Annotated in this window: 49 protein-coding genes (2 of these 49 only partly in view); 10 read left to right on the top strand and 39 right to left on the bottom strand. The window is 43.5% G+C overall.

Annotation, left to right across the window (positions count from 1 at the left end):
• From ACE1TF_RS11135 to ACE1TF_RS11105, 7 genes are all read right to left on the bottom strand, one after another.
• Positions 1-1,800, bottom strand: partial view of an ABC transporter ATP-binding protein gene (locus ACE1TF_RS11135; protein ID WP_042400225.1) — the 5' portion only. The gene continues 30 nt to the left of window position 1, outside the view; the window shows 1,800 of its 1,830 coding nt (coding positions 1-1,800); the start codon lies at positions 1,798-1,800; the stop codon falls past the left edge of the window.
• Positions 1,797-3,518: an ABC transporter ATP-binding protein gene (locus tag ACE1TF_RS11130; protein ID WP_375016752.1), complete on the bottom strand. Its 1,722-nt coding sequence runs from the start codon at positions 3,516-3,518 to the stop codon at positions 1,797-1,799. Before ACE1TF_RS11130 ends, ACE1TF_RS11135 begins: the two co-directional genes overlap by 4 nt.
• 585 nt (positions 3,519-4,103) lie before the next feature.
• Positions 4,104-5,930, bottom strand: coding sequence for an exo-beta-N-acetylmuramidase NamZ family protein (locus ACE1TF_RS11125; protein ID WP_375016750.1), 1,827 nt, complete (start codon positions 5,928-5,930; stop codon positions 4,104-4,106).
• Positions 5,931-6,011: 81 nt separating this feature from the next.
• Entirely contained in the window at positions 6,012-6,848 is an 837-nt protein-coding gene (locus ACE1TF_RS11120; protein WP_042400223.1) for a carbohydrate ABC transporter permease, read from the bottom strand.
• Positions 6,848-7,753, bottom strand: a complete 906-nt coding sequence (locus ACE1TF_RS11115) for a carbohydrate ABC transporter permease (RefSeq protein WP_375016748.1) — start codon at positions 7,751-7,753, stop codon at positions 6,848-6,850. Before ACE1TF_RS11115 ends, ACE1TF_RS11120 begins: the two co-directional genes overlap by 1 nt.
• Positions 7,754-7,867: 114 nt before the next feature.
• A complete protein-coding gene (locus ACE1TF_RS11110) occupies positions 7,868-9,166 on the bottom strand; it encodes an ABC transporter substrate-binding protein (protein WP_375016746.1) in 1,299 nt (432 codons plus the stop codon).
• 9 nt (positions 9,167-9,175) lie between these two features.
• Positions 9,176-10,081, bottom strand: coding sequence for an N-acetylglucosamine kinase (locus ACE1TF_RS11105; RefSeq protein ID WP_375016744.1), 906 nt, complete (start codon positions 10,079-10,081; stop codon positions 9,176-9,178).
• Positions 10,082-10,179: 98 nt separating this feature from the next.
• Between ACE1TF_RS11105 and ACE1TF_RS11100 the strand changes: the two genes are divergently transcribed.
• The gene (locus ACE1TF_RS11100; RefSeq protein ID WP_375016742.1) at positions 10,180-10,821 is read left to right on the top strand and encodes a DUF624 domain-containing protein; all 642 of its coding nucleotides are present in this window, start codon (positions 10,180-10,182) and stop codon (positions 10,819-10,821) included.
• A 92-nt stretch (positions 10,822-10,913) separates the two neighbouring features.
• Here the strand turns inward: ACE1TF_RS11100 and ACE1TF_RS11095 are convergent, their stop codons facing one another.
• The 3 genes from ACE1TF_RS11095 to ACE1TF_RS11085 are packed head-to-tail and all read right to left on the bottom strand — an operon-like array spanning position 10,914 to position 13,597.
• Positions 10,914-11,468: an NUDIX hydrolase gene (locus tag ACE1TF_RS11095; protein ID WP_375016740.1), complete on the bottom strand. Its 555-nt coding sequence runs from the start codon at positions 11,466-11,468 to the stop codon at positions 10,914-10,916.
• A gap of 50 nt (positions 11,469-11,518) precedes the next feature.
• Positions 11,519-12,826, bottom strand: a complete 1,308-nt coding sequence (locus tag ACE1TF_RS11090) for a GntP family permease (RefSeq protein ID WP_375016738.1) — start codon at positions 12,824-12,826, stop codon at positions 11,519-11,521.
• Positions 12,827-12,853: 27 nt separating this feature from the next.
• Positions 12,854-13,597, bottom strand: a complete 744-nt coding sequence (locus ACE1TF_RS11085) for an SDR family NAD(P)-dependent oxidoreductase (protein WP_375016736.1) — start codon at positions 13,595-13,597, stop codon at positions 12,854-12,856.
• Between the two features lie 293 nt (positions 13,598-13,890).
• On the opposite strand from ACE1TF_RS11085, the gene ACE1TF_RS11080 reads away from it, so the two are divergent.
• The 6 genes from ACE1TF_RS11080 to ACE1TF_RS11055 all read left to right on the top strand — a co-directional run bounded on the left by ACE1TF_RS11080 (position 13,891) and on the right by ACE1TF_RS11055 (position 19,290).
• Positions 13,891-14,634 carry a metallophosphoesterase family protein gene (locus tag ACE1TF_RS11080; protein ID WP_375016734.1) on the top strand — a complete coding sequence of 248 codons (744 nt, stop codon included), beginning with the start codon at positions 13,891-13,893 and terminating at the stop codon, positions 14,632-14,634.
• A 640-nt stretch (positions 14,635-15,274) separates the two neighbouring features.
• Positions 15,275-16,024, top strand: coding sequence for a MerR family transcriptional regulator (locus ACE1TF_RS11075; RefSeq protein WP_375016732.1), 750 nt, complete (start codon positions 15,275-15,277; stop codon positions 16,022-16,024).
• Between the two features lie 213 nt (positions 16,025-16,237).
• Positions 16,238-16,600, top strand: coding sequence for a PepSY domain-containing protein (locus ACE1TF_RS11070; protein ID WP_375016730.1), 363 nt, complete (start codon positions 16,238-16,240; stop codon positions 16,598-16,600).
• 121 nt (positions 16,601-16,721) lie between these two features.
• On the top strand, positions 16,722-17,408 hold the full coding sequence (locus ACE1TF_RS11065) for a response regulator transcription factor (RefSeq protein WP_375016728.1): 687 nt from the start codon (positions 16,722-16,724) through the stop codon (positions 17,406-17,408).
• Positions 17,405-18,763 (top strand): sensor histidine kinase, encoded by a 1,359-nt coding sequence (locus ACE1TF_RS11060; protein WP_375016726.1) that lies wholly within the window; start codon positions 17,405-17,407, stop codon positions 18,761-18,763. Before ACE1TF_RS11065 ends, ACE1TF_RS11060 begins: the two co-directional genes overlap by 4 nt.
• A gap of 5 nt (positions 18,764-18,768) precedes the next feature.
• The gene (locus ACE1TF_RS11055) at positions 18,769-19,290 is read left to right on the top strand and encodes a PepSY domain-containing protein (protein WP_375016724.1); all 522 of its coding nucleotides are present in this window, start codon (positions 18,769-18,771) and stop codon (positions 19,288-19,290) included.
• On the opposite strand, the gene ACE1TF_RS11050 is transcribed toward ACE1TF_RS11055, so the two are convergent.
• Entirely contained in the window at positions 19,287-20,111 is an 825-nt protein-coding gene (locus tag ACE1TF_RS11050) for an alpha/beta fold hydrolase (RefSeq protein ID WP_375016721.1), read from the bottom strand. The genes ACE1TF_RS11055 and ACE1TF_RS11050 overlap by 4 nt on opposite strands.
• Before the next feature lie 127 nt (positions 20,112-20,238).
• Between ACE1TF_RS11050 and ACE1TF_RS11045 the strand changes: the two genes are divergently transcribed.
• A complete protein-coding gene (locus ACE1TF_RS11045; protein ID WP_375016719.1) occupies positions 20,239-21,231 on the top strand; it encodes a hypothetical protein in 993 nt (330 codons plus the stop codon).
• 14 nt (positions 21,232-21,245) lie between these two features.
• Here the strand turns inward: ACE1TF_RS11045 and ACE1TF_RS11040 are convergent, their stop codons facing one another.
• The 27 genes from ACE1TF_RS11040 to ACE1TF_RS10910 form a co-directional block, all read right to left on the bottom strand.
• A complete protein-coding gene (locus tag ACE1TF_RS11040; protein ID WP_375016717.1) occupies positions 21,246-23,351 on the bottom strand; it encodes a Z1 domain-containing protein in 2,106 nt (701 codons plus the stop codon).
• Between the two features lie 140 nt (positions 23,352-23,491).
• Positions 23,492-24,961 (bottom strand): protein adenylyltransferase SelO, encoded by a 1,470-nt coding sequence (locus ACE1TF_RS11035; protein WP_375016714.1) that lies wholly within the window; start codon positions 24,959-24,961, stop codon positions 23,492-23,494.
• 556 nt (positions 24,962-25,517) lie between these two features.
• Positions 25,518-26,105 carry a hypothetical protein gene (locus ACE1TF_RS11030; protein ID WP_375016712.1) on the bottom strand — a complete coding sequence of 196 codons (588 nt, stop codon included), beginning with the start codon at positions 26,103-26,105 and terminating at the stop codon, positions 25,518-25,520.
• Between the two features lie 111 nt (positions 26,106-26,216).
• Positions 26,217-27,041: a MetQ/NlpA family ABC transporter substrate-binding protein gene (locus ACE1TF_RS11025; protein ID WP_375016710.1), complete on the bottom strand. Its 825-nt coding sequence runs from the start codon at positions 27,039-27,041 to the stop codon at positions 26,217-26,219.
• Between the two features lie 14 nt (positions 27,042-27,055).
• Positions 27,056-27,718: a methionine ABC transporter permease gene (locus ACE1TF_RS11020; RefSeq protein WP_042427205.1), complete on the bottom strand. Its 663-nt coding sequence runs from the start codon at positions 27,716-27,718 to the stop codon at positions 27,056-27,058.
• On the bottom strand, positions 27,711-28,445 hold the full coding sequence (locus ACE1TF_RS11015; protein ID WP_375016708.1) for a methionine ABC transporter ATP-binding protein: 735 nt from the start codon (positions 28,443-28,445) through the stop codon (positions 27,711-27,713). The genes ACE1TF_RS11020 and ACE1TF_RS11015 overlap by 8 nt, the downstream gene beginning before the upstream one ends.
• A gap of 1,601 nt (positions 28,446-30,046) precedes the next feature.
• On the bottom strand, positions 30,047-31,291 hold the full coding sequence (locus ACE1TF_RS11010; RefSeq protein ID WP_375016706.1) for a M20 family metallo-hydrolase: 1,245 nt from the start codon (positions 31,289-31,291) through the stop codon (positions 30,047-30,049).
• A 32-nt stretch (positions 31,292-31,323) separates the two neighbouring features.
• Complete coding sequence (locus tag ACE1TF_RS11005) at positions 31,324-32,367, bottom strand: acyltransferase family protein (RefSeq protein ID WP_375016704.1); 1,044 nt, start codon at positions 32,365-32,367, stop codon at positions 31,324-31,326.
• Positions 32,368-32,399: 32 nt separating this feature from the next.
• Positions 32,400-33,878, bottom strand: a complete 1,479-nt coding sequence (locus ACE1TF_RS11000; RefSeq protein ID WP_375016702.1) for a glucosamine inositolphosphorylceramide transferase family protein — start codon at positions 33,876-33,878, stop codon at positions 32,400-32,402.
• Positions 33,862-34,959 carry a glycosyltransferase family 4 protein gene (locus ACE1TF_RS10995; protein ID WP_375016700.1) on the bottom strand — a complete coding sequence of 366 codons (1,098 nt, stop codon included), beginning with the start codon at positions 34,957-34,959 and terminating at the stop codon, positions 33,862-33,864. The genes ACE1TF_RS11000 and ACE1TF_RS10995 overlap by 17 nt, the downstream gene beginning before the upstream one ends.
• Positions 34,931-36,187: an O-antigen ligase family protein gene (locus tag ACE1TF_RS10990; protein ID WP_052363729.1), complete on the bottom strand. Its 1,257-nt coding sequence runs from the start codon at positions 36,185-36,187 to the stop codon at positions 34,931-34,933. The genes ACE1TF_RS10995 and ACE1TF_RS10990 overlap by 29 nt, the downstream gene beginning before the upstream one ends.
• Positions 36,165-37,631, bottom strand: a complete 1,467-nt coding sequence (locus ACE1TF_RS10985; protein WP_375016698.1) for an oligosaccharide flippase family protein — start codon at positions 37,629-37,631, stop codon at positions 36,165-36,167. Before ACE1TF_RS10985 ends, ACE1TF_RS10990 begins: the two co-directional genes overlap by 23 nt.
• Positions 37,628-38,191: a P-loop NTPase family protein gene (locus ACE1TF_RS10980; protein ID WP_375016696.1), complete on the bottom strand. Its 564-nt coding sequence runs from the start codon at positions 38,189-38,191 to the stop codon at positions 37,628-37,630. Before ACE1TF_RS10980 ends, ACE1TF_RS10985 begins: the two co-directional genes overlap by 4 nt.
• Positions 38,160-38,897, bottom strand: coding sequence for a YveK family protein (locus ACE1TF_RS10975; protein WP_375016901.1), 738 nt, complete (start codon positions 38,895-38,897; stop codon positions 38,160-38,162). The genes ACE1TF_RS10980 and ACE1TF_RS10975 overlap by 32 nt, the downstream gene beginning before the upstream one ends.
• Before the next feature lie 18 nt (positions 38,898-38,915).
• Entirely contained in the window at positions 38,916-39,842 is a 927-nt protein-coding gene (locus tag ACE1TF_RS10970) for an NAD-dependent epimerase/dehydratase family protein (protein WP_042400121.1), read from the bottom strand.
• Positions 39,843-39,903: 61 nt separating this feature from the next.
• The gene (locus ACE1TF_RS10965; protein WP_052398723.1) at positions 39,904-40,110 is read right to left on the bottom strand and encodes a helix-turn-helix domain-containing protein; all 207 of its coding nucleotides are present in this window, start codon (positions 40,108-40,110) and stop codon (positions 39,904-39,906) included.
• A 42-nt stretch (positions 40,111-40,152) separates the two neighbouring features.
• Positions 40,153-40,794, bottom strand: coding sequence for a sugar transferase (locus ACE1TF_RS10960; protein ID WP_375016694.1), 642 nt, complete (start codon positions 40,792-40,794; stop codon positions 40,153-40,155).
• 14 nt (positions 40,795-40,808) lie between these two features.
• Positions 40,809-41,576, bottom strand: coding sequence for a glycosyltransferase family 2 protein (locus tag ACE1TF_RS10955; protein ID WP_375016692.1), 768 nt, complete (start codon positions 41,574-41,576; stop codon positions 40,809-40,811).
• Between the two features lie 236 nt (positions 41,577-41,812).
• Complete coding sequence (locus tag ACE1TF_RS10950) at positions 41,813-43,762, bottom strand: sensor histidine kinase (RefSeq protein ID WP_375016690.1); 1,950 nt, start codon at positions 43,760-43,762, stop codon at positions 41,813-41,815.
• 30 nt (positions 43,763-43,792) lie between these two features.
• Positions 43,793-44,392 (bottom strand): response regulator transcription factor, encoded by a 600-nt coding sequence (locus tag ACE1TF_RS10945; protein ID WP_375016688.1) that lies wholly within the window; start codon positions 44,390-44,392, stop codon positions 43,793-43,795.
• 225 nt (positions 44,393-44,617) lie between these two features.
• On the bottom strand, positions 44,618-45,256 hold the full coding sequence (locus ACE1TF_RS10940; protein ID WP_375016686.1) for a hypothetical protein: 639 nt from the start codon (positions 45,254-45,256) through the stop codon (positions 44,618-44,620).
• A 113-nt stretch (positions 45,257-45,369) separates the two neighbouring features.
• Positions 45,370-47,856, bottom strand: a complete 2,487-nt coding sequence (locus ACE1TF_RS10935; protein ID WP_375016684.1) for a PIG-L family deacetylase — start codon at positions 47,854-47,856, stop codon at positions 45,370-45,372.
• Positions 47,857-47,875: 19 nt separating this feature from the next.
• A complete protein-coding gene (locus ACE1TF_RS10930; RefSeq protein ID WP_375016682.1) occupies positions 47,876-48,697 on the bottom strand; it encodes a carbohydrate ABC transporter permease in 822 nt (273 codons plus the stop codon).
• Between the two features lie 17 nt (positions 48,698-48,714).
• Positions 48,715-49,644 (bottom strand): carbohydrate ABC transporter permease, encoded by a 930-nt coding sequence (locus ACE1TF_RS10925; RefSeq protein ID WP_375016680.1) that lies wholly within the window; start codon positions 49,642-49,644, stop codon positions 48,715-48,717.
• A 529-nt stretch (positions 49,645-50,173) separates the two neighbouring features.
• On the bottom strand, positions 50,174-51,484 hold the full coding sequence (locus ACE1TF_RS10920; RefSeq protein WP_375016678.1) for an extracellular solute-binding protein: 1,311 nt from the start codon (positions 51,482-51,484) through the stop codon (positions 50,174-50,176).
• Complete coding sequence (gene argH / locus ACE1TF_RS10915; protein WP_375016676.1) at positions 51,481-52,950, bottom strand: argininosuccinate lyase; 1,470 nt, start codon at positions 52,948-52,950, stop codon at positions 51,481-51,483. The genes ACE1TF_RS10920 and argH overlap by 4 nt, the downstream gene beginning before the upstream one ends.
• A gap of 5 nt (positions 52,951-52,955) precedes the next feature.
• Positions 52,956-54,143 (bottom strand): ROK family protein, encoded by a 1,188-nt coding sequence (locus tag ACE1TF_RS10910; RefSeq protein ID WP_375016674.1) that lies wholly within the window; start codon positions 54,141-54,143, stop codon positions 52,956-52,958.
• A 582-nt stretch (positions 54,144-54,725) separates the two neighbouring features.
• Here ACE1TF_RS10910 and ACE1TF_RS10905 point away from each other — a divergent pair.
• Positions 54,726-56,651 (top strand): endonuclease MutS2, encoded by a 1,926-nt coding sequence (locus ACE1TF_RS10905; RefSeq protein WP_375016672.1) that lies wholly within the window; start codon positions 54,726-54,728, stop codon positions 56,649-56,651.
• Positions 56,652-56,725: 74 nt separating this feature from the next.
• On the opposite strand, the gene ACE1TF_RS10900 is transcribed toward ACE1TF_RS10905, so the two are convergent.
• Positions 56,726-57,187 carry a YhfM domain-containing protein gene (locus ACE1TF_RS10900; protein ID WP_375016670.1) on the bottom strand — a complete coding sequence of 154 codons (462 nt, stop codon included), beginning with the start codon at positions 57,185-57,187 and terminating at the stop codon, positions 56,726-56,728.
• A 431-nt stretch (positions 57,188-57,618) separates the two neighbouring features.
• Here ACE1TF_RS10900 and ACE1TF_RS10895 point away from each other — a divergent pair, with 431 nt between their 5' ends.
• Positions 57,619-57,671: the 5' end (the start) of a hypothetical protein gene (locus ACE1TF_RS10895; protein WP_375016668.1), read on the top strand. Its footprint extends 184 nt past the window's final position; the window shows 53 of its 237 coding nt (coding positions 1-53); the start codon lies at positions 57,619-57,621; the stop codon falls past the right edge of the window.

Genomic DNA, 57,671 nt, shown 5'->3' with positions numbered 1-57,671 from the left:
CAATTTTGCATACGCCCCACCTAACTGCAACAACTGTTCATGCGTACCTTTCTCGATGATCCGCCCTTCATCAAAGATCACGATCATGTCCGCTTCGCGTATCGTGTTTAGACGATGAGCGATGACAAAGCTTGTTCGGCCTTCCATTAAGACAGCGAGTGCTTGTTGAATTTTCAATTCAGTAACGGTATCAATGCTACTCGTCGCTTCATCAAGGATTAACAGCTTCGGGTTGCGGAGCAAAGCTCTTGCAATTGCGAGTAGTTGTTTTTGACCTTGACTAATGCCACCGCCGCCTTTGAGGACGGTCTCGTAGCCATTGGATAGTTTTTCGATAAATCGATGAGCATTCGCTTCTTTTGCCGCTCGGCACACTGCATCATCGCTCGCTTCAAGGTTCCCATAACGAATATTTTCCATTATTGTCCCCTCGAATAAATGAGTGTCTTGCAATACAACTGCTAAATGCTCACGTAAATCCTCGCGCTTGATCGACCGGATTGGTTGATTGTCTAACAAAATATCGCCATCATCTGGATCATAAAAGCGGGTAAGTAAATTCATCATTGTCGTTTTTCCAGCACCGGTTTTCCCGACAAAAGCAACCGTCTTTCCCGGAGTTACGTGAAAACTTACATCTTGAATCGTTGGCGTATCTGTGTATGAGAAGCTCACATTCTGAAACTCAACCTCTCCTTGAACGTTCCAATCGATATCTCGATGGTTCGTTTCATCTTCTCGTTCGCGCTTTGTCCCCATCACTTCAAACACACGCTCCGCTCCTGCAATTGCAGAAAGCAAGAGGTTGAATTGATTGGCAAGGTCATTTAGAGGACGTGTGAATTGTCTAGAGTACTCAATGAATATAACGATTACACCAACGGTTATGAGATTGTTTACCGCCATCATTCCACCTGCCGCCGCAATGATGGCGAAGCTAAAGCTGTTGAGTGCATTCATATATTTCGGGATTAAACCAGAGTACACTTGTGCCCAAAAGCCCGATTGTTTTAGCTGGTCGTTTTGTTCACGAAATGAGTCGATCATACGCTCTTCTTGAGAGAACGTTTTCGTTATGGAATGGCCTGATATCGCCTCTTCACTAAACGCATTGAGCGCACCCAAGCGGTTTTGTTGTGCTTTAAAAAGCTTTCTCGTTCGTTTCGTAATCCAACGAATTCCAAACCACATTAACGGAATGACACTCATCGACACGAGCGTGAGTAGCGGGCTCAACCAGAGCATGACAACAAGTATACCGACGAGTGTGATAACACTCGTAAACACTTGAATAATAGAAGAGTTGAGCGTGTTGCTCACGTTTTCCATGTCATTGTTTACTCGGCTCATCAAATCGCCTTGCTCACTACTGTCAAAATAAGAAATCGGCAGTTCATTCATATGACCCATGAGTTGCGTACGCATTTGATAAACGGTGCTTTGCGACACACGAACCATCCAAAAATGTTGCAACCATACTGTTAGAGAATGCAAAAGGTAGATCGTGAGCAAACCGAGTAGCATATACATAAAGCCGTTCATTTCTCCGGTGCTAATAAACAGATCAATCGTCATTCCGACAAGGAAAGGCCCCGCAAGTGCCAACAAGGAACTTAGCGTCACCATGACGAGCACGATTGTGAGAGGGGCACGGTGTACTTGCAAGTATTTCCACAACTTCATTAACGTTTGCGACAAGTTTGTAGGTTTTTTTTGCTTACCTTGACGCTTGCTTGGATCGAGCATCGCTTTTAACTTTTTCAAGTCGTAAGAGAATGGGGCTTTCATTTGATTTTTCATTGGGTATGCCCCCGTTCATGCTGAGATTCATAGATTTCTCTGTAAATAGCGGAACGGTTTAAAAGGTCTTCGTGAGTACCTGACGATTCAATTTCACCGTTGTTCAGCAAAATCACCTGGTCCATTGCCTTTGTCGTCGATACCTTTTGCGTGACGATAACTGTCGTACACCCATATGCCTCAATCGCTTTCAAAAGGTTCATCTCCGTCGTAGCGTCGAGCGCACTCGTGCTGTCATCGAGCAACAAAATCGACGGCTTTCTTAATAGCGCCCTTGCAATCGTCAACCTTTGCTTTTGACCACCGGATAGATTAACCCCTCGCTGCCCAATCAATGTATCTAATCCTTCTGGTAAACCGATGACGGTTTCATAAATTTGTGCCGCCTGAAGTGCCTTTGCGATTTGCTCATCATCGGCATGTTTATGCCCAAATGAAACGACGTCGCGAATCGTTCCCGAAAGCAACGTGACCGCTTGGGGAACATAACCGATCTGTTCTCGGTAGTTTTTGAGCGGGTATGTATCAATAGAAGATTGATCGATATAAATCTGCCCATCATCAGGTTCATACAAACGAGCGATGAGTTGCATGAGCGTCGTTTTCCCAGAACCGGTAGCACCTAAAATGGCAACACTACTTTTTGGTTCGAACGAAAGATCGATATTCCGCAAAACCTGATTTGGAGAGCTGTTATAGGAAAAGGATACATTCGCCATACGAATGTCACCCACGATCGCTTTGTCATCGACACGCTTATCGTTTTCAAACTCATCCACTTTTGATTCTAATACTTCAAAAATCCGGTCTGAAGATGCTTTTGCACGGGATAAATTCATAATTATCATTGAAAATACACCTAGTGCCATCGCCGTACGTGTACTGTAGTTAATGATGGCAACGACTTCCCCAGTCGTCGCATTTCCAGTATTAATGTTCACATTACCGAGCCACAACACACCGATAATACCGATATTCATCAACAATAAAATGACCGGCATTGTCACTTCAACATATCGAAATGCAAATGTCGTTCGGTCTCTTAACTGCTCAGCCGCTCGCTGAAATCGCTCGCCCTCAAACTTACGTCTTACGAAAGCTTTCACGAGACGTACAGCAGTCAAATTCTCATGAACAATACCGTTAAGTACATCCAGTTGTTTTTGTACACCACGGAACAAGCGACCTGCCCGCACAAACAACCAGACAAGAAAAACGAAAAGAATTGGAACAGTGACGAGTAATACGATCGCAATGCGCCAATTAATGACAAAGGCCATGACGACTCCACCAATAACTAGCGCAGGGGCTCTTGCCATAATCCGCATTGACATGAGTAGTGTGTTTTGGATTTGGGTAACGTCATTTGTTAACCTTGTCGTCAATGAAGCATTGGAAAATACAGAAAGGTTCGCAAAAGAAAACTGTTGAATCTTCGCAAACAGATCATCTCTAATTTGCCAACCGACACTTTGACTCACATGTGCCGCAAAAAACGAGTTAAATACCCCAGCAACTAATGAGATGAAGGAGAGGCCAATCATTAATAGGCCCCACCTCCACACAGGGTCCGAATCCCCTGCGATAATACCTTCATCAATAATAATGGAAATAATCAGCGGTTGTGCCAATTCAATCGCAAGTTCAATAAACATCATCACGAGTGCCGCGACGATAACGATTGTGTAAGGTCTAAGATAGGTTAAAAGCTTTCTCATAAGTGCCCCCGTGTTGATCTATATAGAATGAACTTAAGATTTTCCTAATTGCACAGTTTGTTGTTGTTTTCCACTGCAGGCGGAGGCTTGCACTCCAGAGCATAAGTGCAACATCGGTGGCGAAACATCTGCCACCGTGTTTTCTTTACACTCCAGAGCATAAGTGCGAAATCGGTTCTGCCTCCTGGCTACGGTGTGAAGAAAGAAGTCCAAATGCCCATATATTCATATTTGTGACACTTGAGAAAGAAAAATCATTATTTTAAACGTGAATGTGCACATAAATGGTGTCAACTGTCACAAATATTGCGATTTGTGACAGTTGCGTGCCGAAAGTGCCCGGTTTGAGGGCTGGATTGTCACATACGTGACCGGCCATTACATGCTTGCACCAGGTGGTGAGCCTCGGTCACGACTTTTTAATCTTCGGCAAACGTTTTTCGTGTTGCCCCCAACCCTTGCAGTGACGAACAACGATTGGCAACGAGATGAATTTTTCACCACGCAATATGCAAGCACTCACCCGCAAATACCCATCTCGGTCATCTGATTCAATGAGATTCTTTAGTTCAACTTATCTAGCTGTTAATGAAATAAATCAATAACAATACGATTAGAATAGCCTGGTGTTTCGTACTTTACATCTTCTTGATTTGTTTGCAATTTTGCGACGAACGTACCGTCTTCGATTCCATATTCTACTTGGTCTAGAATTGGATTGTCCGGTGGGGTTATAATCCCTTCGCCGTCAACGAGTCGCTCCCCAAGTGCTGCATATGGAATTTCGATCGTTATCTCTCCACCGCCGGTGTCTATGTTTGGCCGGATCGTTTTATTTAAGTCAAACACGACACGTGTATATCCTGATTGTACTCCAAAACGAATGTTTTCGATGATATTTTGAGCGACAACAACATCTCGACTCGTCTCTTGCCTCAGAAACGAAGCACTCGCACTCGTCACACCTTCACCTACACCTGTGATCTTATTTCGATTAATCGTGGCAACCTCTTCGTCAATCGCCCAGTCAACCAAACGCCAGTGCGGGGTAAATGACCGGCCTCTGCGGTCGACCGCGTGCACAGAAATTGGAGACTCCTCTCCGACTGCAAGATTCAGGTCTAATGGCAAAATTCCTAGTACCATTTGGCGCTCATACTTGTTTACACCTTCAGGGTAAGGTCCGTACAACAAGTATTGATTACGAACATTTTCAACCCAATCATTCAAATCGTCTTCCCACGTTGCCTTCATTTCTTCCACGTTAGCACCTGAGCGTAAAAGGTCTCTTACTTCAGTAGAACCGATGAGTTCATTATAGTTGTCATTCACTTCATACTTTTCAGGATCTTGATCACGCATGGCAGTGGCTAATTCTAATCCTAATTCTACTACATCAATCTGCTGTTCGTCTTCAATATGGACTTGAACACCACCAATTAGTTCTCCTTCATATACACCAAACATTGGCGTGTAATACGTTGGTCTAAATTGAACGCCAGGAATGTCTCTTGAACGCATCTCTTCGGTTAAATCCTCCGCATTAATCCACGGGGCCCCGACAAGTTCAAAGGGCCGAGTCGTACCTAACCCTTCAGAAAGGTTCGAATTTGCAACGAGAATTGTTCCAGTATAAAGCGTGGCGGAATCCGGTGTTGGAATATTTGGAGACGTCATCACCCAAGGTAATCCTGTATCCTCAAAGTGCATATCACGTTCCCAGCCTTTCATCTCAGCCACACGCAAATCAACACCTAAAGCGTGCTCATGATTCCACATAACCGCTAACTCACCAGCGGTCATCCCGTGCCGAACCGGCAACAAATATCTTCCCATAAAGCTCACCGTATCAGCTGTTCGAAGCGGTCCCTCAACTCTCTCTCCGCCAATTGCATTCGGTCGGTCAAGGACAATGACAGGCATGCGTTCTTCTGCAGCCGCTTCCATCACAAAGCCGAGCGTATAAATATACGTATACACGTTAGAGCCGATATCTTGAATATCAAAAACGAGTACATCGACATCTTCTAGCATGTCTTCGGTCGGTTTCCACGTAGGTCCATACAAGCTGTACACAGGCAATCCGGTGCGTTCATCAATATAAGACTCAATATATTCACCCGCTTCTACATTGCCGCGAATACCATGTTCAGGGCCGTACATCGCCGTCATATTAATATCCTCATGCTCATAGAAAAGGTCGGCAGTACTGTCAAGATTCCGGTCAACCCCTGTCATATTCGTCACAAGACCAACCCTTTGGTCTTTTACCCAGTCTAAATGTTCATCTAGGAACACTTCCACACCTGGAATGACTGTCTCGTCTTTCTTACCTTCTGTATGTTCCAACGCGGGCGTTACAAAGAACAAAAGAAATGCAGCTACGAATACGAACCAAGACCATTTTTTCATCTTCATCACCTTTCTTTACTTCATAGGATTTTTGTATGTTCTCACGATGTCCACACAAGTCACCTCCTTTCAAATGTTTGGCTATCCTTTAATCGCCCCTGCTGTGAGACCACGGATAAAATGTTTGGATGCAAAAAGATAGAACAACAGCGGCGGAACAACAGCAACTGTTAGAGCAGCAAACGCTGTTGGCCAATCGGATTGATATTGACCGAAGAACTGCGAGATTCCAAGCGGCAACGTCGCCCACTGATCACTATTAATAAACACGAGTGGGAAAAAGAACTCATTCCATATCGGTATAAAATTGTAGATCGCGACCGTGGCAATCGCAGGTCGGAGCAACGGCACCCAGATGGAAAAGAGAATTCTAGAATCTCCAGCACCGTCCATCCGCGCTGACTCCTCTAGCTCGCTTGGAAACTCAGCCATAAACCCAGTCAGAATAAAGACAGCAATCGGAATGGTCATCGCTGTATAGATCGCAATGAGTGCAAACAACGTGTCAAACATCCCGAGTGTGCTAATCACTTCAAAAATATTCACCGTCGCCAAACGGGTCGGCAACATCGCACCGATAATAAAGTAAAAATAGATCCAACGGTTGCCGAAGAACTTGTATCTTGAAAGCGGATAACTCGCCATAATAGCGACAAGCAGCATGAGAAAGAGCGAGATGCCCGTCACGACGATACTGTTTCTAAAATACGTAAAGAAACCACCAAGTTCAAAAACCGTTCGATACCCTTCCAAGTTCAATCCAGCTGGAAGCCCGAATGGATTGACGAGCACTTCCATGTTCGTTTTAAACGACGTCACGATCATGAGAAATAACGGGTAGATGACGATGAACGACGCTACGCATAACAAGGCGTACACGAATACGTTCATTAACTTCGCATTTTTTCCTTGTACCATCACATTTCCCCCCGCTTTCTTCGATGATTAATATAGAGCATGCCGATGACAAACGTAGAGATCATAAAAAACGTCATCGTAGCAATAGCAGCCCCTAGCCCCATTTGCGGCACTTGACCACCTACACCACCAAAAGCGGTTCGATAGAAGAGGGTTCCGAGTAAGTCGACGGCATAATTCGGGCCGCCTGTTGAACCGACCATCGCATAAATAAGATCAAACTGATTAAAAACCCCCATCAACGTCATAATCGTCACGATACCAACAATCGGTATGATCGCGGGAAAAATAATATGTCGAAAGATGTTCCAACCTTTCGCCCCATCAAGACGCGCGGCCTCGAAACGGTCTTCTGGAATGCTTTGAATGCCGGCAATAAACAACATGACCATCAAGCCTGTGTATTGCCAAGCGTTAACGACTGCCACCGTCGGAAGAGCAGTCGCTTCATTACCAAGCCAAGCAGTTGCCCACGCCTCTAAGCCAATCACTTCTAGAAACTGATTAAGTACCCCGATGTTTGGATTCAATATTAATGTCCAAATAAACCCAATCATAAGTATGGAAATTGTTACAGGAATAAAGATAATCGTCCGAAACAGTCCAGTCAGCTTCAATCCTCTCGTTAATGCCAACGCTAAAAGCAGTGCAGTCACATTTTGAAACACCATCGTATAAAGGAAAAATTCTAACGTATTCGTAATCGCATTAATAAACCGGTCAGCGTATGGGGATTCAAATAACAGCCTTTGGAAGTTATCAAGTCCGATGAAAGTCATGTCTCCAATACCGGTATACTCATACAAGGCAACTCGCATCGACATAAGTAACGGAATTAACATGAACGCTGAGTAGATGACAAATGCCGGTACAAGAAATAGCAGCACACGTTTTCTAAATCTCATGGCGACTCCATCCTCTTTATGATTAATTGGTCGATCTTGGTTCGTTCATAAGAAAACGATGCCACAGCAAACACTATTCACATGCTTGTCGACTGGGCATCGTCTCACTTATCGCTATTGCATCGGTTCGTACCAGGAACTTAACCCTTCTTGCATTCGTTCTGCAGCTTCTTCAGGTGTAATGTCTCCTTGCAATAAAGGACCGATATTCTCAATATGCAATGTAGACATTGCGGGTTCTCCACTATTAAACACATCAAACCCTACGCCTACCGCATAGTTCTCATCGGCACTTCCCCCTGCTTCAAGCCACTTTTGATTTACGGGATCTTCAAGTTCATCAACAGGAACATCCCCGACTGGAAATTGCCCGGGCAATAAATCTGCAAGCAGCCCTTGCGCATCTTCGGAGACGAGCCAATCTAAGAACAGTTTCGCTTCTTCAACATGTTCAGAATCTTGGTTAATGCCGATCGCAGCGCCACCGTTCATTGACACCCATCTCGTGTCTTCGCCTTCAGCCATCGGTGCTTGGAACATGTTCATCGTAAAATCAATCGGTTCACCAGCAAGATCTGTTAATGCCCACGATCCCGTCACCCAAATTGCCGCATTTTCAGCCATGAACATTTGCATCGCATCAATGTACCCAATGCCAGACATATTATCAGGCATATAAGGGGCCCAGTTCGTAAGATTCTCTAAAAAATCTACATATTCTGGATCAGTAAGCTCATGCTCACCTGCAATTAACCCTTCTCGCCACTCTTCTCCACCGACGAAACTAGAATAAAAGCCGTTCGCAATAATTTCATCGACGACCCAATCATCAGCTGTACCAATCGCGAGTGGCGTCACCCCTTCATTTTCAATTGCTTCGAGCACTTCAAAGAATTCATCCCACGTCTCGGGCTCTTCCAACCCGAACTCTTCAAACATATCTTCATTGTACAAAAATCCGTACGAGACATAATTAAACGGAATGCCGTACAAATCCTCATTTTCAGCTTGATAAATACCTAGTTGAGATTCCGTAATATTCGCTATATTCGGAATGTCATTTTCGTCTAACACTTCCAAATGCCCTGCATTATAAATGTTCTCACCGAGTGCAAACGGCCTGACAAAAAAGAGGTCAGCAGCTGTTTCAGTGCTTAACTGCGTGTTAAGCGCTGTATCATATTCAGGCGCTGTTGTCGGTTGAAAGTCAATTGTAATGTTCGGATGCTCCTGTTGAAACTCTTCATTAATACGATTAAATTCTTCGGTTTCTCCATTTCTCCAACTGAACAATTCAAGAACAACTTCTCCATCTTCACTTTCTGTAGCCGCCTCTTCTTCACTCTCACCGCCACACCCCGTTAAGATGACAGCAATGCCAACCCAACCTGCTAACGACCATTTGTAATTCATTGAATTCCCTCATTTCATTGGTTTATAGTTCATCGCCATCTGAACCGCTCCACTAACTGGCTCATCGACGAGTGGTAAAACACGAAAGTCAATTCCTTCTTTCATAAGCTTCTCTCTTATCAGGCGTCGAAGCGCTTTCGTACTGGATTTTGTTAGCAACGACCCGGCCAATATGATTTGTTGATCTGGCGGTCGATACTCACCCGCATCGATCAGCACCCTGACCGTTTTTACAAACTCATCCGCTTGCCAATGAAGAATTTGACTGGCGGCTTCGTCTCCTTGTTCTTCTGCGATAAAAAGTAAAGGTGCCAAGTCTTTGGGGACCGTTTTAGGGTAACGTATACATGCTTCATACATCGCTTCAACGGAGTCGTAACCGAGCTGCTCTAAAACGAGCGCTGTTAGTAATGTCGGCTTCTCCCGCTTGTCCCATGCTCGAATGACTGTCCGAAACACTTCTGTAGATAACTCCAATCCACCCCCATAATCACCAAAGGCATACCCATGCCCGCCTAAATAATGAAGCTCATGGAATGAATCGACGGCAAAAGCATTCACAGCTGTGCCGCACACGATGACGATTCCTTTTCCTGTTGCACTGCCTGCTTGTAAAGCGATTTCTGTATCACAGACGACATGAAACGTTGATGAGTGCTTTTCTTGCAAATTCGTCGTAATTTGAGTGATGTCTTCAGAACGATCTGCTCCAGCCAACCCGAAACACGTGTGTGTTAGTTGATGGCTGTCAATCTTGGCCGCCTCACAAGCTTGAGAGACAGCCCTCTGAATTTCTGCAAACGCTTCGGGATTCGTTTGGTAGTTTGAGCCCCCAGCTCGCCCCTCACCTACTCTTTTCCCGGACTGATCAACAACCCAGGCAGTTGTTTTCGTGCCTCCACCGTCCACACCCATAAAGTAACGAATATAAACCCCTCCTGAGATTGAGTCTTTAAAATAATCAGAATCCTGCTATGATAAAACGAGAGCCTATAAGAAGGAGATTATGAACCATGTCATTTTTAGATTCTAAGTTTTATCGAGTTGCTGATTTCTTATCTTTTATTGTCTTTATTAATCTTATATGGGTCGCGAGCCTTTTCACAATCGTCCTATTTCTGCCTTGTACGTTTGCGTTATTTCGAGCTTCTCGTGCGATGATCGTTGACAGTGACAATCGAGCCATCTACCCGTTCGTTAAAACGATCAAGCAGTACTTTTGGAAAGCAAACGTGTACGGTTTGCCGTTTTTAATGACGGCGTTTAGTTTGTTTTACTATGTAGTCGCTTTCACTTCAGTTAATACGACATGGTCGGTATACTTGTTAGCACTAACCGTCACTGCAATCGTTCTTTTCACGTTGTTTCTCGCCCATTTCCTACCGATTGCATCGCACGTTAGACCAACTGCGCTAACGTCAAACGTGCAACGAGCCTTTTGGTTAATCTTTTACAAACCGCTCCAATCGTTGTTGCTCATTGTTACAATTGCCATCGTTTCTTTCATTAGCTTACAGTTCTTGCTTCTCTTTATCTTGGCGACTGGAGGTACCTTGGCGTACTACTCTACAAGAAGCGTTTTGAAGAAATTAGAGACCCTTAATGATGAGCATCCTGAAACCGCAAATACGTTGCATATTCAAGAAAGTAGCTAAATACAAAAGCTTAGCTCAAGTATAGCATTGCGATATAAGCTGTCAATTAGCGAAAGTATTTTAAAATAAAAATTCATAAAAAGCCTCGGTGATTATGACAATTTCACCAAGGCTTCGACAATTTTCTCATAATATTCATTCGGATGAGGCACAAATCGTTCGGATGTTGCATTTCCATCAATGAATAGGTCCACACATTGCTGTAATGAAATCCACTCGACCCCTTCCACTTCTTCTGCGTCAAACTGAATGTTGTCTCTCTCGACTGGATCGAGCTGTTTTACATAAACGTGACAGTGCTCCCGGTCGAAACGCCCGCCAGCGAGTGGGGCTTCGACGTGTAACACGCCAATTGATGTGAGCTCGCTGAAGTCCAACTTGAGGCCAAGCTCTTCTTTAATTTCTCGCACGCCATCTTTCGGAGACTCTCCTGCTTCTAAATGGCCTGCTGCACTAATATCTAGAAACCCAGGATAATCTTCTTTGCCCGGCGAACGTTTTTGAAACAACACGTACACCTCACCGTTTAACATCGTTGTGAACCAACAATGAAACGTCTGATGCCATAAGCCTTGCTCATGAATGTCACGTCGGGAGGCAACCCCTTGGTGTTGCAGCTGTTTATCAAACACATCAATGTACTCCACACTTATCCACTCCACTACATTTTCATCTATCGTACCATGTATTAATGAATCTAGTAGAGGAGGATGGCTAAAGCGAGCGCAGGTATTGTAGCAAGTACAGGCCCAACAATTCCTGTAGCAAAAATATGCTTGTATGCATCTTTGTGAGTTAAACCTGCAACAACTAAAAACGTAATGACCCCTCCGTTGTGAGGTAATGCATCAAACCCTCCTGCAGCTATTGTGGCAACACGGTGAACAATGTCAGGATCAAGGCCAAGCTGCATGAACGTTTCAGATAATGCTTCCATTGCGATCGCCAGACCACCTGATGCTGAGCCAGTAATTCCTGCAAGAATTGTAGTGGCTAAGTATAAAGAAATTAACGGACTTCCCGGCATCGTCGTTAGCCATTCTGTAATAATAGCAAAGCCTGCGGACGCAGCAATGACTGCTCCAAACCCAACATCTGCACTCGTATTCACAATTGGCAACACGGTGTTTGTCGCACCTGTATTAATCGTCTTAATTTTCTGATCTAAAAACTTCCAAAACATCACGATGCCGCTCACAACAGAGATGACTAAAGCAAATATAATCTCGACTTGAAAGATGTTTAATAGAACGAGCAATACGATCGGAGGGAGAATGGCGACGATAAAATGGGGCTCTTTACTTTTAATTGTCGCTTTTTGATCATCCTCTACCCTCTCTAGATTCTTCATGTTGCGGTATGTCTCTCCACGTTTTTCGGACTTTCTCAACGCATACCTCAAATAAACACTATTTAAAAATATTGTAGCAATGGCAACCACAATGCCAATTAAAGGTGCCGCCATCACGGTTGTACCTAAATATTCCGTCGGAATAATGTTTGGTACAGATGGCGCTCCAGGAAGCATTGTCATCGTGAACGTTGCAGCTCCAAAAAAGAAAGCAGCAATGAACAGATGCCACGGAATATCAAGTTCTTTAAATAGTGGTTTTGCAATCGGTAGCATGGCAAAGATCACTACATGAACAGCGATGCCGCCATACGTTAATGCCGCGGAAATGGCTACGATCGCTAAAAGCACTCGCATTTTGCTGTTCTTACCAATGATTCGTAGAATTCCCCTTGCCATCACCGCCGCAGCACCGCTATCTTCCATTACTTTACCGAACATAGCGGCAAACAAGAATATGAAGAAGAAGTTTTTCGTGAAATTAATAAATCCGCTCATGTACGTCTCTTGAAGTGATTCCAACAACGGCATTCCCGTTAACACAATGACAACAACACTCGCAACTGGAGCGATAACAATGATACTAAACCCTCTAAGTGCTAAAAAGATTAGTAAGCCTAGCGCTAGAAAAATCGCAAAAACTTCAAGATTCATCACGTGTCCCCGCTCCCCATTAGCCTTTTACAAATGTGGTGTAACTCCACCTGAAACAGACAAAATTTCCCCAGTAATATAATCAGCCTGGTCACTAGCGAGAAAATAAGCTGCATTGGCAATGTCTTCTGCTTTCCCAAACCGTTTTAATAACGTTCTCTCCCTATATTCATTGAGCATTTTCTCATCCATACGATCGAGCACACTCGTTTCTATTAATGCAGGAGCAATGCAGTTCACATTAATATACGGGCTAAATTCGATTGCTGCCGTCTTCGTAAAAGAAGCGACCGCTGCTTTAGCAGCCCCATAGTCTGCAAACATCGCTTCTCCAGCAAAGTTGATAGAGGAAATATTAACGATCTTCCCGTGCTTTCTCTCTAACATTTGTGGAACAACTTGTTGAATCGCTAACACACTCCCCTTCACATTTAAGTCAAATGTTTCTGTCCATCTTTTGTAATTCATATCGAGAATTGACTCGTCCATTTTCTTCGCACGAATACCACCAACGACATTAATCAAAATATCAATGTGCCCGAAGTGTTCATAGGCCGCTCCTGTCACACGCTTCACATCATCAGAATCTAACATATTTCCCCGTATTGCCAGTATTTGATTTGCATCTTCTCCTAACGCTTCCACTGTTTGATCGAGCCGTTTCTCAGAAATATCGGTGAGTACGACGTTCACCTTTTCATCAAAGAATCGTTTCGAGATCGCCCTTCCCATTGGTCCCCCTGCTCCCGTAATTAAAGCTACCCGTTCCATTCGTAACCTCCACCTTTCTTAGTAAGCGCTTTCATTTAATTAATAAGCAATATTTGTGCCAAAAAATATTGCACAATAATACCTGTGTATCCCTCACAATTTCTTATTTTTGAGAAAAATTCTCGTTTACGCTTCTTAAATTTAGTAATTTAACAGTCTTAGCTTTATTTAGTTGCTATGTAATGCAAGACAAGATGAATATGACAATGACCAATCCCTTCCTTTCAAAAAATAATCCGAAATTATACAATGTTAATAGATCGTATAGAAAAATTCGCTTTAGGTGGAATATTATGAGACTAGCCGTTTTTGGAGATTCACATGGAAATGCCGTAGCCTTAGAGAAAGTCGCTCAAGATATTTTGCATCAAAGTCCTGATGCTGTAATCTGTTTAGGAGACATTGTATTTCGCGGACCACAACCTAGTGAGTGCATCGAAATTGTAGAGTCTCTCAATCCGTTAATCACGATTGGGGGAAATGTTGAAGATTTGTTTAGTTGGTTTCCTTATCCAGGCTGGGTCCCTAAAAATATGAAACAACAAATCAGCATGCGGGCAATTGAATATGATCGTACGTTTCTGTCGATAGATGAAATTAACTGGCTAACCCAACTACCTACACATGAGACGTTTGATTTTAATGACACTCAGACTGAAGTTTTTCATGCGACGCCAACATCCATTCATGACATCGTATACCCGTGGGCATCTTTAGATGAATTAGACCGTTTAAGTACTTCAAACAAAACAAATCTTTCTCTGTTTGGACACGTTCATCATTCTTTTGTGCGTAATTCTTCAAATGGGATGATTGTAAATCCTGGAAGCGCTGGCTTCTCGTTTGACCGAGATAACCGTGCTTCATACGCCCTCATCGATATCGAGAAAAATCAATGCAATGTTCAAATAAGAAGAATTGAGTACGATATCGATAAGGTCATTCACATCGCGAAAGAACGAAACATGCCTGATGTTCAAGCTTTAGAACACGCTTTAAGATTAGCTGTTTACCCTTACCACGGGATTAATTCCTGATGAGCATAAACTTCTATTGACCGAAAAAGCAGCAAGAGCAAGCCGCGCTTGGTGCACGATACATCACTTAGTCTTGGATTCACGTAATCTTTCCTTCAGGAAAGATGGAGATGCGATTCCATTAACCGTCACGATCAACTCTGCTCGTCGAAGTACGATATGTGATTTCATACGTTACTCAAATTCTAATTAATACGCTAGAACTATATATGGTGCAATTTAGAATTCCACTCGATTTTTAGGCTAAGGATTGTTTTGAGATTTTGTACCACGCGACCTTGTTCTCCGTAAAGCGTGTGACCCAAACTTGAAAAAATGATTGAGGGAATGAAGAAGGCTTTGGAAGTAGACTGTCGTTCATATTCTGTAAAGCGCTCGATCTGCTTCCATAAAGCGTCTGTTTGGAAGCAGATCGAGCGCTTTGGAATCAAAAACGTTTTTAGCTACCTTGAGCGCCTATGAAGAACTTCGACCGGTTCTCAGGTCATAGAAAGACGTTGGAAATCAAGTACGAACAGCGCAAATAAGGAAAATCTAAAGTTGAACATATAAACTTTTTACTTTTTAAGAAAGAAATACATTTTCTCTTGCGCTTTCCGTTACGGAAGCGGTTACGCTTTAGTTAAGGAGGCGATACGTCATGTATTCCATTCGAGAATTCAGCAAAAGAACAGGAGTGTCGGCGAGGACGCTGCGCTTTTATGAGGAATTGGAAGTGTTACTTCCTGAGAAGCGAAATGCTAGCGGCCATCGGGTTTATGGCTTACAACAACTAGCCGAGCTTCAACAGATTCAATCGTTAAAATTTGTTGGGTACTCTCTTCAAGAAATTAAACGGTATTTGCATGCTGGGAATCAATCAATAGAAGCTTGGCTTACGTCGTTGCCAACGCAAAAGCAAATGTTACTCGAAAAACGAAGCGAGATTGACCGAGCCGTTTCTGCTGTTGAACACGTGCATTCACTTTTAGGCGAAGGAACCGAAGTCACGTGGACGATGGTCAGTGCGTTACTTCAAGAGATGGAGCACGAAGAAGAGCGGCTGGAATGGATGAGGGAGCACTTGTCTGAGGAGGTTGTGACCACATACACTGCCATGACTGAACAAGAGCGTGCACATGTAAACCGTGAATTGCTACTCATCCTGTCTGATGTGAAACAATTAATGAAAGACAAGGTGGCGCCTGAATCTAAGCGAGCACAACAAATCCCGATTCGATTGACTGAGCTGATGATGCAGCCTGTGCCGAAAGAGGAATGGGAAGCGTATGCGGACGAGCTAGAGCGCGTGCTAGCGTCGGATGAGGCGGATGATTTTCGTTTCCCGAGCTTTTGGTCCCCTGAAGAAGAGCGGTATGTTGAGAAGATCACAAAAGCCTTGGAGCAATAAAACGCTCCAAAACAGTAGACAGCTATTGTTTCCATCGAGCCAGGCGCGAAATGAAAAAACATACGTGCCTGGCTTTTTCACATGCTACTCCCGCCTCTTTACTATATAATTTTCACTGCGAAATTTTCTCATCAAATTCTAATGTTTCTCTCATCCTTCTATTATTTTTGTTGGCTAAGATGAACCTATACAAAATCTTAGGAGGAATAAAAAATGAAAAAACTACTCATTGCAACAAGCTGTGTCGGTGCTCTAACAATTTCGGCAGTCGGAATGTCTCTGTATTCAGCAAATGCAGACACACCGACCCCTACGACGACGACGAGTGAACCGACGAACGTTGAAGTTGAAGAACAACCACAAAATTCTTTAAGTGATGATTTGTTCTTGCATTCTGATTATATTGAAGTGCGCGAGGCGATTGACATTGCGATGAACGAAGTGGATGGCGTTGTTGAGGAAGTAACGCTTGAGCGTGACCGCGGTGGTTTAGAATATGAAATCGAACTTTCTCACGATACAGACGTAACGATTAATGCCCAAACCGGTGAGATCATCGATATTGAATATGATTGATGTTCGTCTAGAGCCTAATCGGATATAATGACTTCAAAGGAGAGCTCATTCACTCACATTTATCTTAGAAGATAAGTGTGAGTGATTTTGAACTTTCGCTCAGTGGTAGGAGGATACCGAGATGAACATTCTAGTCATTGAAGATGAAAAACGATTAGCAAGGCTCTTAACACTAGAACTGATGCACGAAGGTTACGAGGCAGAAGCTATATATGACGGGGAATCTGGGCTGGACATGGCGATAAATGGGAACTGGGATCTTATCTTACTTGATGTGATGTTGCCGGGTTTAAGTGGCTTAGAAGTATTACGTCGATACCGTCGTCTTAACTCGACGACGCCAATCATCATGCTCACAGCTAGAAATGAAGTACCCGATCGAGTGAGCGGCTTAGATCTTGGTGCCAACGATTATCTTTCGAAACCATTTGAAACGGAAGAACTGCTCGCCCGCATTCGCGTTCAATTACGAAGCCAACCAACTTCTGAGGAACAAAAGGAGAACGCTGTGCTTGAGTTTGAGGGCCTTCGGCTCGATCCAAGAACCCGTGAGGTGTACCGCGAAGACACTCATATTGAACTTACCCGCAGAGAGTTTGATCTGCTCCAATACTTACTCGCAAATCAAGGGCAAGTATTAGAGAGGGAACAACTCATTCAAACCGTATGGGGGTATGATTATTATGGAGATACGAATGTTGTGGACGTCTACATTCGGTATTTACGCAAAAAAATAGATGCCGATCACTCACCATTAATTCATACGGTTCGAGGCATCGGCTATGTCTTGAAAAAGGCTTCCGTATGAAATTAAGAACGAAGTTACAAGTTGCAGCAGCGATTACACTTGTACTTTTTGTCGCCTTGACGAATACGATCGTTTATCACGTATATGAGACAATTAGTGCTGAATCTGAATTGGAGCGCGTTCAAGGTCAATCCGAATCCATTGCTGAGCTTGTAAGCTCGGCGATTGAGAATGATCTTCCCGTCCAACAAATACTCAGTGAAACGTACGTGCCAAATGATGGGATGGTACGAATTATTAATCAGAACGATGAAACCGTAACGACCATCACGCGTGAGCAACGCTTTCTCCAGTTTCCAACCCGTTACACAAACCAACACGAAGCAAATACACAAATGACGGATGAAGACGAGCGCTTCGCATTTGTATACACACCGATTGTTTGGGAAGATGGCACGATCGTGACGCTTGAAGTTTCAGAGCGTCTCGTCGGCATGGAAGAAAATATGGCGTTACTTGGGCTGATTTTAGTTGTCGCCTCACTGCTTGCCCTAATTCCAGCCATCCTTGGCGGTTGGTTGCTTGGCGCGATTATTCTCCGCCCGATTCATTCATTAATTCATCGGATGAACTCGATTCAGGAAAAAGGAAGTTTGCAAACAATTGATGAAAAACGCAGAAGACGCGATGAACTCCAACAATTGATTGACGGGTTTAATGCAATGATCGAACGTTTGCGTGTGCAATTTGAGAAGCAAGATCAATTCGTCTCAGATGCTTCTCATGAACTCCGAACTCCGCTAACGATTATTGATGGTTATGCCTCTATGCTAAAACGTTGGGGGAAAACAAAACCAGATATGCTCGATGAGGCGATTGAAGCGATTACTTCAGAAAGTACAAGAATGAAACAATTGGCTGAACAGTTATTGTTACTCGTAAAAGATGAAGAGCACCTCACGGTGAATAAAGCGGACATTAACGTAGTAACGGTTGTGCAACACTCGGTTCTGGCGATGGAAGTAGCGACAGAACGTGATGTTCGCTTTTCGTCTAGCGACGAGTTACTGATTGCGAATGCCGACGAACAAATGCTGCAACAACTCACTTATATTCTTTTAGATAATGCTTTTAAATATAGTGAAGATCACGTTGATGTTCAAGTGGTCAAGGCGGGGACAAACGTCGAACTCACTGTAACGGATTACGGTAACGGCATTACCCCATCTGAACAAACGAAAATCTTTGATCGTTTTTATCGAATTGAAAAGTCACGCTCACGAGCAGGCGGCGGAAGCGGGCTCGGTTTGGCGATTGCTTCAAAACTCGTCTCATTGCATAATGGTACGATTGGAGTGGATAGCGTCCCCCGTGAACAGACGACATTTACAGTTACTCTCCCAATGAAAGGATGAGCGGCGTGAAGAAACTATTGATCATTACAAGTTGTTTGGCAGTCATTGCTGGAAGTGCAACCTTGATTTCACTTTTCACCGCAAACGCAAACAACACAATAATTGAAGAGCAAGAAGTTACAAGAACAATCGAATCAATGTATCCTGGCACTGTACAAACAATTGAACTCACTCACGAAAACAATGACCCGCGTTATGAAGTTGAGATTGAGAACCGTCATGGCACTTACGATGCGGTTATTGATGCCACGAGCGGTGATATGCTTCACTTAGAGCAATCCGAAGCGATCGAGCTGGAATCCCCTAATGATCAGGAAACCGAAAAGAATGAAGATGTATTAATTAGCCCTGAACGAGCTGAAGAAATTGCTCTAGCTGAAGTGGAAAACGGGTATGTTGATGACCTTGAGCTCGAACGAGAAGATGGACGTGTGTATTATGAAATCGAATTAGAAACGAGCCAAGGGGAAGTAGACATGGAAATTGATGCCTACACCGGTGAGATTGTGATTATGAGCTTTGATTAGATCGTTTGCTCGAGAAATTGCTGGAAAGCCCGTTCTTCTTCAATGAATGGAAAGTGACCACTATTTTCAAAGGTAGTCAACTGAGCGTTCGCAAGCAGATGTGAAGCTTCTTTCGTATGACGGTGTGGGCATTGCGTATCATAGCGACCTGAAAATAAATACGCTAGCACTTTAACCGTTGGAAGCGCTGGACGAACATCAAACTTCTTTACGGTTTCAATAAAATATTGAAGCCTCTCATGGTGAATTCCACCATCTTTCGGACGTGCCATCATCGTATGGTACGTTTCTTTATTATAAAGAGAAAACTCTGTCCACGTTTTGTGAAGGGCTTGCCTCTCTTCTATATCCGTTGCGGTTTTTAAATTTTCCATGATTTCCTTAATCGTACTCGCATGAGGGTTACGTGTGCTATAAATGCTATCTTCATCATCTAAATAAGCAAACGACGGCGTTAGACCCCCGGCGATAATCTTTGTGAGGCTGGATGGTTTTTCCGCTGCATATTGGAGCGCAAGCATGCCACCAGCAGACGTGCCCGCAAAAGCCCAAGCTGAATATTCAAATGCAGTTCGAATCGCTTCAAGATCTTGAATGGCCGTCTCCATGCTATACTCTTCCCGATCGTTAATCGACGGTGATTCGTGACACCCACGCAGGTTGATGAGAATAACTCGATAATATTCACATAATTTTCGGACAAAGAAATCCCCATTCCCTCGAAACGATTGATAGAGGTGAGTAACCGCGATCGGCTGCCCCTTTCCCTCTGTATACACTTCAAACGTCCCCCGTGCTGTTTGTATTCGACTTCTTTTCATTTTGATCTCCTCACCTACCCTTTAAGTAAATAAAACATATCACCAAGAACAAGAGGTGTCCACGTTTCACCCCCTACATGTTGGGGAATATCTACCAAAAGAAGCTTCTGAAGGAGGCGTTCATTGGATGAGAAAGAGGCTGACGTTTGTCGTTCCAATCGTACCATTTCTCATGATGGCTGCTTGTTCTGACGAAACGAACGAACCAATCCAGAATGAAGAAGCCGTTGATATTGAGCCTGAACCAGAACAACAAGAAGATCTGGAAAATGAAGATACTGAAGTGGAAGAAATTGAAATAGAAGATGCTGATCATTCAGAATCCGAACAAGAAGCCGGACCGATTCACGATGAAATGTTCGTTGATGCTCCTTTTCTTCTTCACACAGATGTAAATTTTCTAGATAATGTTTCTAATGAAGTTATGATGGTAGACATTGAGCGTACAGAGGAAGAAATTGCTCGAGCGGATCAATTTTTACTGTCATTACAACAAAGTGACACGACCCAAAATGACATTTTTTCGGCAATTGATGAAACGAGTATGGATGAAGGAAATGCTTTGTTATACTTCTCGTTTGATGGTCCCATGAGTATGGCTTCTACCGAAAGTGCCATCTTTTTAGATAAGTTGCACTATACAGCGGATATGTATGGCATCGAGACGTTGTTCTTTTTTGAGGACGGAGAACCTGGGGCGATGTTTGGGGAACTTGCAGAAATGGAAGCAGAAGACGTTGAAGTCACTCCGAATCTAGGGTATTACGTCTACGAACAAGACGGTGATTCAACATTTGCACGCATTGCCGATATAGAAGACATTGATGAGAATCAAGACTTCAATGAGACACTCGAAGCGATGCAGACCGTCACGGCTCACGAAGAACATTTCCAGCCAGGCATTTCAAACCTCGTTACAATCCATGACGCTTGGACGGACGATGAAGGCACCGCTCAAGTCCATTACGCGGTGACGGATCCAGAAAGCTGGAACGACGAAGATGAGAATGCATTTTTCAAAGCATTACAGCTCACCGCTCTGGATTTCGGGGCTGAGCGATTACGGTTGGTCGATGAAGAAAACGAAGAAATTATCGACTACCGACTGTTGGAAGAGTAGAAGCGAGAGATCCTTTAAGGTCTCTCGCTTTCTTTCGTTTTTTTGGCAAATACGGCTGTTTGACTGTTTAGCGGAGCGACGATGATTGGCCACCAAAATGGTGTGCCCATCCAACCATGTTGCTTCTCTCCGTTTTGTCGCAATAGTATAATGGCAGGTTCTGTTTGCGCCAAACGCTTTGCTGTACCAAGTTCACTGTTGTGACCACTCGGAGTGTCTGGCGCATCTTCAACATTTCCTTCTGAATCAAAACGCCGTATGTTCCTGTTTTTCCGTACAATTACCCATACGTGACCAGTGCTCATGTGCCGAAGTAATGCCTTTTGTTCATCTGGGTCCCAGGAAAATCCTGGCTGCATATGAATCGTGTGTCCAATTTCGTCGATAAGCTTCTCGACAATGTTGATGGGAAGACGCTCGGGTTGCTGTACGTGCACGAGCTGTTGATCGAGCCAGTCGATTGATTTTTTCAAATGGGTTTTATAGCCTGTCTGAAACCCAACAGGTAAAAAGCGCTTATGAGGCTTGATGACATTTAGATCGGACAGCAGCAATTTATTCGGGCTGCATGGAATAATTTTGTTTTCGTCATCTTTTTGGATGAATATAACTTGCTGATCGTCTCCTCCTGATTCGATCGACACGCGCAGTGCTTGATCAAATTCATGCACTCGTTTCATCATTTCGTAAATGTTTCTCGACGTATAAAACCTCGTCACGGATACGTCTTCAGGATCTCTCGCTCCGTAAAGCCTTGAATGTTGAAGAACGGTATCTTGTTGGTAACGGTTCGGATTTCTTCCATAATAAAAGCCAATCAGTTGATTAATCGTGACGCCTCGGTCAAGAATTTGACCGCCGATAAAGATGTTCATTGGGGATGAAAGACGAAGCTGTCCGGTGTGGTCAAGTAATAAAGATACGTCTTGTTCCGAATTCACAACCGAGGTGAGTACATACTCGTCTTGCAAAGCTTTTTGTACATCTGTGATCACCGTTTGTAAACTAGGAATGTCGCCAATGAGCGTTTCTTTCACATTTTCAAATGATGCTTGGACAAGTTCTTGCCACTTGCGTGGCTCCTCATCGATGAGTTTGTGCAGCTGATTCTCAATATGTTGGACAATGGTTGCTTGCCAAACATGCGCCGCCTTGCCTCGTTCTGTGTGCATCATAAACGCATATTTCTGTGGCTTTTCGCCTTTGTTTTTCTGTTGAATTCTACGTATCGTTGCCCCGACTAAAAAATGGAGAAAGGCTTGCCGAAGTCCGGCCACATTTCGACTCGTAAGCAATGTTTCTTTTTTAACCCTTCGCAGGTCTTGTTTTTTCAGTGCCGTAAGTTCTGCTTCTTGAATCTCTTGGAAGTAACGATCAGCATGTTCACTTTCAAAAAATGTTTCTCCGCCTACGTATTGTTTGAACGTAGGGACGAGTTCGGTGAACGCGGGTCGTACCGGGGCAAAAACTTTATGGTCATGGATTTTTCGTTCATCCGGTTGTAAATATAATGAATACGGTGTCGCGGTCACTTGGAGATACGCAGACACCGGGCACTTCTTTCGCAATTGATCAATCTTTAGAGAGATGACTCGCACATCGGTCACATTTTTGCGCTCATCCCGCTCATACGAGACACTGGCAAGATCTGCCTCGTCGTCTACAAACAACACATTCCGCTCTGAAAGACTCGGATAAGTAGTGAACATCGCCTCTTGAATGCGATCCATATTCTTCGTTTCTTTCTTTACGATAAAAATGAGTTTTTTAGAGAGGTCGTAGTTTCGAAGGTTCGGTGGCATGCGCATAATATCAAACACCCGTACCTGATCTCTTTCAATTAGATGTGCGTACTCTTTAGACAACCGTTCATACGTTTGCTTGGCAAGCGCATTGGACGCTTTTGTAAAGATTATAGCCACGTCCATCCCTTGATCAAAGCTCCGACCGATTACACCGATAAATGCCCTCGTTTTACCTGATTGGATTTTCCCGAGCAACATTCCTGGTCGTTGATGAGACGTGCTCTCCATCATAAGTTTGTCACTCGTTCTTTCAATTACTTTCTGAAGAACTTCACTATATTCGTTCGTACGTTTTAAGTATTCATAAATTGTCATCGGGCACGGCTCCTGGTCGTTAGATTCCTCCGGTAGCATAACATAAGAACACGTGTTTGGCTATATGTATATACGGTATGTGAAATTAACAGAATGTGAAACACGTGCCCCCTCTTTACTGGAGGAGGCCGTTTCACTACTTACGTTCCGCAATACGTTTGATACGGTGCTTTTGTATCCGCAGGAGGTGCACTATATTCATGTTGTTCTGTCGTGTAGGCAAACGGTGTTCGTAGCTGGGAGACGAGTTTTTCTGCAACGGAGAAATCATTGTGTGTAACCGCAGCTGCAATCGCTTCCTCAACTCGATGATTTCTTGGAATGATCGCCGGGTTGTGTGTTTTCATTCTCTCCTGTACTTGGTCTTTTGAGTCTCCTTGACGAGCGAGCCTCTCCTGCCACGACCGGTACCAATCATCAAACTCACTTAGCCCATACAACCCTGTCTCTTCAAGTCTTCCAAGCGTTAGATTACGAAATGTGTTCGTGAAATCTGTTGATCGTTTTTGCATGATTTCTAGCAGGTGACCGATGATTTGTCCGTCTTCTGGTTCCTCATCACGAAGACCGATCTTCCCTCTCATCCCTTTTAGCATGTGGGCATGATACGCATGTTGGAACTCATGGATGGCATCTGTCGCTAGCTCAACAGCTTCGTTTTCATCATCATGGAGGAGTGGCACGAGCGTCTCCGCAAATCGCGCTAAATTCCAATTGGCAATGTACGGTTGATTGCTATACCGGTATCTTCCCCCCGTATCAATGGAACTAAATGACGTTTCAGGATCATACACATCCATAAAAGCACAAGGACCATAATCAATCGTTTCCCCGCTGATCGTCATGTTGTCTGTATTCATGACCCCATGAATAAAACCAACCTGTTGCCACTTCGCAATCAGTGCCGCTTGGTTTTGAACGACGTGATCTAAAAGATACAAGTATTCGTTATTCTGGTCTTTCGCTTCAGGAACATGTCGTTCGATTGCATAATCAGCCAACTGTTGAAGAAGCTCGTTATCTTTTAACCCGCGCGCATATTCAAACGTGCCGACACGCAAATGGCTCGCTGCAATCCGCGTAAGTACGGCTCCTTGCAGCTCGGTTTCCCGGTACACAGGTTCACCCGTTGTGACGACAGCCAGACTTCTCGTTGTCGGTATACCGAGTCCGTGCATTGCCTCACTCATCATGTACTCACGAAGCATCGGACCCGTTGCTGCAAGGCCGTCTCCCCCTCGTGAATATGAAGTTCGTCCAGATCCTTTTAACTGCACATCCAAGCGTCTACCGTCTGGAGTCATCTGCTCCCCAATCAGCATCGCCCGGCCATCACCAAGCATTGTGAAATTCCCAAATTGATGCCCAGCATACGCTTGTGCAATGAGTGCAGCTCCGCTTGGCTGTTCACTCCCTGATAAAACACGGGCGCCTTCGTCACTATTAAGTTCATCAGCATCTAGCCCGAGCTCTTTTGCTAACGTTCGATTAAACAGCTGAATTTCCGGTTGGCTCACTTGACGTGTTCGTAAGTGTTCGAAGAACACACTTGGTAACGATGTGTACGTATTGTCGAAGTTCCAACCCCCAGCTACTCGAGTCTCCACCATGAGATTCTCCTTTCCATTCTTAACGTCATCCTAACATATCGGACCGTCGCCTTTGAAGAAGAGCCCGTCGATGGATACAGACGACTGTAAATATAAAGTGTTGATGTTTCGTTTCCACCGTCTTGCATAGACACGGAACCAGGTGACGTTCTATGCCTTCCTACAACATGACCTCTGAAACGTAAGTTAAGAAAGATCGGGGCTATACACAGTTGTTTGTATTCTTTATCGATATGGGTTGAATATACCGTCAACATTATTAATGTGAGTCTTCTTATTGATGATGAAATCCACGGAATATCTACTTCCAAAAACCATCTATTGGAAACAGATTCACTCATACGTGGCCACTTTCGCATCGCTTTGGTTCCAATCGATGGACATCTCGTTCCAAACAACCATTTATGAAAGTGGATCTAGCGCTTTAAGAAAAAAACCGTCTATTTCCAAAGCTTTGTTCACATTCTTGCTCACAAAAGCAACATCCATAGCCCGATATGATTTCTTGGTCCACTAACGAGCGAATGGCGCCCGCTCAGGCGCCATTCTGTTCTTTCTATGACTCAATAAAAGACGCTGTAAAGTCTACTGCATCATCTTCTGTTAATGAGTCTGTCAACACGTAGTGCAATACATAATCGTAGTCACCGACTTCAAATGAATGAACGACATACGGATCTCCACCTTCTTGTTCATTTTCTTCAATGAACACGGTTGTTCCGGCAATCTCCTCTTCAGAAACATCGTTACCTTCATCAGCAATTTCAGGACCGACTTCTACGCGTATATCTGGTGTCGTATCATACACACCGTATAAATACTGAACACCACCCGTCTCTTCTAACTCTTCAATTTCTTCATCACTATACGACTCTCCATCCACCGTCTCTGAATAGCCTGCTTCGACAACCCCTCTTCCTTCGGCAGAAGAAATGTAGGCAACGTCTAGCTGATCAGATTCTGGGAATGACACATTCATTTCCAGTATGTTCTGAATATGGCTGTTTGCATCAGCAACCGAATCATACATTTCTGGATTTTCGAGATCTACATCTGGTTCTAATTCTTCATCATCAGCGACTGGCGCGCAAGCCACGAGCAGTAAGCTACATCCAATTCCAGCAACCCTTACGTGTAACCGCATCTCCATCTCCACCATTCCAACAAGGTTTGTTCTTCTATACCCGCTTCTGGTGGTGGTTAACCGTTGAGCTCATCCACGATGGGCTCAACGGTTCATCGGATTTTTAATGATTTAAAATGCAGGAATCGCCGTTTCTGAGTAATTGTCTTCTAGAAACTGTCGTACTTCATCGCTCGTCATTGCTTCTTTTAGTTTTTGGATCGGTTCGGAATCCGCATTGTCTTCTCTAGCTACAAGCGTGATGGCAAATTCATTTTCTGTACCTTCTGTAATGAGGCCATCTGCTGCAGGAGTGAGACCTAGTGGCTCTGCATACGCAGGCGTCATAACGACGGCGTCCGCATCGTCGTACATTCTTGCGAGCATTAACAAATCAACTTCTTCAAAATTATAATCATTAGGATTTTCAGCAATGTGCGTTTGTGTATAGTATCGTTCATCTGTTTCTTCTAGTTCAATGACCCCGTGTTGCTCAAGCAACTGTAATGAGCGGTCAATGTTTGAAATATCATTGGCGATCGCAATTGTTGCCCCTTCAGGAATATCTTCCATCTGTTCATACTCATCGGCGTATACACCATAATTGGCAAAATAGATCGATTCAATTGGTGTGAGTTCACCATCGTTGTTAAGGTTGTATTCCTCCATAAACGGCACATGTTGGAAAAAGTTCGCATCCACTTCTTCATTATGAAGGGCATCGTTAGGCTGGACGTTATCGCCAAGCACGACGATATCAAGGTTTATCCCGTCCTCTTCAAGCTCGGACTGGGCTAATTCTAAAATCTCCGTCATCGGTGGAATGAGCGTTGCAACTTCTAATGTAATTTCCTCAACTTCTCCCTCTTGCGATTCGGTCGTTTCTTCTTCCTCAGCTGTCCCACATGCAGATAGAACAAGCACAAGTACGGAAAGTAAAGGTAGCAGCTTTCTCATGATGTTTTCTCTCCTTATCGTTTATCTATTTTTCTTGCTACGTATGTTCCTGTAAATTGAATGCTCTGTACAAGGATGACCATAATGACAATCATGTAAAGCATAAGATCGGTTTGGAATTGTTGATACCCATAGCGAATGGCAAAATCACCAACGCCCCCTCCACCAACGACACCCATAATTGTGGAGTAGGAGATAAAACTAATGGTAGACGTCGTTAAACCGAGTACCAGGCCAGAACGTGCTTCAACGAACAAAAAGCGGAATACGACTTCTTTTACAGAAGCGCCCATCGCCAATGCCGCATCAATGACCCCTTTAGGAATATCTAATAAAGATTGTTCAACGAGCCTTGAGTAGTGAGCAAATGCGATGATTGAGAGCGGAACCGTTGCCGCTGCCGTCCCTATTGCTGTACCCATAATCAACCTAGTAAAAGGAATTAAAAAAACGACGAGTAATAAAAACGGAAACGACCGAATCACATTGACGATGAGATTAAGTGTAGAAAAAATCCAACGGTTTTCTAATAGTTGTCCTTTGCGACACAAATAAAGAAGTGTGCCAACAGGAAGCCCTACGAGTACCGCGGCCAAAATTGAAGCCCCTACCATAATAAACGTTTCCCCAATCGCCTGCCAGATCTCTCCTTGATACCGAAGAATAATTTCAGGCATCGTCTGTCAGCTCCTCTACGAAACGTTCAGGACTTCGGTCACTCGCTTGAATGCCTGTCTTGACGATCGGGATTGTTTTATAAATCGCCCCTTCGGACATGACAGAAACACGGTCACAAACGCTTTTTATGACATCCATCTCATGACTAACAATGACGACCGTCACCCCGAGAGTTTGGTTTATATTTTCTAAAACCCCGAGAATTTCTTTTGTCGTATGGGGATCTAACGACGATGTCGGTTCATCACAAAGCAACACATCTGGTTGATTTGCGAGTGCTCTTGCAATCGCCACCCGCTGTTTTTGTCCGCCGCTTAGTTGTGCAGGATACTTTTCTCGTTGCTCCGTTAGGCCAACAAAAGCGAGATATTCTTCTACTCTCGACCGCTCTGCCTCCTTTGAAACCCGAGCCAATTTTAAGGCAATGGCGACATTTTCATAAACGGATTTATTGGCGACGAGATTGAAATGCTGAAAAATCATACCAATCCCTTTTCGAGACGCGCGCAACTTCCGTTTTGACAGCTCGGTTAAATCTTCATCGTTGACAAAGACCTTACCCTCATCGGGAATTTCCAATTGATTCATAAGCCGCAGGACTGTAGATTTCCCCGCACCACTCGCTCCAATTATCCCGTATACTTCTCCTCGATCAATTGATACATTCACGCGGCTAACTGCTGTGAACGTTCCATAGCTTTTTGATACATTTTCTAATCGAATCACAAAAAATTCACTCCATCTACTCTAGGGTGAATGCAACTTTTCTATTATAGTATATGTTTTCTCTCATGTCATTTGTCTGATAGACCCGTCAGGAAATCTTACAGACACAACCCCTCATAATCATGTTCGACGCTCGTTTGCGTTTGAATTCATTCTAATAGGTAAGCGATATCATCAACAACAGAGCTCGTCTGAAAGTAAGGAGAACCGCTGGCTTCCCTCTGTTGATTGGTTCTATATAGGATGAACTTAACATTTTCCTAATTACCCAGTTTGTTGTTGCTTTCCACTTCAGGCGGATGCTTGCACTCCAGAGCATAAGGGCAACATCGGCGGCCAAAAGACAGCCACCGTGTTTTCTTTACACTCCAGAGCATAAGGGCAACATCGGCGGCCAAAAGACAGCCACCGTGTTTTCTTTACACTCCAGACTATAAGGGCAACATCGGTGGTCAAAAGACGCCCACCGTGTTTTCTTTACACTCCAGAGCATAAGTGCAACATCGGTGGCCAAAGTACGCCCACCGTGTTTTCTTTACCGCGGAGGACCGGCCGAGCCTCCTCGGTCTAACGACCTGCGGGGTCTCGTCTCGGCCCAACTTCTACAGGCGTCACCGCCTTTCGTTCCAAGCAACGGTACTGAATAGACGACGTCGCTGAACTGGGGTTGCTCAATATTGGCATTCAACTCGATCCGTACACTTTGGAGGCTAATAGCAGTAGATACTCATCTTTTCTACGTCTATTGAAACCGATGATGATCGATCTCAAAGTCGATGAACTTTAGGCTTTAACGGTTGGTCTACCATTCGTTTGTGAAGAAATTCTTTAGTTCAACTTATATACATGGAAATTCCCCCGTAAAAACGACTATGTGGGAATTTCCATGGTCATCTCAGTCTCTCCTTGCTCAAATCCCCACATAGAAAAGCGAAATCACCACATAAACACGTTAACGATGGGATTTAGTATCAATTAGTGAGGCTAAATCATTAAAATCCCCACATAAACTTACTGTGCACTGGTTGGTCATCCGGGGTAGTGGAATGAAAATCTTCCATACAACCATTTATGGTAAGATTTCCCTTAATTTACGAGGAGTATGATTGAAAATCCAACCATAGAAACTAGAAATCTTACCATAGCAAGAACAATGGTAAGATTTCAGCCTAATATGCTACTCAATCTGTGGAAATCTGCCCATAGAGCGTATCCTCCCAAATTGGAACTGCCTCAAAACTTCGACCACGTTCGTTTACGTTAACGAGAAAAAAATCTCATTGATCAATAATAAAAAGGCCGAGACGCTGTTTTTCAATGACCTCGAAATAAGACCGAACAAGCTCCACCAGTCCTCCGGTGCATAGGAAACACGGTGGGCCGTCCTTTGGCCACCGATGTTGCACTTGTAGTCTGGACTGCATAGGAAACACGGTGGGCGTCCTTGGACCACCGATGTCGCACTTTTACCCCGGACGAGATAGAAAGCACATCGGCAGCTGTTTGACCAACGATGTCCTTCTTATACTCTGGAGTTCACGCCCCCCTTGCTGTGGAGATATACAACAATTCTCTTCTCTTAATGGATCGCATGAAGCTACTTAACGATGACGTTCGTGATCCAGCGCTAAAACGGTCTTCAAAAACACGTTAGCCGCCTTTGCGATATCATCGATCCGGCTCTCTTCCAACGGACTATGACTGATGCCTTTTAAACTAGGCACAAACAACATCCCTGACGGGGTAAGAGTAGCCATATGAGCGGCATCATGTCCAGCCATACTCGTGACTTGTGCGGAATTTGTTTCTGATTGCGTAGCGACGTGTTCAATCACATCAATCATCTGCTCGTCCATGTAAACTTCTGCTTGGTCGAGCATGATCTTTTGATCGATGCGAACCCCTCTATCGTTCTCTACCTTCTTTGCTGCAACATGAAGCTTCGAAATAATATTTTGCCGTTCGATGGCATGTTGACCGCGAACTTCCACAACAAGGCGAACGTCTCCAGGCACGATGTTTGCCGCGTTCGGTGTGACGTTAAATACACCCACTGTTGCAACGACTTCTTCGTTAGATTGAGCTTTGCATACCTTTTCCAGTTCGAGTACGAGTGTGGATGCGGCAACTAACGCATCTTTACGGTCTTTCATTAAAGTCGTACCTGCATGGTTGGCCTCTCCTTGCACGTGAAACACTTCCCGGTAAATGCCTGCAATACCTGTTACAATTCCTAGCGGTACATCTTGGTCAAGAAGGCGGCGCCCTTGTTCGATGTGCAACTCTAAAAAATGTGCCAATTCTTTTGAAGAGCGCTTCGTATTATTGAATAGCTCATAGCTGCCTCCGGCTCTCTCAAGTACTTCTGTAAGCACATTTCCCGAAGAATCAACCACACCGTCAATGTCTTGTTGCGTTAGCTTTCCTGAGACAGACCGACTTCCAAACGTTGATAAACCGAATGGATTAGCTTCTTCTCCACTAAAAGAGACGAGTTCAAGCGGGTGATCCGTTTGAATCCCTTGCTCCTCTAGCGTTGCCATCACTTCTAACCCGACAAGCACACCAAGTGCACCATCATACTTCCCGCCGCCTGGAACGGTATCAATATGAGAGCCGAACACAATTGCCTGCGCATCTTCTGTCCGACCCGGTCTTCTTCCCCATATGTTCGCCGCTGGATCAATTTGTACGGCTAAAGATTGATTTTTCATTTGCTGAACAAGCCATTCTCTCGCCTTCACTTCTTCATCGGTAAACGTCGTTCTCGTGATTCCTTCTCCCCGAACAGCGCCAAACTGTCCTAGCTCTTCGATCCAACGAGCCAATCGGTTCCGATTCATCATCCTATTCACTCCAGTACTCAAGGTCTATCATTTTACTTTAACATAGGCTGTTCAATACGAGCGTTCGCAGTTTTGTGTGTACGTAACTGATCGGACTTATAATAATGAAACACTTTCCTTTCAACGAAAAGCCAAGACAATAGAGCAAACAGACATGCAAAAGGAAGGGAGATTATAAAGTTCTGACCCGCGGAAATCTCGGGAAGAAAATGTTGCACGCTTTGTTGAACTGGATAGCCAAATAGAAAGACTCCGTATGAACAGTTGCCAAGTAAACGAGACCATGGGACGGTAAGCTTCCTCACGTAGATCGCGTACAACGTCAAGTATGAGCCAAAGAAAATGAACAGTTCATGAAACCATGGATGATTCCAAAACACGAGCAAAACAAGAACTGAACCAAACGCGAACGTATGTCGAATCGGGATGTTCTCTTTGTACACAAAACATAACATCCCGAGTAAAAATACGCGGTACAAAGAAATGTACGTCTCCCCTACGGGTAAAGACAAATAATGCAAAATGTAGGTGAAGACAAGCAACATGATGAGGGCACGCGGCTTCGTCAATTGAAGCAATGACAAAATGACAATGGATGCATAATAGACGAGTTCAAGTTGCAACGTCCACAACGATCCATTTACTACGTTAGGATATGGATTGTTCGTAAATACCCCAGGCAACTCTTGTTGCAAAAAAACGATGGTAACTCCTAACAGATACTCCCAAGTTTTTGTGTCCGTCATGTAGCTCATGATCGATTTATCTGTCACAATCGGTCCGATGAAGAACAGAGTGACGAACATGAGCACGACCATCCCCGGAAATAGTCGTACACACCTGGCCCGAACAAAATCTTTTACATTCCCCCACCGTTCAAAACTCCCATAGACGAAAAAACCACTAATAAAGAAAAACAGAATCACGCGTAACAACTCATGAGAATGCTCGCCACCCGCGATATGAAAAGCATGGAAATACATCACAAACGCGGCAATGATAAACCGAACCAAATCCAAGTTGTTTTCTCTACCCATACTAGACATCCGCTCTGCCAGTGCGTGATTCAGCCTCATCATTTCTGTTTCCTTTCTTTAAATAATGGTCGTTAAACCCGCAATCGCTTTAGCCGCCTTTTCCTCCATTTATGAAAAGGCGTTGCCCAATGGTAAAATTGTCGTTTTCCATCAATGAGTGTATATTCCCCGACCTTGGAAAGGGTGTGATACCCATCTGGATACGCACTTGCCTTATCTGGTTCAATTGCTCTCACGACTACTTCTTCATAAAATAAAGGAGTGAGCTCGATGATTTCATTCAGCACAATTTGGCCTCCGTATGTGGTGGAGCAGTCTTGAGCAGGTCGATACCATTTGCCGTCACTATGAAACGGAGTGCCTGCTCCCCGACTCGAGCAAACGTCCACTTTAACAGGATTCAGCGGATGCTCTCTCCATTCTCCATGCAAATCGTCTGCATAAAACAGATGTAAAGAATCATTATGTTCTTCTGTCCCTTGACGAGCGACGGTGCAAAACAACCACCAACGGTCGTCACATTGAAAGACCGTTGAATCAACAGCTGGAATTCCTTGAAGCAATGTCCTCTCTTGCTGCCATTGCATGTTTTGCGGCTCGTATCGATATAAATTCACCTCTTCATTTTCTGCTGACTCAGGGATACAATAATGCACCCCATCATACTGGAAGAGATAAGGGTACGATAAATGATGCGGGCGAACGAGTTTCCTTTCAGGAGATTGGACAAACTTCTTTTCTTTTATTGAATATGCGCACGTGGAGATAAACCCATTAGGCTCAGCGATCCTCATTTCTTCTAGCAAAATGTTCACATGCCCTCCATCAATCCAGCCAAATGGATCGGCATAATAACTATTCTTCTTACGAGCGAGCCACGTAATATGAAAGTCTTTCGCTTGAATCATGTGCGCGATTGGACGCTCAATAATGCCTACATTCCAATATTCATCACGGAACATCCGATCAAAAAACACTTTTACTTTTCGAGCGCCTACCTTTACGTCCATGAGCCGTTTCTGAAAAAATGTTGGGGTTTCAAAGACTCGCTTTGCGAAAACTTCCAGCGACTTTCTACGTTCCAAACCGTGCTCTACTAACCGTTTTTGCAAATACAGTGCCGGCCAAGCTGCAACCGTTTGAAGAATTCGCCTACGGTTTTGTGCAATAGAATGTTGGATCGTACGAAATTGTCCATCTTGTACGAGTTGATGATCTTGCCATAACGACACGTGAACGGTTGGCTCTTTTCGATATACCTCCCACCAGCCTAGCGTATCGATTGACGCGGGGGTTGCTCCCCATGTGAACGACCATACCCCTAATGGTGCTCCTCCCCAATCTCCCTCAAGTTCGTTCGTTAGTAGCAAAATAAAATCAAATCGATACGCGTGAATCGGTCGATTCAACAAACTTTTATTCCAAATGTGCATTGTCGCTTCAGCTCCGACACGCTCCAATTGTTGAATGCATTGTTTTTCCCACTCTGTAAAGTGAGGTTGTGCTGTGACGACGGCAAAACGAACGACTCGTCTATCGCCTCGACTCATAATTTTTGCCTAGCCCTTCATAAGTATCGACCGTATGCTTTGCATTCTCGATTGCTCGTTCATATTGCTCGTGTGTATGTTCAACCATCTTTTCTACAGTGAAATTCTTTTCGATGAATTTTCGTGCGTGCTCAGCTTGTAACAACCGCATCGTATCGTTATTTCTAAGAGAGAGAATGCGACTTTTAAACACGTTCACATCGTGTGATTCCATTAAATGACCGGTCTTCCCATCAATAATCATCTCTTCAATTCCTCCACGATTTATCGCAACGACATTGGTTCCTGTCGCCATCGCTTCAAGAATCGCCATTGGAAATACTTCACGGTGAGAGGGAACGACGAGCACATCCATAGTTGAGAGGAACTTTGCCGGTTGCTCAACATTTCCTAGACATGTGATGAGTGGTTCAAGACCATGTTCCTGAATGTTGCGATTAATCTCTTCTTTCAACGGCCCGTCACCTGCAATATAAAAATGAATATTCTTCTCGTTACGCATCGCTTTCACTAACTCGAGAAAGAACGCATGGTTTTTTTCTTTAGACAACCGAGCTAGAATACCAATTCGAAAAGGAGTACTCATCATTTTTCGCTCCTTTATTGAAAATTTATCTAGATTAACCCCGTTATAAACGATTGAAATCTTTCCAGGTTTAACACCCATCCTCATCAACTTCTTCTGTTCTAACGCACATAAAACGAGCACCCGTCTCGTAGAACGATTTAACAGCCATGCGTAAAGCCTTGGCATCTTCTTTTCAATCATCGTTTCGTTATGTTTCGTATAAACAACAGGGCACCTTAATAGAAAGCAGTATACGAGCATTCGCAAACTATTGGCATGTACGAGGTTTATATTTTGTTTGCACAGTTTGTATAATCGGAAGAGGTTGATCATTGGCAAACGGGATAAAGGGGTGAACGACACTTCATGACGAAGTTTTTCAATCATAGGCCCAGGACGAGCTGCGAAATGTACTTGAACGCTTCTGTCTGTTAGTCGATTGGCAAGCACCACACCGTACGTTTCTGCACCACCAATCCGAAGTTCATCGGTTAAAAACAAGACCCGTTTCAATGGATGCACCTCTTTCTATAGACGTTGGTTTTCTGAAACGTTCCAAGTAAATCGCTACAATCGCAAGATACAAGAAGAACATGTCATTTATGATGATGGATAGTGAAATGGTTTGTAAGATAAAGCCGAATAGCGCAAAGGCAAGGTACGGTTTTATTTGATAAAGGCGTGATTGATAAAGTTGATAGATAATAATGAAAAGAAACGATACGTATACGACTAACCCGATTAAGCCTGCGTCCGCTGCAATATCTAAAAACGTATTATGAACAGACAGTGTATCCCCATAATGGAAATCATTGTAAGATGAGAAATTGTACGGGCCTAGACCTAACCAATGATTCATCGTAATAAACTCTACTGCCCTCTCCCATAACATGAAGCGATTACTGCCCCCATCACTAGTGAAATCTACCATTCTCGCATAAAGGATTTCATACAGGTTGATGCTAAGATAAGAGATTGAAATCCAATGTAAAGCGATCGCTCCTAAAAGAAGTGACAACACCATTTTTATTTTCTTTAGACTCTTGTGGGTTACGACAAACACGAGCAATAGTATGACTAGCGCAAGTAATCCTCCCCTTGAAAATGTTAGGACAGACGTGAATACGCATAGTAGCAACGCGATCTTTCCTTTTCTCGTTTGCCACATCGTCATATAAAGAGCAAAAAACAATGTGTTATAAAATACATAAAAATTCGGATCATCGACGACCCCAATCAATCGCGGATATCCACGATCCATCATCACCCCATAAGAGACGAGCCGGTCCATCGGCACGTCCGTTCCGATAACGAGTAAGCCAACGATGTACAATCCGAGACTGATTCCATTAAACAAAAGACCGACGACAAAGAGTGACCACTCAAGTTTTGGTATTGTAGTACTCGTAAGAATCGCTCTCATGAGGAAATAACAGACCAAATACAACCCGATGCCAAATATAATTCGTAAACTAGAAGAGGCATATAAAGCAAAGATTCCAGAAAAACAATAAATAAAATAAAAACCGAGCATGGCCACTTCAAATGGTTGTAGTTTCACAAATACCATTCTAAACAGATAGAAAACGGTGAACATAAACAAGAAGATCATGTATGGTTTTAGTGAGAAACCTATATCAATACCTAAACCTGCAAAAGAAACGAGTAAAATGATCATAAACGCCGGAAGTGTTGGACCACTCGGGTCTACATACTTGTCATCCCTTATGCTTAACGTCACTCGCACCCCTCATTTCTTTCCTACGCAGTCCATTCGTACCGACGATCGTCAGCATTAACTCTCGCAAATCCCGATCCCAAAATACAACCATGCCGATGATTGTCACGGTAATTGCTGCCCCTACACCTCCCGGAAACGAAAGTTGGTGGACGACAACGACTGTGGCTACAAATATGACGACAAAAGGAAGCACAACTTTCTTCGCAATAAACAGACCATTCGCCCGGTACATCCATAAAAAGCCGATGAGACAGATGACCTCAATTGAAACGCCAGCCACCGCAGCACCAATAACCCCGTATCGTTGACTCAAGAAGTAATAAAGGAATACCCCGATGCTAACCGCAATGAATTGCGTGCACGTCCTTGCCGTTTGATGTCCCGATGATGTTAGACCATCTGCTATCGCGATATTCAATGCTTGAAATACGAGCATAAAGGAAAGCACGAGAAGTGCTGGTGCAGCAGCTCCCCACTCATTTCCGAATACGTTTACGAGGATCGGTTCTGAAAAATATACGAATGGAACAGCCATCAGCATGCCGATCACTCCCATTAGCTTCGTCTCAACCACATTTAACTGCAAATGCCGCTTATCTTTATTGTTGGCAAATTCCTTGAATAGTGCTGGATAATAAGCACCCGCGACGATAAATGGCACTTGTTGCAACGCTTGAGGAATTCGGTAAGCAATGGCGAAAAGGCCGACTTCTACCAACGTAATCGAACGTTCCAACACTAACGGGCCGAGATGAGGAAGAATGACAAACAACAATCCTCCTGCTGCAAACATCCATAATTGATGAAGCAATCCTTTATGAAATGGAACATACCGCCATTTCAGCCGCGCATGCTTAAGGAAAAGAATCATGCCGAACATACCCGCGATTACATATGCACACCCGTAAAGGAGTGCCATCACTAGTGGCGGAAAAGATAGTCCCACCCCAACGATCATAAAGAAGACGAGCAGGGATGCCGAAATCATTTTAATGTAGCTTATATACTGCATTTTTTCATAAAGTTGAAAGTACGTTGATGCTATACTTTGTGCTGTCACACCAATAATCATTGGCAACAACAAATAATAAGAAGTTAGGACAATCTCTTGCTCGCTGTAGTACATAAAATGAATAAACAGAAAACCGGCGACGACGGAAATGAGCAGGAATAGCAAACGGAGCTTCACGAACGATACGAATAGCTTCGCATGTTCATTTTGTTTTTTTGCACCTTCTCTTAATACGATATCGCTCAAACCAACGTCAGTGAAAAAACCCGCAATCATGGCAACGGCAAGTACGACACTGAATACGCCGTAATCGTGCGCTTGAAGGTACGATGCCAGCACGACGAGGGCAAGCGCATTTAATAGTGCAGCCGTCGTCGTTCCGTAAAGCAAATGCCAAATATTGATGAGGATACGATTTCTAGTGATGCTCATTGTTCGTAAATCACACCGAGAATCTTTTTATTTCTTCGTTCAATGTGTTGCTTCGCTTCACTTAACTTTCGTTTTCTCGTTTTCATATGTTTGGCATAAAGAATAACTTCATCGCTCTGGTCAAGCATCGTTTGTGCCCATTCATTTTGAAAGGGGCCATACGCATCAATAAAGATATATGCATAGAATTCTTTCCATTCTTTTACTAACGATTCGAATGAATGAAGCCCGTGTGCACTCGTTTTCATTTGCAAACGGTCCACACCTCTGTGTAACGTCCGATGAATCTGATGTGATTTTTCCGACATCACGTTCGAGCTTTTCGGCAAATAGCGATCCACAAAACTCGTCTTTGCGTAAACGTTGTAATAGAGCACCTTTGTTTTATTTTTTGCAAGTGTTTTTGCGAGTGTCATCCCTACAAGCGCCTGCTTTTTACTCGATGTAGGACTCGTAAAATAGATGATTTTTGGGTTATTGATCGTTAAGGCTTGGATGTTTTGATAGATCGCGTTCATTTGCCAATCTCTAATCCACCGTTTCTGACGTCGTTTTGCCACGCACATTCACCTCACTTTTTGCTGCGTAATGCTGGAATTCTTGTTTTGATTTCCCCTTTTTGACGCTCACTTCCCCTAACAAAAGTACTTGAAGTTCACGCTCTAGCTCTTCAGGATGCTGTATAACGCCAACGTATTGATGGCGTAGAAACGTAGTACTAACGCCGAAGAATAGACTAACAATGAAGGCGATTGCGATGTTCATTACTGGATTATCTACCCTTCGAGCATCTACTACCTCAGATGCATTGTTCATAACTTGTAGTTCATTCACCCCAAGTGATTGCTCCATAAATGAAACCGTTGAATCTGCCATCGAACGTGCAATGTTCTTTGCTTCTTCTTGATGATGATAATGAACAACGATATTAATGAGTTGAGAGCGTTCATTATGTTGAATCGCAATCTGCTCATCGAGCTGTTGATATGGAATCGCTAATGTTTCAGATACTTCTGTTTTCACCATCGGGCTTCTTAAGAAGTCCATTGTCGAAGCTAAAAGCATATTATTTTGTTCGGTTTGCGCGTATTCCGTCCCTCTCTCCAAATCGCCTACAAGGATCGCTTCACTTGCCTCGTATGTTGGATCAATAACATAGATCACAACAACGGTTGTAGCGGAGAAAAACAACAGAATTGAAGAAAACAGAAATTTCCACCGTTTTCTGAGCATCAGAAGAATTTCATATATATCCATCCGTTGCATCACTCAACCCGCTCCTTTCTATACAAAATTGATGGAGCGATGCATGGCTTCACTATGCATAATCGTCTCTTTTAAACCTTCTTCAATGGCGTACATCGGTTGCCAACCTAAACGCTCGTACGCTCGATCTGAATTTAATGAGCTGCGAAGTATATCTCCCTGACGTGCTTCTTTGAATACGGGGATCATACTCGAACAGCCAAAATGACGAATCGTTTCCATGAGAGAAAGAATGGACAGTTCTCTTCCACTTCCAATGTTCATCGTTACGTTGTTTCCATTTGTTAGTGCTTCCACATTGGCACGCGCCACATCTTTGACGAAAACAAAGTCGCGTGTTTGTGATCCATCTCCGTAAATGTGCAAAGCTTCCCCGGTTTTCAGCTTATGAATAAACTGTGCCACCACACCTGCTTCTCCGTGTATCGATTGACCAGGGCCATATACGTTTGCGTATCTGAAAATCGTATAGTTTAACCCGTATTGTTCAGCGAAAAAGCGAATATACGCTTCTGCTTGTAGTTTAGACAACCCATAAAACGATTGCGGATTTGTTGGGTCTGTCTCTTGAACTAAGACGCTATTTCCGCTACCGTAAACAGCTGCAGAAGAAGCAAATATCACTTTCTTCACACCGTAAGTGACACACATTTTTAACACGTTAATCGTTGCTAATATGTTTTGCTTTCCATCGACTAAAGGCTGCTGCATTGATTTTGAGACCGATACTTGTGCAGCGTGATGGATGACGACATCAGGTTGTTCTTCCTTAAATATCATGTGAAGATTTGAACACACATTTTTACGATAGACACGAACTTGTTTATTCTTTGGTTCTGTTAAAATCGCATAGTCGACAATGACGACTTCATGATGATTCTCGACGAGTTGCTCAACGATATGAGAACCGATAAAACCAGCACCACCAGTTATGAGTACTTTCATAGTTTGCCTCCATTAGTTCGTTCAAATTTCGTTCGTTATTAAGAACAGACAACGATGAAAATTACTCTTGCTCTTGAATAAAGTGTTCGGGGCGAATATCGAGTGCTTTCGACAATTTCACCAAACAATCTACGGACGGATTCGTCTGAATGTTTCGTTCAATTGAGCTGATATAGGACTTTGCAATGCCTGACCGTTCGGACAACATCGTAATCGACATTCCCTTCTGTTCTCGTACACGCTTAATACGTTCCCCTACATATTCCATTTCGTCACATCCTGAATCGTCTTTATTCTCCATAGCCATTAATTAATATGAACTTTTTCCTGACACCACAACGAGGACGGTTTTAAGAATGATTCGGACATCCATTCCGAACGTTTGCTTGTCCACGTAAAGATTATCGAATTGAATTTTTTCCCCGTGGGAGATTGAACTTCGCCCATTCACTTGTGCAAAACCAGTAATTCCTGGTTTTACTCGCAGTCTTCTCCGTTGATTTTCGTTGTAAAATTTCGTGATTTCGGGAACTTCAGGTCTTGGGCCGACGATACTCATTTGCCCGAACAAAACATGAACAAATTGCGGGAGCTCATCCAAACTATACTTGCGAAGAATTCGCCCAACCGGTGTGACCCTGTCTGCCGAAGCGCTTTTAAAAACAAAGTCTTCCGGCACATGACCATTCCATGTATACCTCGGTTTGTTAAGATGATGACGGTTTGTCATCGAGCGAAACTTCCACATTGTATATTCTTGTTCATATTGACCGACACGCTTTTGTCTGAAAAAAATCGGCTTACCGTCCAGAAGCAATATGAGTAAGGCGATCATGACGAGCAATGGGGAGATGGCGAGTAGAATGATAGAACTTAATGCCACATCCATCACTCGTTTTATGAAGCGCTCTATGACTAACTTGTTTCGTCGAGTGTTTTTGATGACGGCCATTGCTTGCTCTCCTTTTAGAAATAGTGAATGTTTAACTTTCGGTACTTTTTTAACGACTTCATTAGATGGCTCATTGTATAAAACAGAGCTGCCGGTTGCCAAATTCCGATATGTCGATACACACGATACGTCATTTGTATCGATCGAACTTTTCTTCCTGATTTTGAATGTCTTGAAATCCTATAAATCAGCAGAGGTTCGTTCACACTGTACGCGACAATTCCCGTGCGTAATATCGTTAACCAAGCAAGGTAGTCTTCGGACAGATCATCACGTTCTAATTGAAGTTTTTCGAAGAATTTACGCTTGATCATGACTGAAGAACAAGAGATGACGTTTTGCTTAAGTAAATTCTGATATCGCACTTCTTTAGGCACCTGAAAAACGGTCGAATACATGTTACTTTTCTCATCCATGTATGTTGCACCTGTAAAAATGAACTCTGCGCCTTTTTGCTCAACAAGTCTCATCTGCGAAGCTAATTTTTCGTGATGCCATGCGTCATCACTATCCAAAAAGGCAATCCATTCCCCCTCAGCACAGCTAATCGCCAAATTTCTTGAGAACGATACACCTCTGTTTTGCTCGTTATGACAAATGCGGATTCGTTCATCTTGGGCAGCCATACCTTCTACGATTAAAGCTGTTTGATCGGTAGAGGCATCGTTCACAATAATGATTTCTAGATGTTGATAGGTTTGGGCGAGCACGGATTCAACTGCCTGCTCAATGTACGTTTCTGCATTATACGCGGGCATCACAACACTAATTAAAGGGGGCAACTCTACCACCTGCCATTCATTTTCTTCAAGAGATATTGCCCATTATATGCACGGGACTTTATTGTATTCTTATCGATTATATGAACACCTCCTCGTACATCACCGCTAGTTCCCTCTTGCTTATCCTTCACTGTACGGTGTTCCCATAACAAAAACTACTAACGAAAGTTAGTAGTTTTTTAGAAAAATTCATTCTATTATTTTTATACGTTTGTCGAAAATTATAGCTCATTTTTTTAGTACTCATACGGTAATCGGAATGTAAAAACACTACCTTGTCCGACTTGACTTTCAACGAGCAATTGCCCGTTATGTTGATCAATAATCTGTTTGCAAATGCTCAGTCCAATACCAAAACCCTCTGATTCTAACGTTCCATTATCGGCTTGATAAAAGCGTTCAAACACAAACGGTAGCTCTTTGTTTGGAATGCCCTCTCCTTCATCACAAATGGACACGATGAGCGTTCCATGTAACGAGTCTACACTTACCTCTACGTTAATCGTAGAACCTGGTGATGAGAATTTCATCGCATTTGTAATCAGGTTCGTGAACACCTGTTCAATCCGGCTAGCATCAGCGATACAATACGCCTGTTCAACGTGATGAAAGAATTGCAGTTGGATCTGCTTTTCTAGCATTTCATCCTCATAACTAATGACGAGTCGTTTCATGAGTGAAATCATTTCCATCTTTTCAAACTGCATAGAAAGCATGCCGTTCTCTAACCCACTAATATCATGCAAGTCATCTAACAATCTTTCCAAAAGCAAGGTCTTATCGTAAACAATGGAAATGTAACGATCACTTTCACGTGAAAAAATACCATCTTTTATTCCTTTCACATACCCTCTTATAGAGGTTAGAGGCCCTCCAAGTTCATGGGTCACATTTTCTACTAGCCGTTTTCGCATGTTCTCAAGTTGTGACAGCTCTTCATTCACGCGTAGTAATTCATTCTGCTTATAATCAAGTTCTTGCGTACGTTCTTGCACTTTCTTCTCCATGGAGACATTTAGAGTAGAAAGCTCAGCTGTCAGCTCTTCAATTTTCGTATACGAACGATGCGTTGCGTGTACGAAATTAATAATTTGCATACTAATGTGAAACAAAACGCCTAGAGAAACAATGCTTCCTATAAAAAAGCGATCTTCATAAGTAACCATTTCATAGATCATTGCCGCATAAAGCATCGCAAAACCTATGGAATTGTACACCGCATTCGGATGTTTTCCCCTAAGAGCACGTAGCAACACAACGAAAGAATAAACAATAAGAAATAATGATGTTACGAGTAATAGATAGTGAAAGTATTGAAATAATTGATACGGACTCATGATAATGAAGAATGCGCACAAGAAGAGCGTGACAATCGCTAACCGGTCTATTAAAACGTTCGTATATTTGGCAAAATCTGAAATGATGTATTGCAATAACCATACATGAGCGAGAATACATAAGCCGTACACAAAGCGATATTCAATGTGCCATGCAAACATATGGAACCAATCCATCTGAAAAATCGCTAAAAACCCCACAATTACGCAAAAAATCGCATAATACATCGCTTGTTTCAACTTCGGAAGAAAAGCAAAAAAAATGAGGTACGAGACCCCTATAATGAGCAATGCACTTAACGGAACGTAAGAGAGGATCAATTGCTGAAGATAATAGGTCGTAATCTCTTCATTATTGCCAAAGCGAATCGTATGAATGAGTCCACCACTGTCGTCCAAATAACCAGAAATGTTAATGACAATTTCTACGGATGGGCCTTGGGCTTCAAACGGAATCATTCTTTGCGTGTCTCGTTTATCTACTGGGTACGGAGCGACGAGCGTTTCATTAACCCAAATTTGATAGTGACCGATCCGGTCAGGAAGCACGATCGCAAACAGTCGTTCTGATTCATGTACGTCTAACACTTTTCGGTACGACAGTGGTGCTCCAATGAGAGACGGGTCAGAAATGCTTAAACGATGTGGTACAGAGACATTCTTAATGAACGTATCATCGCTCACATCACTAGGGTGGAGTTCACCTAGGTGTAGCTCCCAATCCCCACTTAATACAAGCAGGTCAGACCCATTATAAGTAGCATCATCGCTGTGCGCCTCTTCAGCATTTAACGTGTACGGAAATAACATAAAGAACAAACATATAAGACAAGCACTCCTCCATTTCATATGCTTATTCCCCTTGCTCTATATCAATCCTCATGACACAATGCCGATTTCTCGTGCTTTCGTAATGGCCTGGGTGCGACTACGAACATCCAGTTTTTTGTAAATGACGTTGTTATACCCTTTTACCGTCCCTTCTGAAATGTACAATCGTTCAGCAATCTCTTTATTTGTATACCCCCGGTTTAACAACATTAACGTTTCAATTTCTCGATTAGTCAGTGATTCAATGAATGTATGTTCAATAGGAGTCGTCGTGCTCAACAGCTGTTGCCTTCGTATACCTGCATTCACTCTAGCAACGAGAATCTCCGGCTCAAATGGCTTCGTCACATAATCATCTCCACCTAATTCAAGTCCTGTAATCACTTCATCCCTTTCACGACGAGCGGTCAAAAAGATAATAGGGACCGATGAAGTCGCGCGAATTTGCTTACAAATACTAAACCCATCCATATCAGGAAGCATAATATCTAATACGAGTAAGTCCGGATTAAAAAGCTCTACCTTGTCGAATCCATGAAACGCATCATGAGCCACTTGCACTGTATAACCTGCTTGTTTCAAATATTCGGAAATAAGAAACGCAACATCGACATCATCTTCAATTATGAGAACACGACCTCGAATCATCGGTTCATCCCTTCTCTCATCGTTAGTTATCGACAATCGTACTAGTTCAATTATTATATACGTTTTATGAAAGTTTTGGAATATCACTTAAAAATTCCATATTATTACAATTGTAACACGCAATCTGTGAGAAAACTTACTTTATATACAGTCTATTGTCATTTTGTGTGAAAATCAAAAAAGACAGTATCCGTAGATACTGTAAAGGATGTCTGATCTATTCACTTATTTTCCTAGAACCTCACTCATTCGCTGGATGGCTTTTTCTTTTAATAGAAGATCGGTACGCCATCGTCTTGGGTGCGAGAAATTCATTCGATTGTCCTCTGAAACAACAAGCTGTTCGACTTGTTCTGCCCATTTCTTTACTTGTGCAATGCGTTCAACGAATACATGGTTTACAAAGCCCATCATAAGAAAGTCTAGCGAATGAGCATATTCATAAAACGTTGCAAAGTCATGAGTAACCGGATCTTCCAGAAGCGCTAGGTCCAGCCCTTGCTTCGTAATCAACGTTTTAAGACGTTCGTGTTGATGCTCCCCTTTATCGCCTTTACTCTGAACAGCATTTGAAAGATTATAGATGTAAACTTGACCATTCGGTGTACGCCCTGCGCGCTTGTACCCTTTTCGTATCACTTCGATCACACATTGCATCGTCATATCGGGAAAGTTCTCACCTTCGTAATGGTCATTCAATCCTTCTCCCGCCTGAAATAACTGCCATTCTTCCGTATTTTCGCATTTAAAAGAGCCTGGATTTGTCATTAGAACGATACCAATAACCGCTTTACCTTCCCCAAACTGTATACGGGTTTGTTTACGAATAAGAAGTACTTCACTATCGTCAATGATACGATACATTTTCGCTCGCACTCGTTAAGGATACATCCTCACGATACGGTCTCCATTCCTTATTATGCACCCTCAACCTTAAGAATTGTGCCCTTACGTAAGGGCACAATTTGATAAGAACATTATTCAGCATGAGGATAGCTTAAAAGGTTTACGAATAAACGATACCCTCCTGGCACTTGCGCTTGTAGTTGTCGGTACCACGAAAGACTCGTGTAGGCGTAAGTTCCATCTCCAAACTCCGCAACGAGCAGACCTCCGTCTAACGCTTCTTCCTCAGGATCTGCCATAGACATGAGCGGTGTAAAACGCTCATCCCATGATGATGGATAATAGAGCCCACGCTCTTGTACCCAACCATCAAAATCTGATGAGCCAATCTGATTTGGCTCAGAAAAAACAGGGTGATTCGGCTCTAATACATCAATACGAGCCGTTTGATCTGTGACACGCCACTCAATGGAAGGACTGCCTGGTTGCACCGAATAAGGAGCAAGTTGTGGGTCCCAATTATCATTGGGATTATGGTACTGCATGACCACATGTCCACCGTTTTCTACATATTGCAGCAAACGGTCATTGTTTGCTAACAAGTCATTACGACTTAGATATGCACGAATTCCAACGACAATCGTGTCGTATTCACTCAAGTCTCCAGACGTCAACATGGCCTCATCGATTGATTCAACGTTTAATCCCGCTTCCTTCAAACGTTCCGAAACGGTATCAAACCCACTTTCAATGTAACCAATGCGCAACGTTTCATCGACTTCTAAAGAGAAAGCTTCCACGTCCAACTGCCCCTCCTTTAACCAATACGATTGTTTGATATGATCGTAGTCAATGGGTTGAACGATGGTAGAATCATCTCCAGCATAAATCCGAACAGACTCTTGAGCATCAGTAAGGGATTCATGACCTGTTACCGTAAATGTGAATGTTTTCTTTTCACCAACTTCTTTGAACTGGATATTTTTTGCCGCTCGCTCTACCGTTAAGCCTTCTGTTGGCTCGAGGCGAATGGACGTTTCATAGCCATCTTCATAGTAATTGGTTGCCGTGACTTCAAGCTCAATTTCGTCGTTCCCGGTTTGTGTATTGAGTATCGTCGCTTCTGGTGACAATTCAAGGCCGACTTTCGGGAGGACAGCAACAGTCTCCTCTGTTGATACTTGATGCTCTACAACATTCCCCCTCAGCCGATAAGAAAGGTCACCAATGATTGCTGGCTCTCCATATGCATCAAAAAATTCAGCATCCTCACCGATTGCTACGGTAAACGTCGCTTTAGCTTTTTGATTCGCTTTGACATTCCTCGGTACGTCTTGGTCCGTCACTTGCCAACCATCTGGCAAGTGTAAATCAGCATTCAACTGCACTAACGGTCGAGGGTTTTCGTTATCAATGTCAATCGTCACTTCCACCTGACCGTCTCTTGTTACTTCATAAGCAGAACTCGTGACCGTCACTTCTACTTCACCGCTCTCGTCAATCACACGCTGGAGCTGCACTTCTTTCACATCCAGACGTTCGAGTAGATCTGTGTCCATGTTTTGACGATCGGCGATATGCTGTGCACTTCTTACTTCACGCAAAGATTGTACCGCTTCCGCGTAAACACCCTTACGATCTGGATATGTCGCGACGACCTCCTCCAGTGAGGTTTGAAGCCTTGCTAAACGATTTTCCCAAGAACGGTTGTCGAGCCTTTTGCCATACTCTCTTAAATCAAATGCTAATCCCGTGAAAATGTCTTCCTCATCATCTTCACTCACATGAGACCCTGCCAAATTCAACGATTGGAAGAAATCTTCAATTGGCAAATCGCGTCCCATGCCTTGACTTCGATGCAGATAACGCGAATCTTCACCAAGTTGTGGATACGTCTTTTCATAGATTGGATCATAGATACCGATATTAAAGTTTAACGTTTCGGTCTCGGTTGTGCCCGGCAAATAAAATTTTAACGGTTGCCACGGCAAAATCCCTTCATCAGCATGCTCAGGGAAGACTGATGGATCAGCGGCGTCCACAAATGCTCGTTCAGTAAGGACCGTCATCGTACGATGATGTCCGTGTTGACTTGGAACATCGAGAAATGATGTGAACAAGATATCTGGGCGTTCTTCACGAATGGTGCGAATGAGCCGCTCATAAACCCGCTCTTCTCCCCATTCATCTAACGTTTCATCAATAGATTTCGAAAAACCGAAGTCATAAATGTCATCATCCAATTGCTCACTTAGAATGCGTAAATCCAAATTTAACACCTCAGATGCTTCCTCTAATTCGAGGGAGCGGATGATGCCAAGTCCGTTGCCTAATTCTGTTCCAATTTCATTCTGCCCGCCTTCGCCACGATTGGCGATAACGCTGCTCGTTCGAACCCCATTTCCAAGTGACATGTACGAAAGCAATGCGCTTCGCTCATCGTCTGGATGAGCCCCTGTGTTCATAAAGCTTACTACGGTCTCTAGCGGTTGCAAGACTTTCCATAAATCAGGATCATGTGCTTGATCATGGCCATGTGTCACCTCCGGAATCGTTGTTGACGTTGCAAGAACTGCGGCAGTTACAACGGTCACTGCAAAAGAGAGCTTCTTCTTCATTTCATCTTCCTTTCCTATTTTATTTCATCCCAGTGAGGACAATGCCTTTAATGATGTGTCTTTGTAAAAGCAAGAATACAAGGATGAGTGGGATCGCGGTAATCGTTGCCCCAGCCATAATAAGCTCCCACCTTGATTCAAATTCACCGGATGCAAAGTAGGCAAGGCCTACTGGGAGAGTAAAGACTTCTTGGGATTGTGCGACAATTAACGGCCATAAAAATGCGTTCCAGTTGCTAAGAAAACTGAAAATAAACAGCGCGGATATCGCCGGCCACACTTGAGGTACGGCAACTTTAAAAAAGATGCCAAGTTCTCCCATCCCATCTACACGGGCCGCATGAAGGAGGTCATCAGGGATCGATTCAAGAAATTGTTTCATAAGAAATACACCAAACCCTGTCATTAGACCAGGAAATAATAACCCCCAATACGAATCTGTCCACCCGAGTTCTGCACTCATCAAATACCACGGGATAATTAACATCTCTGTTGGCACCATGAGCGTACTTAAAATCGCTACGAAGATGAGTGTTTTTCCGATAAACTTAAATTTCGCCAGAATATAACCTACGAGTGTATCAAAGAAACAAACACTAATCGTCGTAATAACAGCAATGACAATACTGTTAATCATCCAGCGACCAAACATTGTATCTGTAAAAATGCGTGTATAGTTTTCTAGTGTAGGGTTCTCAGGAATAATACTTAATGAATAAATGTCTGCCGGCGGCTTAAGTGACGTTGATACCATCCATATAAATGGGAAAAGGACGATGAGCGCTCCGGCAGTTAAAAGGAGATACGGCATGAATCTCCAAATCGGATGTTTCTTTTTCATGGCACGAATCCTCCTTTTTAATAGTCAAACTTTCTTGTAAGTACTTTCATTTGGAACAACGTTAGCATGAGAATTGCAATAAAAAGTACGACCGTCGCAGCGGATGCCATCCCCATATTGAATTGGTTAAATGCGAGACGGTAAATGTAAACAACGACTGTAATTGTCGAGTGAAGCGGACCACCAGCACCGTCTGGGCTCATGTTCACCACTTGCGTGAATGACACTTGAATAAATGTAATCGTCCCAATGACGACCGAGAACACAATCGTAGGGTTTAGTAACGGAATCGTGATGGATTTAAATTTATTCCACGCACTTGCCCCGTCAACGTCAGCGGCTTCATAGAAAGACTCCGGTATGTTCTCTAACCCGGCAAGAAAGATAACCATCTGGAAACCGAGCGCTTGCCAAATCATCGTTCCAACGATAATGTAAATCGCTTGTTCTGGGTCCCCTAAAAACCCTTGCGGAGAAAAACCGAGTTCAACTAAGAAGTTGTTCACAAATCCATTGTTCATAAACAACCAGCGGAACACCCAACTAACGGCCACAATGCTCGTCACGTAAGGAATAAAGTAAATGACCCGAAATAATCCTTTAAATCGGTTTATTTTTTGGAGTAAAAGTGCAACAGCAAGACCTAAAATGACTTGTCCGAGCACACCAAAAACAATAACGATAATGGTATTAATTAATGAACGAATGAACACCGGATCTTGAAAAATAGCTGCGTAGTTATCAAAAAACACATATTCATGTTCACCCGTTAGGATCTGGTAATCTTGAAACCCGATATTAAATGTATACAGCGTTGGAAAAAAACGAATCGTTAAATAAAAAATGAGCGGGATAAGTAAACACGTATATACAAATAAGTACGTTTTCTGCTTCATATTTAAGCGAGGTGAGCGTGTCTTTCTCGCTGCAATGGCTCCTTCAGGCAATTCTAATCTCCTCCTCCTCTTTCTGTATAAGTTGAACTTTAAAATTTCCACATTTACCCTGTTTGTGCTTGATTTCCACTACAGGCGGATGCTTGCACTCCAGAGCATAAGGGCAACATCGGCGGCCAAAAGACAGCCACCGTGTTTTCTTTACCGCGGAGGACCTGCCGAGCCTCCTCGGTCACTCCGTTCCCTGCGGGGTCTCGTCTCGGCCCTTCTTCCGCAGGCGTCACCGCCCTTCGTTCCAATCAACGGAATTAATTATGGACGTAGTTGAACTAGTGATGCCCAATAACCTTACACATAGGTAATCATTGTGACAATTAATCAAATCTGTTTTCCCATAAATGCAACAGCTTTGTTGCAGAGAAACATTTACTGTTACATATAATGTGAACCGTTTTCATAGACTTGGGATGGCGTTGAACTGTAGACGTTAAAGGGCTATATAAAATACCTTCTTAGATAATCTCTTTATTTCATCCTATATAGTCAGAAAAGATGGGAAGCCGAAGCTTCCCACTCCTCATTAGTTCCAATACGCATCAAATAATGCTTGTGTCTCTTCGGTGAGGATGTCGAGAGATTCTTCAGGGGACATGTCTTGAAGGAGCACGCGATCAACTGCGGCGATAAACAAGTCACGTTCAGTGCTTTCATCAACAAACGTATGTGTACTTGCGTAAGGAAGCTGTTCTACGAATGGACCAAACAGTTCATCATCCGCGAATTGCTCTTGCATGGCGACAGATTCTCTTGCTGGTAGTTCCCCAATTTCTTCTGTCCAACGCTCCATCACGTCTTCGCTTGTTAAGAACTCTAAAAATTTCACAGATGCGTCGAGTTTCTCATCTTCAACCCCTGCAACGATCCCATTACTCCAGAAGGTTGCCGGTGACGACAGTTCTCCACCCTCATCATGAACAGGTAGAGGTGCGACTGCGTAATTTAAGTCTGGTGCTTCGGTTTGCAATGTACCGAGGCGGAACGAACCATCAATATTCATCGCCGCGTTCTCTGTCTGAAAAGCGATAAAGTCTTCTGTATAAAAATCTCGCTCCGAAGTTTCATGAACACGCGCGAAGCTTAAATAATATTCGAAAGATTCTAGCCCAGCATCGGTATCGTTCCATGTAACCGTTTGGGCATCATCACTTAAACTTTGCCCACCTGCTTGCGGCAACAAGCCATCTCGCCACCAATGGTGCCCTTGTTGAGCTGGCTCCCATGCCATGCCCGATTGCTCAAGTTGCCCGTTATCCGTGCGTTCAGTAAGCTCAATCGCTGTATCGACAAGCTCATTCCACGTTTCTGGTGGTCCATCGATTCCATATTCTTCAAAGATATCCACATTGTAAAAGAGAGATAACGTACGAACACCTGTAGGTAATGTCCAATATTCATCGTCAAGCTTTACAGATTCAATAAACGGGAAAAACTCATTCTCGATCTCCTCATGTGAAAAGCTCTCTTGTGGGAGCGGTTGCAAGAATCCTTGATCTACATAGTTTGGCACCCACCCATTGAATAAGTTGATCACATCTGGTCCTTCACCTGCAGGCACTTGCGTCGCCACACGCTCATTGAATTGGTCATAAGGAAAGTTTGTTTGTGTAACCGTAATGTCAGGGTTTGCATCTTCAAACTCCTCAATGAGTTCATCCATCAAATCAACTTTTGAATCAAATTGGTACTGCCAATACGAGATTTCAACTGGATCGCCATTCGCCCCATCTTCGGTATCCCCTGTTCCTGATTGAGAATCATCTCCGCCAGAACAAGCGGATAAAATTATCGCCACACTCGCCAAAGCACCGGTATACTTCCAATGTTTCTTCATCTTTCTTCCCCCTCATTTGCTGTTCGTTGGAACAATTTAGTCCGATATGTTGTAAATCCTTCTTGCTTTTGATTTACCTTGGTTCTCGTGTTAATCAACGCTTCCTGTACGTGCCTGATGTGTTCACGAATGGCTACAGGAGCGGGTCCTCCTTGAACTTTGCGAACATCAATGAATGAAGCAACATCAATCGCCTTTTCATACTGCTTTTGGCTTAAATTTACAGCAACACCGACACGTTGACCCGCCTCTTGCAGTCGCTTTACATTTCCATTGCTGAGTTTCTCGGTGCTCTTCACGAATGTTTGGACGACTAGATGAGCTTCCCGAAACGATAACCCACCGTCGCGAACGAGTACATCGGCAAGCTCGGTAACCGTGGAAAACCCATTTGCTGCCCGGTCGTATAACACATCGGTGTGAAAGGTTCCGTGATCAAGGATTTGCTCGAGTAATTGAATCGCCTGGGTCACTTTCGTAAAACCATCCAATAGCTTCGGTTGAATATCATCGCCAATGTCGACAATATCGCCATGGGGAACGTGGTGACTCATGAACGGTACACCATTCAACACACCCATCGCATCACTCATCATCGCGCGCGTATGTTCTAATGCCGATGGGTTTCGTTTTTGTGGCATAATGCTTGACGTTTGCACGTGCAAATCCCCTAAGCGAAACGTGTTGACCTCGTTCATTGTCATCTGAAGTAAGTCGTACACGACTCTAGACATTGAACTCATACAGATTGTGAGTACCGAAGCGAGCTCGATCATATAGTCTGAGGCGGAAACGGCGTCATACGAATTCGTCAGAACGCGCTCGAACCCTAGTGAGTCACTCATCCATGTCCGGTCAATTGGATGACCCGTTGTCCCTAGAGCGCATGCACCCATTGGTGATTGGTCAATTCTCGTTAAGAGCGACCAGCCTCTCTCCACATCACGTTGGAGGTTACTCGCCACACTCATAAAATAGTGGGCCAATGTTGTTGGTTGCGCTTGTTGATGATGCGTGTATGCTGGCATATACGCGGATGTATGACCATTAGCAATTTTAAGAATTTTATCGGCGAGTGTATGAATATCGTTCATCCATTCAACAACACGCTCCCGCCAAAACATGCGATACATCGTGGCATCCATGTCATTGCGACTAAACGCAACATGCATATTGCCTACGACTTCATCGCCAACCTTTTCAGACAAATCGTGTTCAATCATGAAAAATAAGTCTTCAAATTGGGCGTTGTACGGTTTGTTCCACCCTGTTTCATAAAGCTTAGTCGTTGCTTCTACGAGCGTAGACGCATGAATGTCTGGGATGATTTTTTGTCGGCGCAGCATTTGGATATGTGCAATGCTAATCTCTAAGATATAAGTAAAATAATGATCTCTCGTAAATGAGTAGGTCGGTGCCAAAACATAATCAACGTATGTTTGACACCTTGTTGTCGGTTGATTCAATCGTTTCATCCCCTGAGTATTGAGTCGTGTTCTAACGTGCTTAAATAGGCTGCTCCTAAACAAGATATATATCGATTTTGTGTAATATATATGTTTGTGTTCACAGGCAAATGCTGTTCCATCACATCGACAAAAATATGAATGTACCGATGCAACGAACGGGATATGCCCCCACCGAGCACAAGGCTTTCGGGGTTGATAATAGAGACAATATTTACGATGGCGAAACTAAGATGACTTACCATCTCTTCTACGACATATGCAGCATCAGCGTCATCCTCTGCCGCGAGCTGGAAGATTTGCTCCGCTGACAACCCTCGATCTCCGACCCTGCGATTCATTTGTTCAGTAAGAGCTGGCCCGCCAATCTGATTATCTAAAAAACCGTATCCTTCAAAAGATGAATAGTCATTTTCTTTTGCCAATGTTCGGTCTGTAACGAGATGCCCAATTTCTCCTGCCGCATATGCGTGACCACGATATAAATCACCGTTAAGGATCATCCCGCAGCCTACACCAGTACCAAGCGTAATCATGACGACATTTTCGTCATTTTTTGCTTTACCGAGCCAATGCTCACCGAGCACCGCCATATTCACGTCATTATCAATGTAAATTGAATACGGTGTTAATGCTTCAAGCTCGGCTTTAAGAGGGAAATTCTTCCAACCTAATGATTGCGCTTCAACGACAACACCGGTTTTCGTATTCGTAATTCCAGGCACCCCAATGCCTATACTCATCATTTTTTCTTTCACAATATTTGCTTCCTGAACCACTTCCTCAATCATGTGAGCAATTCGAGACAACAGCATGCCACTGCGTAATTGTTCTTGCGTTGAAAACGACCGAGCAACGATGACCTCGCCTGCAAGGTTCGTCAACACGCATTCTGTATGTGTCCCCCCTATATCAATGCCGATGAGGTATCGTGCGTTTTTGTTAAAAGATAACCGCACCGGCTTTCTACCCGCTCGAGACGACTGCGTATGCTCTCCTACCTCAATAATCCACTCTTCTGCAACAAGCTCATCAATGAGTGTGCTCATCGTCGGTTTACTAATGTTAAGAAAAGCAGCTAGAGAAGCTCTAGACACTTCCTTATCCGTGTCATGCAATCGAATTGATTGCAACACCTTTTGCTTATTAAACAATCGCAGACTTGACGGTGTTCCATCATTCATCTTCTCCATTCATCTACTCCTTGCCGAAAAGCGATCAACGTTGTATCGTTAGTTAAGTTTACTAACTAATTAGCTACTAATAAAATATCGCATCTTCACTACGGAGTCAATACATTATTTTGAATATTCTTTCCCTTCAGCTACATTGACAATGTGTATGTACGCCCATATAATAGAGCCATTCTAGTCTGGAGGTTTTTGTTTGTTACACTTATGTTCATTACTGGGGAGTAAGCTTTCTTAATCGCTTCCACGATTTAAGAAAGTCCAACGAAACGAGCGACCGAATTTTTACGAATAATTGAGATGAAATAAAGGGGAAGTATTGATGGATCTGGCGGTTCTTAACTAATCATTGAATGATAACTGGATATGCGTTTTTAATCGTCTTCACGACGATTATTTGTCGTATGCAATTCCAGCTAGTTAAGAACACGTTTACAAATCCGTTGCGAACCCGTAATGGGTGTGCCTTTTATAGGTTCATCCGTATACACGCACGCTGTGAACGATTGTTCACAGCGATTTTTCGTATGCATTCATGTGAACAATCGTTCCGGCCTGCCCTACTTTAATACAGGAGGAAACACCGTGAACGATAAAACTTTAGAAGCCATTGGCTATACAAAAACACTATCTGATATCCAATCTTATGCAAGAACAGAACGAGGAAAAGCATCGATTCAAAACCTGAAACCGATGATGAATCAAGCACAGATCAATCGCTCGATGCAAGAAATAGAGGAATCTGTTGAGATATTAAAAATGAGCAGCAGTGTACCGATTCATACCGTAGATGATATCGAGCAACTGATCGCTCATGCGAAAAAAGGGGTATTCATTCGCGCCGATCAATTTACACGCGTCCTGTCATTTCTAGATCATTGCGAGAAATTAAAACGGTTTATGAAAAGCAAAGAACATGTTGCCCCTACCGTAAGCTCTTACGCATTCTCCATTGAAGATTTGACTCAACTTGAAGAAACAATCTCCGGTGCGATCCGTCATGGTCACGTGGACGGTTACGCCTCAAAAACGTTGACCGACTTACGCAGGCAAGTGTCGGAGCTCTCGGACAAAATGCAAGCACGTGTGCAACAATTGGCGCGGGGGAACAAATATGCATCGTATTTACAAGACACAACCGTCTCTGAACGATATGGACGGTTCGTTCTCCCGGTGAAAAAAGAGTATCGCGCCAAAGTTCGCGGAACGATATTGGACACATCCTCTTCTGGCTCTACCGTCTTCGTTGAACCAGAAGAAATTGCGAGCATTCAAGAAGAGCTTAATGATTATAAAACATTCGAGGAATCTGAAGTGGAACGGATTTTGTTTGAACTTACGAATGAATTTCTCGAGTACGAGCACACCATTCGTTTAGCGATGGAAGTGATGCACAATTATGATGTGTTATTCGCAAAAGCGAAATATTGTCACGCCATCGATGCGACAAAACCGACGCTCACAGACGACAAGACGATGCATTTAATTAATGCCCGTCACCCAGAATTGTCATATCGAGCGATACCGTTAAGCGTACAATTTGGTGGGCATGAACGAGCCCTCGTCATCACCGGCCCGAATACAGGTGGAAAAACCGTTACGCTTAAAACGGTCGGACTTGTTAACGTCATGGCCCAGGCAGGTCTCCTCATCCCTGCTGATGCCGGGAGTAAGACCGCCATTTTCCAACATGTATTTGTCGATATTGGTGACGGTCAGAGCATTGAAGATAACTTAAGTACGTTTAGCTCACGACTTGTTTCGATCATTCAAATTCTAGAAGATGCGAACGATCATTCTCTCGTCTTGCTCGACGAACTCGGTTCGGGTACAGACCCAGCTGAAGGGATGGGGCTTGCCATCGCCATTTTAGAACAACTCTATCAAAAAGGTGCTACACTGTTTGCAACGACACACTACAGTGAGATGAAGACCTTTGCCGAAAACACCGACGGCTTCATCAACGGTTCCATGGAGTTTGACATCGAAACGCTTCAACCGACGTATCGTTTGCTTCTCGGTGAAACCGGTAAAAGTCAAGCGTTTGAAATCGCCATCAAGTTAGGCCTGCATCCGAACATCGTCGAACGAGCCCACGATATGGCTTACGAAGATCACGAAAATTATCGTGAACGATTTAGTGACGAGCAGTTAAAACAAGCGTCCTTTAAGCGGCAAATCGCCATCAATCGGTACTCCGGGCACAAAGCGAAAAAACAAACCGGTGAAGTAAAACAATTTGACCAAGGAGACAATGTGACGATCCAAGCGCTTGATGAGATGGGAATTGTGTACACAGGACCTGATGAGCGCGGCAACTATGTTGTGCAAATCAAAGGTGAAAAGAAGACCTTGAATCACAAACGCCTAACACTCGCCATCCCCGCGTCTGAATTGTACCCAGAAGGCTATGATTTTGACATCATCTTCAAAAGCAAAACGTACCGCAAAATCAAAAAAGACCAAGCAAGAAAACACGTAGAAGGCGTGTGGCTTGAAGAGGAAGAATAAACTAGAAAAAGCGCGCCAAGTGCATGACTCTCATTATGAAGTCGCGACTTGGCGCGCTTTTTGTTCGAAGATGTTTAGTCGATTTCGAAGATTTCAGACATCGCTTCCCACTGTTCGTCTGACAGTGTGTACGCAAATTGATCTCCTTCCATAAGCGTATTGGAGCTTGCCCACAAATGGAAAATCTCGCCTCCGATTCGCATTCGGTATTCTGGTTCTAATTGTTCGACTGAACTGCCCGGTTGTTCATTTCGAACATCGTTAATGATCTTCACTACCTCTCTAATATCCTCTTCATCCGTAAGCGTTAGCTCAGTTCCATCAATGCTCTTTAAATAGTCCTCGGTTTCAACAAACTGAATTCGCTCCGTTGAATCCGAATCAATTGGCTCAACGTCTACGAGCCCTTCATCAAACATTACGTCAATATCGTCCCCGTCTTTCTGTTCCTCTTCTGTAACAGGTGATCGTTCATTCTCACCGCAAGCAGTCAGGGCAAAGACGAGAATGGTGGCGAAGTAAAACCTATTTCCCATCATCAAACACCTCTTCCTTGCATATTTCGAATCGATCAGTATACGACTTGCGTAAATGCTACATTTAAGCGGACAGCGGGACTGAACCTTTCAATTCTCATCATGTTACGGGTGTTGTTATCTAGTTGTCAACCAAGTGAATAAGGCTGGCAATGAGAAAGGAATTAACCTTTTTTAAAGAGTTAATGAAAGTATCGACCACTCGGCAAGCCTCGTCGTAGCAATTGTAATAACGGAGCAATTTTAACAAGTCCTCCACACTTAAAGTAGAGTTTCTACTCTATCTATTATAATTCTTAGTTATACGACAAACGACAGTTCAATAAGAAGTTACATTTCATGACTAAAGAACGTTTCTGTACGAATACACTGACGACTTCGCAAGTGCTTGATATACTACCAATGAATACAGTCTTGAGGTGATGTATATTATGGAGATCGCTTGTCCGAAATGCAAGTCAACAAACATCCGAACCTTTAGTAA

Origin of the sequence: Geomicrobium sp. JSM 1781026 (assembly GCF_041949955.1) — a bacterium.
In the GTDB taxonomy this organism is placed as follows: domain Bacteria; phylum Bacillota; class Bacilli; order Bacillales; family Marinococcaceae; genus Geomicrobium_A.
This window is presented reverse-complemented; position numbering and strand designations above follow the sequence as displayed.

Coding starts and splice junctions, on each gene's coding strand:
- ACE1TF_RS11130 (WP_375016752.1), bottom strand. CDS start 3,518: ATGAGAAAGCTTTTAACCTATCTTAGACCTTACACAATCGTTATCGTC.
- ACE1TF_RS11125 (WP_375016750.1), bottom strand. CDS start 5,930: ATGAAAAAATGGTCTTGGTTCGTATTCGTAGCTGCATTTCTTTTGTTC.
- ACE1TF_RS11120 (WP_042400223.1), bottom strand. CDS start 6,848: ATGGTACAAGGAAAAAATGCGAAGTTAATGAACGTATTCGTGTACGCC.
- ACE1TF_RS11115 (WP_375016748.1), bottom strand. CDS start 7,753: ATGAGATTTAGAAAACGTGTGCTGCTATTTCTTGTACCGGCATTTGTC.
- ACE1TF_RS11110 (WP_375016746.1), bottom strand. CDS start 9,166: ATGAATTACAAATGGTCGTTAGCAGGTTGGGTTGGCATTGCTGTCATC.
- ACE1TF_RS11105 (WP_375016744.1), bottom strand. CDS start 10,081: ATGGGTGTGGACGGTGGAGGCACGAAAACAACTGCCTGGGTTGTTGAT.
- ACE1TF_RS11100 (WP_375016742.1), top strand. CDS start 10,180: ATGTCATTTTTAGATTCTAAGTTTTATCGAGTTGCTGATTTCTTATCT.
- ACE1TF_RS11090 (WP_375016738.1), bottom strand. CDS start 12,826: ATGAATCTTGAAGTTTTTGCGATTTTTCTAGCGCTAGGCTTACTAATC.
- ACE1TF_RS11085 (WP_375016736.1), bottom strand. CDS start 13,597: ATGGAACGGGTAGCTTTAATTACGGGAGCAGGGGGACCAATGGGAAGG.
- ACE1TF_RS11080 (WP_375016734.1), top strand. CDS start 13,891: ATGAGACTAGCCGTTTTTGGAGATTCACATGGAAATGCCGTAGCCTTA.
- ACE1TF_RS11075 (WP_375016732.1), top strand. CDS start 15,275: ATGTATTCCATTCGAGAATTCAGCAAAAGAACAGGAGTGTCGGCGAGG.
- ACE1TF_RS11070 (WP_375016730.1), top strand. CDS start 16,238: ATGAAAAAACTACTCATTGCAACAAGCTGTGTCGGTGCTCTAACAATT.
- ACE1TF_RS11065 (WP_375016728.1), top strand. CDS start 16,722: ATGAACATTCTAGTCATTGAAGATGAAAAACGATTAGCAAGGCTCTTA.
- ACE1TF_RS11060 (WP_375016726.1), top strand. CDS start 17,405: ATGAAATTAAGAACGAAGTTACAAGTTGCAGCAGCGATTACACTTGTA.
- ACE1TF_RS11050 (WP_375016721.1), bottom strand. CDS start 20,111: ATGAAAAGAAGTCGAATACAAACAGCACGGGGGACGTTTGAAGTGTAT.
- ACE1TF_RS11045 (WP_375016719.1), top strand. CDS start 20,239: ATGAGAAAGAGGCTGACGTTTGTCGTTCCAATCGTACCATTTCTCATG.
- ACE1TF_RS11040 (WP_375016717.1), bottom strand. CDS start 23,351: ATGACAATTTATGAATACTTAAAACGTACGAACGAATATAGTGAAGTT.
- ACE1TF_RS11035 (WP_375016714.1), bottom strand. CDS start 24,961: ATGGTGGAGACTCGAGTAGCTGGGGGTTGGAACTTCGACAATACGTAC.
- ACE1TF_RS11030 (WP_375016712.1), bottom strand. CDS start 26,105: ATGCGGTTACACGTAAGGGTTGCTGGAATTGGATGTAGCTTACTGCTC.
- ACE1TF_RS11025 (WP_375016710.1), bottom strand. CDS start 27,041: ATGAGAAAGCTGCTACCTTTACTTTCCGTACTTGTGCTTGTTCTATCT.
- ACE1TF_RS11020 (WP_042427205.1), bottom strand. CDS start 27,718: ATGCCTGAAATTATTCTTCGGTATCAAGGAGAGATCTGGCAGGCGATT.
- ACE1TF_RS11010 (WP_375016706.1), bottom strand. CDS start 31,291: ATGATGAATCGGAACCGATTGGCTCGTTGGATCGAAGAGCTAGGACAG.
- ACE1TF_RS11005 (WP_375016704.1), bottom strand. CDS start 32,367: ATGAGGCTGAATCACGCACTGGCAGAGCGGATGTCTAGTATGGGTAGA.
- ACE1TF_RS11000 (WP_375016702.1), bottom strand. CDS start 33,878: ATGAGTCGAGGCGATAGACGAGTCGTTCGTTTTGCCGTCGTCACAGCA.
- ACE1TF_RS10985 (WP_375016698.1), bottom strand. CDS start 37,631: ATGAGCATCACTAGAAATCGTATCCTCATCAATATTTGGCATTTGCTT.
- ACE1TF_RS10975 (WP_375016901.1), bottom strand. CDS start 38,897: ATGCAACGGATGGATATATATGAAATTCTTCTGATGCTCAGAAAACGG.
- ACE1TF_RS10970 (WP_042400121.1), bottom strand. CDS start 39,842: ATGAAAGTACTCATAACTGGTGGTGCTGGTTTTATCGGTTCTCATATC.
- ACE1TF_RS10965 (WP_052398723.1), bottom strand. CDS start 40,110: ATGGAATATGTAGGGGAACGTATTAAGCGTGTACGAGAACAGAAGGGA.
- ACE1TF_RS10960 (WP_375016694.1), bottom strand. CDS start 40,794: ATGGCCGTCATCAAAAACACTCGACGAAACAAGTTAGTCATAGAGCGC.
- ACE1TF_RS10950 (WP_375016690.1), bottom strand. CDS start 43,762: ATGAAATGGAGGAGTGCTTGTCTTATATGTTTGTTCTTTATGTTATTT.
- ACE1TF_RS10945 (WP_375016688.1), bottom strand. CDS start 44,392: ATGATTCGAGGTCGTGTTCTCATAATTGAAGATGATGTCGATGTTGCG.
- ACE1TF_RS10940 (WP_375016686.1), bottom strand. CDS start 45,256: ATGTATCGTATCATTGACGATAGTGAAGTACTTCTTATTCGTAAACAA.
- ACE1TF_RS10935 (WP_375016684.1), bottom strand. CDS start 47,856: ATGAAGAAGAAGCTCTCTTTTGCAGTGACCGTTGTAACTGCCGCAGTT.
- ACE1TF_RS10930 (WP_375016682.1), bottom strand. CDS start 48,697: ATGAAAAAGAAACATCCGATTTGGAGATTCATGCCGTATCTCCTTTTA.
- ACE1TF_RS10920 (WP_375016678.1), bottom strand. CDS start 51,484: ATGAAGAAACATTGGAAGTATACCGGTGCTTTGGCGAGTGTGGCGATA.
- ACE1TF_RS10910 (WP_375016674.1), bottom strand. CDS start 54,143: ATGGAGAAGATGAATGATGGAACACCGTCAAGTCTGCGATTGTTTAAT.
- ACE1TF_RS10900 (WP_375016670.1), bottom strand. CDS start 57,187: ATGGGAAATAGGTTTTACTTCGCCACCATTCTCGTCTTTGCCCTGACT.